General features: G+C 60.3%; 46 protein-coding genes (1 of these 46 running past the window's edge). 17 read left to right on the top strand and 29 right to left on the bottom strand.

The window, feature by feature from the left end; translation table 11 throughout:
* Nucleotides 1–273 precede the first annotated feature (273 nt).
* Complete coding sequence (locus QMZ29_RS03140; protein WP_025304008.1) at nucleotides 274–1,584, top strand: MFS family transporter; 1,311 nt, start codon at nucleotides 274–276, stop codon at nucleotides 1,582–1,584.
* Between the two features lie 36 nt (nucleotides 1,585–1,620).
* On the opposite strand, the gene pssA is transcribed toward QMZ29_RS03140, so the two are convergent.
* The 4 genes from pssA to trxC form a co-directional block, all read right to left on the bottom strand.
* Nucleotides 1,621–2,976: a CDP-diacylglycerol--serine O-phosphatidyltransferase gene (gene pssA, locus QMZ29_RS03135; protein ID WP_197836192.1), complete on the bottom strand. Its 1,356-nt coding sequence runs from the start codon at nucleotides 2,974–2,976 to the stop codon at nucleotides 1,621–1,623.
* Nucleotides 2,977–3,128: 152 nt separating this feature from the next.
* Nucleotides 3,129–5,777 (bottom strand): bifunctional acetate--CoA ligase family protein/GNAT family N-acetyltransferase, encoded by a 2,649-nt coding sequence (locus QMZ29_RS03130; RefSeq protein ID WP_261426724.1) that lies wholly within the window; start codon nucleotides 5,775–5,777, stop codon nucleotides 3,129–3,131.
* Between the two features lie 48 nt (nucleotides 5,778–5,825).
* The gene (locus tag QMZ29_RS03125) at nucleotides 5,826–6,515 is read right to left on the bottom strand and encodes a tRNA-uridine aminocarboxypropyltransferase (protein WP_038629863.1); all 690 of its coding nucleotides are present in this window, start codon (nucleotides 6,513–6,515) and stop codon (nucleotides 5,826–5,828) included.
* A 115-nt stretch (nucleotides 6,516–6,630) separates the two neighbouring features.
* Entirely contained in the window at nucleotides 6,631–7,050 is a 420-nt protein-coding gene (trxC, locus tag QMZ29_RS03120) for a thioredoxin TrxC (protein ID WP_004928868.1), read from the bottom strand.
* A 207-nt stretch (nucleotides 7,051–7,257) separates the two neighbouring features.
* Between trxC and QMZ29_RS03115 the strand changes: the two genes are divergently transcribed.
* Nucleotides 7,258–8,346 (top strand): tRNA/rRNA methyltransferase, encoded by a 1,089-nt coding sequence (locus QMZ29_RS03115; RefSeq protein WP_197836194.1) that lies wholly within the window; start codon nucleotides 7,258–7,260, stop codon nucleotides 8,344–8,346.
* 60 nt (nucleotides 8,347–8,406) lie between these two features.
* On the opposite strand, the gene emrB is transcribed toward QMZ29_RS03115, so the two are convergent.
* The 7 genes from emrB to QMZ29_RS03080 form a co-directional block, all read right to left on the bottom strand.
* Nucleotides 8,407–9,945, bottom strand: a complete 1,539-nt coding sequence (gene emrB, locus QMZ29_RS03110) for a multidrug efflux MFS transporter permease subunit EmrB (protein ID WP_043143795.1) — start codon at nucleotides 9,943–9,945, stop codon at nucleotides 8,407–8,409.
* A gap of 17 nt (nucleotides 9,946–9,962) precedes the next feature.
* On the bottom strand, nucleotides 9,963–11,135 hold the full coding sequence (gene emrA, locus QMZ29_RS03105; protein ID WP_043143796.1) for a multidrug efflux MFS transporter periplasmic adaptor subunit EmrA: 1,173 nt from the start codon (nucleotides 11,133–11,135) through the stop codon (nucleotides 9,963–9,965).
* 23 nt (nucleotides 11,136–11,158) lie between these two features.
* Nucleotides 11,159–12,610, bottom strand: coding sequence for an efflux transporter outer membrane subunit (locus QMZ29_RS03100; RefSeq protein WP_025304002.1), 1,452 nt, complete (start codon nucleotides 12,608–12,610; stop codon nucleotides 11,159–11,161).
* Nucleotides 12,611–12,637: 27 nt separating this feature from the next.
* Complete coding sequence (gene mprA / locus QMZ29_RS03095; protein ID WP_025160249.1) at nucleotides 12,638–13,156, bottom strand: transcriptional repressor MprA; 519 nt, start codon at nucleotides 13,154–13,156, stop codon at nucleotides 12,638–12,640.
* 161 nt (nucleotides 13,157–13,317) lie between these two features.
* The gene (ygaH, locus tag QMZ29_RS03090) at nucleotides 13,318–13,665 is read right to left on the bottom strand and encodes an L-valine transporter subunit YgaH (protein WP_025304001.1); all 348 of its coding nucleotides are present in this window, start codon (nucleotides 13,663–13,665) and stop codon (nucleotides 13,318–13,320) included.
* A complete protein-coding gene (locus QMZ29_RS03085) occupies nucleotides 13,655–14,401 on the bottom strand; it encodes an AzlC family ABC transporter permease (RefSeq protein ID WP_025304000.1) in 747 nt (248 codons plus the stop codon). The genes ygaH and QMZ29_RS03085 overlap by 11 nt, the downstream gene beginning before the upstream one ends.
* 121 nt (nucleotides 14,402–14,522) lie before the next feature.
* Entirely contained in the window at nucleotides 14,523–15,722 is a 1,200-nt protein-coding gene (locus tag QMZ29_RS03080) for an MFS transporter (protein ID WP_261426700.1), read from the bottom strand.
* A 105-nt stretch (nucleotides 15,723–15,827) separates the two neighbouring features.
* Between QMZ29_RS03080 and QMZ29_RS03075 the strand changes: the two genes are divergently transcribed.
* Nucleotides 15,828–16,706, top strand: coding sequence for a LysR family transcriptional regulator (locus tag QMZ29_RS03075; protein ID WP_016929849.1), 879 nt, complete (start codon nucleotides 15,828–15,830; stop codon nucleotides 16,704–16,706).
* A 30-nt stretch (nucleotides 16,707–16,736) separates the two neighbouring features.
* Here QMZ29_RS03075 and proX read toward each other — a convergent pair whose 3' ends face one another.
* The 3 genes from proX to proV form a co-directional block, all read right to left on the bottom strand.
* Entirely contained in the window at nucleotides 16,737–17,738 is a 1,002-nt protein-coding gene (gene proX / locus QMZ29_RS03070) for a glycine betaine/L-proline ABC transporter substrate-binding protein ProX (protein ID WP_025303998.1), read from the bottom strand.
* 69 nt (nucleotides 17,739–17,807) lie between these two features.
* Nucleotides 17,808–18,914, bottom strand: coding sequence for a glycine betaine/L-proline ABC transporter permease ProW (proW, locus tag QMZ29_RS03065; RefSeq protein ID WP_025303997.1), 1,107 nt, complete (start codon nucleotides 18,912–18,914; stop codon nucleotides 17,808–17,810).
* On the bottom strand, nucleotides 18,907–20,109 hold the full coding sequence (gene proV / locus QMZ29_RS03060) for a glycine betaine/L-proline ABC transporter ATP-binding protein ProV (protein WP_261426696.1): 1,203 nt from the start codon (nucleotides 20,107–20,109) through the stop codon (nucleotides 18,907–18,909). The genes proW and proV overlap by 8 nt, the downstream gene beginning before the upstream one ends.
* A 126-nt stretch (nucleotides 20,110–20,235) precedes the next feature.
* Between proV and QMZ29_RS03055 the strand changes: the two genes are divergently transcribed.
* Nucleotides 20,236–20,499 (top strand): hypothetical protein, encoded by a 264-nt coding sequence (locus QMZ29_RS03055; RefSeq protein ID WP_127146528.1) that lies wholly within the window; start codon nucleotides 20,236–20,238, stop codon nucleotides 20,497–20,499.
* Between the two features lie 16 nt (nucleotides 20,500–20,515).
* On the opposite strand, the gene QMZ29_RS03050 is transcribed toward QMZ29_RS03055, so the two are convergent.
* Both QMZ29_RS03050 and QMZ29_RS03045 read right to left on the bottom strand, forming a co-directional pair.
* Nucleotides 20,516–21,202 carry a response regulator gene (locus QMZ29_RS03050; RefSeq protein ID WP_025303996.1) on the bottom strand — a complete coding sequence of 229 codons (687 nt, stop codon included), beginning with the start codon at nucleotides 21,200–21,202 and terminating at the stop codon, nucleotides 20,516–20,518.
* 32 nt (nucleotides 21,203–21,234) lie between these two features.
* Nucleotides 21,235–22,827 carry an ATP-binding protein gene (locus tag QMZ29_RS03045; RefSeq protein WP_060434285.1) on the bottom strand — a complete coding sequence of 531 codons (1,593 nt, stop codon included), beginning with the start codon at nucleotides 22,825–22,827 and terminating at the stop codon, nucleotides 21,235–21,237.
* 326 nt (nucleotides 22,828–23,153) lie between these two features.
* On the opposite strand from QMZ29_RS03045, the gene QMZ29_RS03040 reads away from it, so the two are divergent.
* Nucleotides 23,154–24,509, top strand: a complete 1,356-nt coding sequence (locus QMZ29_RS03040; protein WP_049205223.1) for a 2-hydroxycarboxylate transporter family protein — start codon at nucleotides 23,154–23,156, stop codon at nucleotides 24,507–24,509.
* A gap of 98 nt (nucleotides 24,510–24,607) precedes the next feature.
* On the opposite strand, the gene QMZ29_RS03035 is transcribed toward QMZ29_RS03040, so the two are convergent.
* Nucleotides 24,608–25,579 (bottom strand): patatin-like phospholipase family protein, encoded by a 972-nt coding sequence (locus QMZ29_RS03035; protein ID WP_060448130.1) that lies wholly within the window; start codon nucleotides 25,577–25,579, stop codon nucleotides 24,608–24,610.
* A 206-nt stretch (nucleotides 25,580–25,785) separates the two neighbouring features.
* On the opposite strand from QMZ29_RS03035, the gene QMZ29_RS03030 reads away from it, so the two are divergent.
* Nucleotides 25,786–26,730 (top strand): MBL fold metallo-hydrolase, encoded by a 945-nt coding sequence (locus QMZ29_RS03030; RefSeq protein ID WP_261426691.1) that lies wholly within the window; start codon nucleotides 25,786–25,788, stop codon nucleotides 26,728–26,730.
* Nucleotides 26,731–26,742: 12 nt separating this feature from the next.
* Here the strand turns inward: QMZ29_RS03030 and QMZ29_RS03025 are convergent, their stop codons facing one another.
* Complete coding sequence (locus tag QMZ29_RS03025) at nucleotides 26,743–27,636, bottom strand: LysR family transcriptional regulator (RefSeq protein ID WP_195880653.1); 894 nt, start codon at nucleotides 27,634–27,636, stop codon at nucleotides 26,743–26,745.
* Nucleotides 27,637–27,738: 102 nt separating this feature from the next.
* Between QMZ29_RS03025 and QMZ29_RS03020 the strand changes: the two genes are divergently transcribed.
* The 4 genes from QMZ29_RS03020 (at nucleotide 27,739) to QMZ29_RS03005 (ending at nucleotide 29,390) form a co-directional block, all read left to right on the top strand.
* On the top strand, nucleotides 27,739–28,479 hold the full coding sequence (locus QMZ29_RS03020) for an SDR family oxidoreductase (RefSeq protein ID WP_197836200.1): 741 nt from the start codon (nucleotides 27,739–27,741) through the stop codon (nucleotides 28,477–28,479).
* A gap of 64 nt (nucleotides 28,480–28,543) precedes the next feature.
* A complete protein-coding gene (locus tag QMZ29_RS03015; RefSeq protein ID WP_049205216.1) occupies nucleotides 28,544–28,738 on the top strand; it encodes a DUF1289 domain-containing protein in 195 nt (64 codons plus the stop codon).
* A gap of 77 nt (nucleotides 28,739–28,815) precedes the next feature.
* On the top strand, nucleotides 28,816–29,103 hold the full coding sequence (locus tag QMZ29_RS03010) for a CopG family ribbon-helix-helix protein (RefSeq protein ID WP_025303989.1): 288 nt from the start codon (nucleotides 28,816–28,818) through the stop codon (nucleotides 29,101–29,103).
* Nucleotides 29,103–29,390 carry a type II toxin-antitoxin system RelE/ParE family toxin gene (locus tag QMZ29_RS03005; protein ID WP_025303988.1) on the top strand — a complete coding sequence of 96 codons (288 nt, stop codon included), beginning with the start codon at nucleotides 29,103–29,105 and terminating at the stop codon, nucleotides 29,388–29,390. Before QMZ29_RS03010 ends, QMZ29_RS03005 begins: the two co-directional genes overlap by 1 nt.
* A gap of 43 nt (nucleotides 29,391–29,433) precedes the next feature.
* Here QMZ29_RS03005 and nrdF read toward each other — a convergent pair whose 3' ends face one another.
* From nrdF to QMZ29_RS02980, 5 genes are all read right to left on the bottom strand, one after another.
* Nucleotides 29,434–30,405 (bottom strand): class 1b ribonucleoside-diphosphate reductase subunit beta, encoded by a 972-nt coding sequence (nrdF, locus tag QMZ29_RS03000; protein ID WP_033639549.1) that lies wholly within the window; start codon nucleotides 30,403–30,405, stop codon nucleotides 29,434–29,436.
* Between the two features lie 8 nt (nucleotides 30,406–30,413).
* Nucleotides 30,414–32,558: a class 1b ribonucleoside-diphosphate reductase subunit alpha gene (gene nrdE, locus QMZ29_RS02995; RefSeq protein ID WP_071845116.1), complete on the bottom strand. Its 2,145-nt coding sequence runs from the start codon at nucleotides 32,556–32,558 to the stop codon at nucleotides 30,414–30,416.
* A complete protein-coding gene (gene nrdI / locus QMZ29_RS02990) occupies nucleotides 32,540–32,944 on the bottom strand; it encodes a class Ib ribonucleoside-diphosphate reductase assembly flavoprotein NrdI (RefSeq protein WP_004928930.1) in 405 nt (134 codons plus the stop codon). Before nrdI ends, nrdE begins: the two co-directional genes overlap by 19 nt.
* A gap of 9 nt (nucleotides 32,945–32,953) precedes the next feature.
* The gene (gene nrdH / locus QMZ29_RS02985) at nucleotides 32,954–33,184 is read right to left on the bottom strand and encodes a glutaredoxin-like protein NrdH (RefSeq protein ID WP_004928934.1); all 231 of its coding nucleotides are present in this window, start codon (nucleotides 33,182–33,184) and stop codon (nucleotides 32,954–32,956) included.
* 272 nt (nucleotides 33,185–33,456) lie between these two features.
* Entirely contained in the window at nucleotides 33,457–33,888 is a 432-nt protein-coding gene (locus QMZ29_RS02980) for a carboxymuconolactone decarboxylase family protein (protein WP_025303985.1), read from the bottom strand.
* A gap of 95 nt (nucleotides 33,889–33,983) precedes the next feature.
* Here QMZ29_RS02980 and pdxR point away from each other — a divergent pair, with 95 nt between their 5' ends.
* A complete protein-coding gene (gene pdxR, locus QMZ29_RS02975) occupies nucleotides 33,984–35,417 on the top strand; it encodes a MocR-like pyridoxine biosynthesis transcription factor PdxR (RefSeq protein ID WP_147824210.1) in 1,434 nt (477 codons plus the stop codon).
* 61 nt (nucleotides 35,418–35,478) lie between these two features.
* Here the strand turns inward: pdxR and QMZ29_RS02970 are convergent, their stop codons facing one another.
* The gene (locus QMZ29_RS02970; RefSeq protein WP_004928950.1) at nucleotides 35,479–35,787 is read right to left on the bottom strand and encodes an ElaB/YgaM/YqjD family protein; all 309 of its coding nucleotides are present in this window, start codon (nucleotides 35,785–35,787) and stop codon (nucleotides 35,479–35,481) included.
* A 229-nt stretch (nucleotides 35,788–36,016) separates the two neighbouring features.
* On the opposite strand from QMZ29_RS02970, the gene asr reads away from it, so the two are divergent.
* Nucleotides 36,017–36,367 (top strand): acid resistance repetitive basic protein Asr, encoded by a 351-nt coding sequence (gene asr, locus QMZ29_RS02965; protein ID WP_004928953.1) that lies wholly within the window; start codon nucleotides 36,017–36,019, stop codon nucleotides 36,365–36,367.
* A 195-nt stretch (nucleotides 36,368–36,562) separates the two neighbouring features.
* Here the strand turns inward: asr and QMZ29_RS02960 are convergent, their stop codons facing one another.
* Both QMZ29_RS02960 and QMZ29_RS02955 read right to left on the bottom strand, forming a co-directional pair.
* The gene (locus tag QMZ29_RS02960) at nucleotides 36,563–36,943 is read right to left on the bottom strand and encodes a DUF4440 domain-containing protein (RefSeq protein WP_043138374.1); all 381 of its coding nucleotides are present in this window, start codon (nucleotides 36,941–36,943) and stop codon (nucleotides 36,563–36,565) included.
* Nucleotides 36,940–38,322 carry an MFS transporter gene (locus QMZ29_RS02955; RefSeq protein WP_197826802.1) on the bottom strand — a complete coding sequence of 461 codons (1,383 nt, stop codon included), beginning with the start codon at nucleotides 38,320–38,322 and terminating at the stop codon, nucleotides 36,940–36,942. Before QMZ29_RS02955 ends, QMZ29_RS02960 begins: the two co-directional genes overlap by 4 nt.
* 105 nt (nucleotides 38,323–38,427) lie before the next feature.
* Between QMZ29_RS02955 and QMZ29_RS02950 the strand changes: the two genes are divergently transcribed.
* From QMZ29_RS02950 to QMZ29_RS02940, 3 genes are all read left to right on the top strand, one after another.
* Nucleotides 38,428–39,333, top strand: coding sequence for a LysR family transcriptional regulator (locus QMZ29_RS02950; protein WP_261426675.1), 906 nt, complete (start codon nucleotides 38,428–38,430; stop codon nucleotides 39,331–39,333).
* Between the two features lie 90 nt (nucleotides 39,334–39,423).
* Nucleotides 39,424–40,596: an MFS transporter gene (locus QMZ29_RS02945; RefSeq protein ID WP_089196196.1), complete on the top strand. Its 1,173-nt coding sequence runs from the start codon at nucleotides 39,424–39,426 to the stop codon at nucleotides 40,594–40,596.
* Nucleotides 40,597–40,698: 102 nt separating this feature from the next.
* Nucleotides 40,699–41,037, top strand: a complete 339-nt coding sequence (locus QMZ29_RS02940) for a DUF2002 family protein (RefSeq protein ID WP_025303979.1) — start codon at nucleotides 40,699–40,701, stop codon at nucleotides 41,035–41,037.
* Nucleotides 41,038–41,063: 26 nt separating this feature from the next.
* Here the strand turns inward: QMZ29_RS02940 and QMZ29_RS02935 are convergent, their stop codons facing one another.
* Nucleotides 41,064–41,510, bottom strand: coding sequence for a DUF1198 family protein (locus tag QMZ29_RS02935; protein WP_025303978.1), 447 nt, complete (start codon nucleotides 41,508–41,510; stop codon nucleotides 41,064–41,066).
* A 67-nt stretch (nucleotides 41,511–41,577) separates the two neighbouring features.
* The gene (locus tag QMZ29_RS02930; protein ID WP_004928976.1) at nucleotides 41,578–41,913 is read right to left on the bottom strand and encodes an MbeD/MobD family mobilization/exclusion family protein; all 336 of its coding nucleotides are present in this window, start codon (nucleotides 41,911–41,913) and stop codon (nucleotides 41,578–41,580) included.
* 184 nt (nucleotides 41,914–42,097) lie between these two features.
* Here QMZ29_RS02930 and smrA point away from each other — a divergent pair, with 184 nt between their 5' ends.
* The gene (gene smrA / locus QMZ29_RS02925; protein WP_025303977.1) at nucleotides 42,098–42,670 is read left to right on the top strand and encodes a DNA endonuclease SmrA; all 573 of its coding nucleotides are present in this window, start codon (nucleotides 42,098–42,100) and stop codon (nucleotides 42,668–42,670) included.
* A 50-nt stretch (nucleotides 42,671–42,720) separates the two neighbouring features.
* Here the strand turns inward: smrA and QMZ29_RS02920 are convergent, their stop codons facing one another.
* Nucleotides 42,721–43,134, bottom strand: a complete 414-nt coding sequence (locus tag QMZ29_RS02920) for a DoxX family protein (protein ID WP_016929826.1) — start codon at nucleotides 43,132–43,134, stop codon at nucleotides 42,721–42,723.
* 193 nt (nucleotides 43,135–43,327) lie between these two features.
* Between QMZ29_RS02920 and QMZ29_RS02915 the strand changes: the two genes are divergently transcribed.
* A protein-coding gene (locus QMZ29_RS02915; protein WP_261426672.1) for a (4Fe-4S)-binding protein crosses the window boundary here: on the top strand, nucleotides 43,328–43,476 show its 5' portion. 82 nt of this gene lie beyond the right edge of the window; the window shows 149 of its 231 coding nt (coding positions 1–149); its start codon is at nucleotides 43,328–43,330; its stop codon lies off the right edge, out of view.

Below are 43,476 nucleotides of genomic sequence, written 5' to 3'. Positions count from 1 at the left end.
GTAGGACACTGCCAGGCATCAAATAAAGCCGAAAGCCCTGAACTGACGTTCAGGGCTTTTTGCTATGCGTAAAATGGAAAATCCCCGTTGTAATCCGCTTCAGCTTTCATCGTACTGTTTAATATTCATCACAAAACCAACGCATTGTTTCTCTGAATATCAGATATTCTTCGTCCGCTATTAAGTTTGGCTGTTAACTTATAAATAACAATAAAGTAACACCTGGCGGCAGGACGCCGAATTTCATCATTGCTATGGCTCGGAGAAAACATCATGACAGAAACAACCTCGGCTCTTGGGGATGAGCACGGCACCGAACAGGGAGCGCTGGATAACAAGAAACGCATTTTCGCTATCGTCGGGGCTTCGTCAGGCAATCTGGTGGAGTGGTTTGATTTTTACGTCTACTCCTTCTGCTCAATCTACTTTGCTGCCTCATTTTTTCCGGCGGGCAACAGTACGACACAGCTGCTGCAAACCGCCGGGGTATTCGCCGCCGGCTTCTTCATGCGACCTATCGGAGGTTGGTTATTCGGCTACATCGCTGACAAGCATGGCCGGAAAAACTCGATGCTGATTTCGGTCTGCATGATGTGCGCCGGATCGCTGGTGATCGCCTGCCTGCCGACTTATGAATCAATCGGCAGCTGGGCGCCGGCGCTGCTGCTGATTGCCCGCCTGTTCCAGGGGTTGTCGGTAGGGGGGGAGTATGGCACCAGCGCCACCTACATGAGCGAGGTGGCAATCAAGGGGCGGCGTGGCTTCTACGCCTCGTTCCAGTACGTGACGCTGATCGGCGGGCAACTGTTGGCGCTGCTGGTTTTGGTGATCCTGCAGCAAATATTGTCTGGCGAAGAGCTGAAAGCCTGGGGATGGCGTATTCCGTTTGCCTTGGGGGCGGTGTTGGCGGTGGTGGCGCTGTACCTGCGCCGCTCGCTGAATGAAACCTCCGATGCGAAGACGCGTAACCACAAAGATGCCGGTTCGCTGACGGGGCTGTGGAAGAACCGCAAGGCGTTCCTGATGGTGCTGGGCTTTACCGCCGCCGGTTCGCTGACCTTCTACACCTTCACCACCTACATGCAAAAATACCTGGTGAACACCGCTGGTATGGACGCCAAGCTGGCCAGCGCCATCATGACCGTGGCGCTGTTCGTCTTTATGCTGCTGCAGCCGGCGGTAGGCGCGTTTTCGGACAAAATCGGCCGTCGCAGCTCGATGCTGATCTTCTCAGCCTTCGCCACGGTGTTGACGGTGCCGATCCTGTTTGCCTTGAAAGAGGTGACCAACCCCTTTATGGCGTTCGGTCTGATCGTGTTGGCGCTGTTCGTTGTCAGCTTTTACACCGCGATCAGCGGGTTGCTTAAAGCCGAGATGTTCCCGCCGGAGGTACGCGCGTTAGGGGTAGGCTTGTCTTATGCGGTGGCGAATGCCCTGTTCGGTGGTTCGGCGGAATATGTCGCGTTGTCGCTTAAATCGTTTGGCGTGGAGAACGCTTTCTTCTGGTACGTTTCCGGCATGTGCCTGCTGGCGTTGCTGGTCTCGCTCCGGTTGCATCGCAAAGGCAAGGAGATACAGCTGTAATAAAAACCCCGGCCTTGGCCGGGGTCAGAGTCCATCTTACAGGATACGGCTAATCAGCCGATCGATGCGGATACGCCGCAGACGGCGAATCAGCTTACGCACCTTGATCGGGTACTGCTGAATGCTTTGCAGCTCCTGATAATGGCCGACCACGGTGGTGTGAGTGCGGATGCATTCCAGCTCTTTTTGCCGCTGCTCGCGCATTTCCTGCTTGGGATCGTGGATCAGAATGGCGTTTTCCAGATCCAGCCGCCAGGCGCGCGGGTTGAGGTTATTGCCGGTAATCAGCTGCCACTCTTCGTCTACCCACATGCCTTTCAGGTGATAGCTGTTATCGCCATGCTTCCACAGACGCACGATCAGCTGCCCGGTGTCGATATAACGCTGCAAGCGGCTCAGAAAGCGGCGCAGGTTGATCTCGTACAGGTAGGGCAGCGCGCCGATGATTTTGAACGGCTGGTCCTCCGGAATATAGAAGTCGTTGGCGGTCTTGTCGCCGACGATGATCTCCACCTGTTTGCCCTGGCGCAGCAGATAAATGATGTTGCGCACCAGCAGCGCTGGCAGGTTGAAATAGGGAGTACACAGCGTCAGTTTCTGGTCGGCGCACGACATCAGGTGATGAATGGTTTTATTCAGCACGCTTTGCTTGCCAAGCCCAACCAGCGGCGTCACCGCCAGCTCATCGTTGCCGGCCTTGCCGCGGAAGTGGTAACCCGCGCGGCGCAGGGCGAAACGGAACAGACGGGTCTCGTTTTTGATCTCCGGGCTTTTCGGCCGATCGCTGCGATCGAGGCGTTGTACGGCGCCGGCGGTGAGCAGATGCTGCTTGATGTAATCGATCAGGGTATCGGCCAACACCTCATTGGTGATCAGCTGGTAGCGATCGTAACGGTATTTCTCATGCTGATGCAGATAAACGTCGTTGATGCTGGCGCCGCTGTAGATCACGGTATCGTCGACCACAAAGCCCTTCAGGTGCAGAACGCCCAACGCTTCGCGGGTATTGACCGGCACGCCGTAGATCGGCACCGACTGTTCCGGATGTTGGCTGGCCATGGCGCAGTACCAGTCGGCGTTGGTATTGGCGGCGGCGGCGCCGATTCGCCCGCGCTGTGCGCGGTGCCAGTCGACCAGTACGCAGATTTCCAGCTCGGGCCGACGCTGCTTGGCTTGATACAGCGCGTTGAGGATCTCGCGCCCGGCGTCGTCATGCTCCAGATACAGGGCCACCAGATAGATGCGTTGGGTGGCGTTGGCGATGGCGCTCAGCAGCGTGGTGCGAAAATCGGACGGCGCGTACAACGTACGAACATCAGCAACCGTCTGGGGGAGTTTGGGCAGTTGTGCAAGGTGTTGTTGATGTTTGCTACGTTTAAATTTTGACAACATCACAGTGCGTTTCTTCTCTCATGATTGATGGCCGGAACGCCACAGGCATAAAAACAATAAACCGAATAATCGGGCGATAATACCATTAGTTGCCCCGATTGTGCGTATGTTTTGGCGTTAAGTGGTGGATTCGTAGCGCATTGCGACGCAGGTCACTGCGCGTCGGCGGCCTGCAGCGGCAGCGTCAGATTGACGATGCCGTCCTCAAGCTGCACCTCGATGCCAAAGCCCAGTCGCTGCGCCAGCGCGATCATGCCGCGGTTATTCGGCATGGTGATGCCGCTCAGGCGGGTCAGGCCATGCGCGCGCGCGTAGGCGATCATTTTCTCCAGCAGCTGACGGCCTAGGCCCACGCCTTTGAGATCGGAACGCACCAGTACGGCGAACTCGGCGTCGGTGTTGTCCGGATCGGACAGCGCGCGGGTCACACCGATGATCTCGTCTGCGCGCACCGCCACAAAGGCCATTTCTCGATCGTAGTCGATCTGCGTCATGTTGGCCAAATCGTCATGGGTAAACTCGTTGATCTCGCTGAAGTAGCGATAATAGAGATCTTCCTTGGTCACCCGGTCGATGAAATGTTTCAGTGCCGGCTCGTCTTCCGGCAGGATCGGGCGGAACAGGCATTGGCTGCCGTCTTTCAGCGCGATGGTCTCTTCCAGCTCATGCGGATAAGGCCGAATCGCCAGCCGCGCCTGCGGATCGCCGCTGAACGGTGCGAGCTGCATCGAAACGTCCAGCAGGGTGAACTCGCTGCCGGAAGCCAGCACCGGGTGAATATCCAGCCGGGCGATCTCAGGGCAGTCAAGGATCAGGTTGGAAACCTGCACCAGCAAGCGGCTCAGCCCGGAGATATCTAAAGGCCGCAGTGCGCTGCGCCCGCGGATCTTGCCGCCTTTCACCGCCTGCAGCACCAGATAACGCGCCAGCGCCATATTCAACGGCGGCAGCGCGACCGCGACCTGATTTTCCTGGCGCCACTCTACGCCGCCTTCTCCCAGCATGATCAACGGGCCGAAAATGGCATCCTGCTCCACGGCGATGCGCAGCTCCTGGGCGCCGGCGCGGTTGGCCATGCTCTGCACCAACAGGCCGTGGATGCGCGCCTGAGGATAGGTACGCTTCACGCGGTCGAGGATCGCCTCCGCCGCGCGTTGCACTTCGGTCGCGGTGCGCAGGTAGAGCATCACGCCCTGAACTTCCGATTTGTGCGGGATATCCGGCGAGCGCAGCTTCAGCGCCACCGGGTAGCCGATCTGCTCGGCGATGTGCACCGCTTCGGCGCTGTCTTCGGCGATCCAGGTCGGCAGGGTGCTCAGATCGTAGGCCTGCAGAATGGATTGCACCTCGTGGGTATCCAACTGGGTAGCGCCTTCGGCCAGCGCCTGATGAATCAGGCGGTGGGCATCGGCGGTATTGGCGGTCAGGCCGACCGGCAGCGCCGGCGTCTCCTTCAGCTGCTTCTGGTTGCGGCGGTATTCCACCATATGCATAAAGGCGGTGACCGCGCCTTCCGGCGTGCGGTAGGTGGGAATGGCGGCCTCGGTAAACAGCCGGCGCGCCTCTTGAGAAGAGTATTCGCCGCACCAGTTGGTCAGCAAGGTGATGCGCTTGCCGCGCGCATGGCGATGCAGCGCGTCAATCAGCCGCTGCGCCGTGGCGGTGCCCGGCGCCGCCGCACTCGGCGCATGGATCAGAAGCAGCGCGTCATAGTCGTGGCTGTCGAGCAGCGCTTCGAGAGCCGCCAGGTAGCGCTGCGGCGTGGCGTCGTCGCGCAGATCGAGCGGGTTGCCGGCGCGAATGAAATCCGGCAGCGCATCGCTCAGCGTCGCCAGGCTTTCCTCGCTCAGCGTCGCCAGCTTGCCGTTGCGGCCGAGCAGTTCGTCCAGCGCCATCGCCGCCGGCGCCGCCCCGTTGCTGACGATCATCAACCGTTCCCCCCGCAGCGGATGCATATGGCTGAGGGTTTCCACCGCGGAGAACAGCTCATGGGTATCCTGCACGCGCAGCAGGCCGGCGCGCTGGATGGCGGCGTCATAAGCGGCGTCCAGCCCCAGCTGGCTGTTGAGCAGCAATTGCGCCTGTTGGCTGCGGCCGCTTTTGATCACCAGAATGGGCTTGTTGCGCGAGGCGCTGCGCGAGGCGGAGAGAAAGCGTCGTGCGTCGCTGATGTTTTCCAGATACAGCAGGATGGCGCTGGTCTTGCTGTCGCGCGCCAAAAAGTCGAGCAGGTCGTCGACGTCGATGTCCAGGTTGTCGCCCAGCGCGATGAAGTAGGAGAAGCCGACTTCGCGCTGCTGCGCCCAGTCGAGAATGGTGTTGGCCACGGCGGCGGACTGCGAGATAAACGCCAGCTTGCCCTTTTGGATCGGCACCGGCGAGAAGCTGGCGTTGATGCCCTGCCACGGCGCCAGCAGCCCCAGGCTGTTGGGGCCTAACAGCCGCATGGCGTGGCGCTGCGCGCAGGCCTTCAGCTCGGCGAACTGTTCCGGTGGCGAAGAGAGCACGATGGCGGTTTTGCAGCCGCGTTGGCCCAGCGCGTCGATCAGCGCCAGATTACGCTTGGCGTGGGTGCAGATGATCGCCAGATCCGGCGTCAGCGGCAGGCTGGCGACGTCGGGATAGGCCATGACGCCGCATACCGCCTTGTAGCGTGGCGTAACCGGCAAGATGGGCCCGCCGAAACCGCCGGCCAGCAGGTTGCTCATCATCAGGTTGCCGGCGCGGCCCGGCTGCTGCGAAGCGCCCAGCACGGCGATCGATTTGGGACGTAGTAGCGCTTCTAACCCTCGCTGGCTCATGCACGGCTCCTTTTGGCAACGTTACGCCTGATTTTAGGCGTTTTATGGCTACATTGCTGTGACCGGTGCCTCCGGCCGGGTCGGTTTTCCCGCCAGATACTGTTGACGGAAATAGCGGAAATGCTGATTCAATCCGTCGGCGGCCGGCAGATCGCCCGCCTGTTGCAACAGGGCGGCGGCCACTTCCGCCGTGCAGTGCTGCTCGGCGCGGCTGGCTTCGCGCAGCTGATAGTCGGATGCGGCATCGACGTTGAGTGAAAACACCGGGAATTGATTGAGATACGGGCTTTTACGGAACATTTTGCGCGCTTCTGCCCAGGTGCCGTCCAGCATGATGAACAGCGGCGGTTTACCGCCGACGGGCAGCTCATTGAACACCGGCCGTTCGGCGTCGGCGTAGGACGCGGGGAACACCACATAAGGCTGCCGCGTCGGATCGTTGATGGCTGCCAGCAGGGCGGGATCGACCTCGGTACGCGACCAGAGGAACGCCTGGGTGTCCGGCAGGATATCGGCGATCAGGCGCCCGGTGTTGCTGGGCTTGAGCGGCTCGGCGCCGAACATGATCAGGCAGAAGCGGCTGCCGGCCTGCTGCGGGCGAATGGTGTCACACAGGCAGTTTTTATGCGGCAGCAGGCAACCCTGACAACGCGCCACCCGGCAACCGCGCGCCAAAAAAGGGCGGGTGGCGCGGTCTAAACGGAATTGGCGCAGGCGAAGTACGGCGTTGTCGGTCATAACGATCCTGGGGGAAAAACCGCTATTGTAACGCAGAAAAAAGCCCGCCGGGAGGGGCGGGCTCGATCGGGGCGCGTTCGCGCGCGATGGCGGGATACGGCCTATACTTGCGGAATCACACTAACTCGTTGAGCCAGTTGTCAAACGGCGCTTTTGGCATCGCGCCGTTGAGCATGTCGACCATCTTGCCCTGACGGAACACCATGATGGTCGGGATGCTGCGGATGCGGAAACGGGCGCTCAGCTCCGGTTCGGCTTCGGTGTTCACTTTCACGAAGCGCACTTTGCCGGCGCGCTCTTCGGCCACGTCTTCAAAGATCGGCGCAAAGCTGCGGCACGGGCCGCACCACGGCGCCCAGAAATCGACCACGACCGGCAGATCGTCCTGCAGCAACTGGTCCAGCGTGGCGGCGGTGGCGTTGATCACTTCACCGTCGAAGAGCTCGTGGCCGCAGCGGCCGCATTTCGCGTTGTCCGCCAGACGTTCTTCCGGCACACGGTTGGTGGCATTGCAAGCTGCACAAACTGTATTCATGTTGACCTCGGGTACTGAGAAAACCGGGTCCCCGCAACGCGGTTGCGGAGATGTTTCTTTAATGCTGACAATTATCGGCAAAACCCGGCGCGTGAACAATGAGGTTTGTTCAATGGATGTGATAGTTGGGAGCTTTTAGCGCAAGTTGGTGGCTTCGTGCACCAACATCAGGTAATCTTCGCGCCCTGCGCGTTGGTGGAGAAGACAATGAACGATTCATTTAGTGGCAAGAACGGTAAAGTCAAAGTGATGTACGTCCGCAATGACGACGACAATGGCGATAACCGCAACAAGAATAAACGTCCGGCTGGCAAAGGCCGTCCGGCTGACGGTGCGCGCTCGGGCCGCACTGGTCAAGACAAGGCGCGTGGCGGCAACGATCGCCGCGGCGCCGACTCCCGCCGCAGTGAAAGCGATCGTCCTCGCCGTCCGGCGCGCACTGAAGATCGCGGTGGCAACGAGTCACCGTGGAGAACCGTCTCGCGGGCACCGAATGAAGAGCCGGCGTTCGATCACGGTGGCATCAGCGGCAAAAGCTTCATCGATCCGGAACAGCTGCGCCGCCAGCGCGCGGAAGAAACCCGCGTTTACGGTGAAAACGCCTGTCAGGCGCTGTTCGCCAGCCGCCCGGAAGCGATCGTGCGCGCCTGGTTCGTGCAGTCGGTCACGCCGCGCTTCCGTGAAGCGCTGCGCTGGATGGCGGCTAACCGCAAAGCCTACCACGTGGTGGATGAGGAAGAGCTGGCCAAGGCTTCCGGCACTGAGCACCACGGCGGCGTCTGCTTCCTGATCAAAAAGCGTCAGGGCCTGGATGCGCAGACCTACCTGAAAACCGCACCGGCGACCGACTGCGTGCTGGCGCTGGAAGAAGTGGGCAACCCGCACAACCTGGGCGCCATCGTCCGTTCGTGCGCCCACTTCGGCGTCAACGGCGTGCTGCTGCAGGATCCGGCGCTGCTGGAGTCCGGCGCGGCTGTGCGTACCGCAGAAGGCGGCGCGGAGCACATCAAGGCGATCAACGCCGATGATTTCCTGTCGGTGCTGGATACCTTCCGCAAGGCGGGTTACACCATCGTCACCACCTCCAGCCACAAAGGCACCGCGCTGGCGCAGGCCAAGCTGCCGGCCAAGATGGTGCTGGTGCTGGGCCAGGAGCGTGACGGCCTCAGCGACGGCGCCTGGCAACAGGGCGACATGAACGTGTCTATCGGCGGCACCGGCAAAGTGGAAAGCCTGAACGTTTCCGTGGCGACCGGCATTCTGCTGGCGGACTGGTGGCGTCAGAATCAGGCGTAATCTGTTCTACGTCGGATAAAAAAACGGGCGCCCCAGGGCGCCCGTTTCGTTTATTGAAGCTTAGTGAGCGCCGCCGCCCCCACCGCCGCCAGAGCTGAACGGCGGTTTCGCCACCCATACCAGCACCAGCAGTACCAGGAACACCCCGGCCGACAGCCAGAAGATCTCGTTGGCGGAGATGATCAGGCCCTGCGCGGTGATCTCGTTGGCGATATACGCCGACGCCTGCTGCTTGCTCATGCCGAGCTGCTCCAGTTGCCGGTACATCTCCTGCGACTGCGGGTTGTACGGGTTGACGAACTCCGTCAGCTGCGAATGGTGCTGCGATTCGCGCTGCGTCCACAGGGTGGTGGTGATCGAGGTACCGATCGAGCCCGCCAGGGTTCGCGTGAAGTTCGACAGGCTCGATGCCGCCGCCATACGCTCCGGCGGCAGGCCGGACAGCGTGATGGTGGTCAACGGCATGAAGAAGCAGGCGATGGCGAAGCCCTGGACGAACTGCGGCCAGGCGGAAGCGCCGAAGTCCATGCCCGGTTCAAACGTATAGGCGCGCCAGTAGAAGCACACGGCATACATGATGAAGCTGAAGGTCACCAGCCTGCGCATGTCGAGCCGGTTGCCGAACTTGCCGATGATCGGCGACAGCAGCACCGGGATCAGCCCGACCGGCGCCGACGCCAGCCCGGCCCAGGTGGCGGTATAGCCGTACACCTCTTGCAGCAGCTGCGGCAACAGCACGATGGCGCCGAAGTACAGCATGTACGCCAGACTGATGCACAGGCAGCCGATGGTGAAGTTGCGCGACTTGAACAGCGACAGATCCACCACCGGATGGTCATCCGTCAGCTCCCAGACCACCAGAAACAACAGCGCTACGACCGCCACGACGGTCAGGGTGATGATCTCGGTCGAGTTGAACCAGTCCAGCTCCTTGCCCTGATCGAGCATCACCTGCAGCGAACCGATGCCGACGATCAGCAGCACCAGTCCAACCGTGTCGATCGGTTTGATCTCGGTTTTGGTTTCTCGCCCCTTCAGCGTCGCCATCGCCGCCATGATAACGAAGGCGCCGATCGGGATGTTGATGAAGAAGATCCAACCCCAATGGTAGTTGTCGCTGATGTAACCGCCGAGGATCGGCCCGAAGATCGGCGCGACGATCACGGTCATCGACCAGAGCGCCAGGGCCATCGCTCGCTTGGCGGGCGGGTAGTTGTTCAGCAACAGGCTCTGCGACAGCGGGATCAGCGGCCCGGCCACCACGCCCTGGATCACGCGGAAGAAGATCAGCATGCCGAGGCTGTTGGAGATGCCGCACAGCCAGGAAGCGAGGACGAACAGCGCGGTGGACCAGAGGAACAGCCGCACTTCGCCGATGCGCTTCGCCAGCCAGCCGGTGATCGGGATCGAGATGGCGTTCGCCACGCCGAACGAGGTGATCACCCAGGTCCCCTGCGAGTTGGAAGACCCGAGGTTACCGGCAATGGTGGGGATCGCCACGTTGGCGATGGTGGAGTCCAGCACCTGCATGAAGGTCGCCATGGCGAGCGCGACCGTCATCCAGGCGAGCTGGGCGCCTTCAAGCGGTTTCTGTGGCAAGATGGCCTCCCGCGCGCTTAGCCGGCGTTCGCATGGATCACGTCAGCGATCAGCTGGTTAACCGGCGCCAGATTCAACGCCAGCGCGTCGCTCTGGTACAGCGGTTTGTCGCGCACCACGTCAGACAGCACGCGGCCGTCCAGATTGGCGGTGTCGACGGTCACCAGCGTCGAAAGCCCGATGCGCAGCGGATGATCGGCCACCTGCTTGGCGTCGAGCTCAATACGCACCGGCAGACGTTGCACCACCTTGATCCAGTTGCCGGTGGCGTTCTGGGCCGGCAGCAGCGAGAAGGCGCTGCCGGTGCCCATGTCGATACCGACCACTTTGCCTTGATACACCACGTCATCGCCGTAGACATCGCTGACTACCGTTGCCGGCTGGCCGATGCGCATGTTGGCGATCTGGGTTTCCTTGAAGTTGGCGTCAACCCAGATGTGATCGGCCGGCACCACCGCCATCAGCGGCGAACCGGCGGCGATCTGCGCGCCGACCTGCACGCTGCGGCGCGAGACATAACCGGTAATGGGGCTGATCACTTTGGTACGCTGCAGCGCCAGCCAGGCGTCACGCATCTGCGCGGCGGCCTGTTGGATTGCCGGCTGCTGTTCCAGCGGGGTATTCAGTACCATCGCCTGGTTGGCGTTGTATTGCTGCACCGCCACTTCCAGCGCGGCCTTGGCGCTGTCGACCGCATCGCGAGCGTGTTGCAGCTCTTCGCGGCCGATGGCGTCAACGCTGCCCAGCACCACGCGGCGTTTCAGATCGTTCTCGGCCTTGCTCAGATCGGTCTTGCGCAGGGCGATGTTGGCCTGATACTGCTTGCTGTTGATGATCAGCTGGTGGGTCTGACGCACGCTGTTGGCCAGGCCGGTTTTGGCGCGTTCAAACGCCTGCTCGGCATCGGTCGGATCGAGCGTCAGCAGTACGTCGCCCTGCTTGACGTAGTCGGTGTTGTCGAAATTGACGCTGTTCACGCTACCGGACACCTGGGCCATGATCTGCACCTGGTTGCCGGAGACGTAGGCGTCGTCGGTTTCCTGATGATGACGCAGCACCAGGAACCAATACACTAAGTAAGCCACCCCTATAACAATGAAAATAACCGTCAGCAACAGCAGCCAAAATTTACGCTGCTTCTTTTTGCCGCTCGGCTGCTGCGGGTTTTGGATTTCCGCGCTCGCGCTCATGGTGTTCTCCAAGCCTTATATTATTATGCTTTCGAATCCGCTGCGGCCGGGGCCTGATAGCCACCGCCCAGCGCACGGATCAGTCCTATCTTCGCCTGCAGTAAGTTGCTGCTGGCATTTAACTCCGCCTGTTGCTGCTGCAATAGCTGCGTCTGGCTGGTCAACAGATCGTCGCGCCCGATAATCCCTGCCTGGTAACGGGCGTTAGCGACCTGATACACCTGTTGCATCGACTGGGCCGCGGACGCCGCCTGCAGCTGCTGTTGCGCAGAACTCTGCTGGATGGTGATGGCGTCGGCGGTTTCCTGTACCGCATTCAGGATGGTTTGGTTATAGGATTCCACCGCTTCGTCATACAGCGCGGATTCCTCGCCCAGCTTGCTGCGCAGCGCCCCGGCGTGGAAGATCGGCAGCGAAATCGCCGGCATCACGTTCCAGGCCTGGCTGGCCGCTTCAAACAGATTCGGGCTGGTGCCACTGGTGTTGGTGGTCATCAGGCCGGCGAAGGCTGAAATGGTCAGGCTGGGGTAAAACTCCTTACGTGCGGCGCTGACGCGCTGGCTGTAAGACTCCACCAGCTGGCGTTGCGCGGCGATGTCCGGGCGTTTGCCCAGCAGATCCGCCGTCAGCTCGCCCTGCGGTGCCATCAGGTTGTCTGCGGGCAACGGCACCTGACGCAGGTGCTGCATGGCGTTCGGCCCTTGGCCCGCCAGCGCGGCGAGCTGGTGTCTGAGCTGTTCGATTTGCGACTGCAACTGCAGAATCTGCTGTTTAGCGACGTCGGACTGCGCCTGGGTTTGTTGCGGCACGTCGACGCCGGTCAGCCCGGCCTGATAGCGCTGTTGGCGCAGCGCGGTCAGGCGTTCATTGTTGTTCACTTCCTGCTGCAGCAGCTTCTCGAGCGCCAGATTGCTTTGCAGCTGGTAGTAGGCGGACGCCACCGAACTGGTCAGCGTCAGCGCCGCCTGTTCCTGCTCGGCGCGCGCAGCGTTCACTTGCGCTTTGGCGGCGTTCACCTGGTTGCGGTATTTACCCCACCAGTCGAATTCGTACGCCAGGTTCAACCCCAGGGAGTTGGAGCTTGAATAGATCGGCTTATGCGGATACCCCAACCCCATATTGACGTTTTGCGGCACGCGTTGACGCTGGGTGCTGGCGTTCAGATCCAGGTTCGGCCCGTTGGCGGCGTTGGCTTCGCCCACCACGCTCTGCGCTTCGCGCACGCGGGCGGCGGCTTGACGCAGGGTCGGCGAGTTTTGCAGCGTCTGCGTCATCAGGGCATCCAACTGCGGATCCTTGAGGGCGCGCCACCACTGCGGGCTGACGGCCAGCGAACTGACTTTCGGCTGAGCCAACTGCAGGCTCTGCGGATCCATCAGCGTGGATTGCGGGGCAATATTATCGGTAGAAGCACACCCGGCCAGCAGCAATACGGCGAACAGCGGGGTGAATCTCCAGTTAAATGGGGATCGCATAATAGGTACCTGAACAGAAATTGTGAATTAGGATAACTGTTCTGTGATTTCCATTTGATCCAGACGTGCCAGCAATTTGCGCGTCAGCTGTTCCAGCTGTTTTTGCTCATCGTCGGTCAGCGTGGACCACAGGAAATGCAGACATTGGTGCTGCGGCGGCAGCAGTTGACTGAGAAATTCTTCCCCCTGCGGCGTCAGATGCAGATGCAGGCAGCGGCGATCGTTATCGCTTTCACGGCGCTCGATCCAACCGCGTTTCTCCAGCTCGTCGGCGATGCGGGTCGCATTGGTGCGCGAGGAGCCTAAGGCAGAGCTTAGCTCAGAAGGTTGGATGCTGTGGCTCTCCTGCGCATCCAGGGTAATCAGCGCCATAAACAGTGTTTCGTTAATCCCCTGCGCCTTCAGCATCTTGTTGCGATTTTCCAGCAACTTGCCTTGCATGTGCATGCACAGGCGGGTCAGCAGGATTTCCTGATACGGGAAATCTTTCTGCCGGGTGGCGCGGAAATTCAGCATTTGTTCTATGGGGGCAAACGAGCTTTCCATAATTTAGGGCCTCATTAATTTCGTTCGAGATAGTAACGACGGTGACTAATAATGTAAATGTTCAGCCGTGCGGATAATTTAGCAATTCGTGTCATTTGTCAGAGTTTGTAAAGATGTGGCGCATGAAAACGCCAAAGCGAAGCCAAACGTTCGGCGCGGCGTCAGCCTGGACCGAAAAGCATTAACAGCTTTAATGTGACGCCAAAGGCCGTCGCGCCGAGCAGCGTCGACAGAATGATGCTTTTACTGCGGTAGAAGCACAGCGCCAGCGCGGCGAACCCCGCCAACGTCGGCAGCAGCTTGTCGGGTTCGCGCATCACCACCGGCGTGCTGGAGACCACCAGCAGGGCGCAGATCGAGGCGATGCCAATGCTGTCGAGTAGCAGGGCGGCTTTACCGCGTTTGAGGCCGGGCTGGGCGCGCGCCGGCGCCAGCCGCAGCGGCAGATAACGGAACAGGTAATTGGCGCAGCCCACCACCAGGCCGATCACCAGTACATCAGTGTTCATGGCTGGCCTCCGCAGGGGCAGGTTGGAACAGAGCGGCGACGCAACCGGCGCCGATGCCGGCCAAAATGGCGACCGGGATGGAGAACAGCACCACGCCGAGCAGCGCACCGGCCAATGAGGCAGCGATGGTCAGGCTCTGCGGGCGCCGGAAAGCAGCCAGCAGGAAACTGAGAAACAGCGCCGGCAGCATGAAGGCCAGCGAGGCCTCGATCACCGGGAACTGCTCCAGCGGGCCGTTGCCGAACAGCGCGCCGAGCGCGGTGCCGGCTACCCAGGAAAGCCAGGAACAGAGCGCGATGCCCAGCATCCAGTTTTCGCTCCAGCTGCGGTTATTGCGCATCAGCTTGGCGGTGGCGGCGGCGAAGACCTCATCGGTCAGACCAAAAGCCCACATTGCCGTTTTACCGGGCGACATGCGCGAGACGATACGGTGACGCAGCGCCGGGCCGTACAGCAGGTGGCGCACGTCCATCGCCATCACCGTCAACGCGGAGACCCACAGCGACATGCCGGCGCTCAGCAGGGCGGTGATCACGAACTGGCTGGCGCCGGCGTAGATGATGCAGGAGAAGAAAAGGCTTTCCAGCGGGGAAAAGCCCAGTTTGACGGCGCTGAGGCCGAAGGCGAACGCCACCGGGACATACCCGATGACGATCGGCAAACTGTCGACGACGCCGTTGGCGAAGGTGGCGCTGACGGCGGGCGGATTGAGGCTGTCTGCAGCTTGGCTTTGCATGGTTGTGGATCGCAGGGTAGATAGGACTTCAATAGTTTATGCCCAGAACATTACCAGAGAGTAAGTAATGTTTATACCCTGCACCGCTAATAAATTTCTTTAGTGACTATTTGCACGATAATCAGATTGTCGCTGGCCCTTGCGGATCGTGGTGCTTGCCGAGCCACCAGGTCAGCAGGTTGAGCAGGCATAACACCCCGCCGGCGGCGGCCACGCCGTACCAGCCGGCATGCTGATAGGCCGAGGCGGAGAGCAGAGAACCGAGCGCGCCGCCGATAAAGTAGCTGGTCATGTAGCCGGCTGTCAGGCGGTTGCGCGCGTCCGGCATGATGCGGTACATCACGCTCTGGTTGGTGACGTGCACCGCCTGCACCGCCAGATCGAGGATCAGAATGCCGGCGATCAGCGCCCATAGCGACTGTTTGGCTAACGCGATAGGGATCCAGGACAGCAGTAACAACACCAGGCCGACGGTGGTGGTCAACCCGGCTTTACCTTTGTCCGCCAGATGCCCGGCGCGCGAAGCGGCCAGCGCCCCGGCGGCGCCCACCAGGCCGAACAGCCCGATCACCCCCTCGGAATAGTTGAACGGCGGCGCGGCGAGCAGAAAGGCCATTGAGGTCCAGAGCACGCTGAAGTTGGCGAACGAAAGGGCGCCGAGGATGGCGCGGGTGCGCAGCAGCGGCGTGCGGCAGAACAGGTTGAAGATCGAGGCCAGCAGCTGTGGGTAGTTCAGCCCGGAGTGTTGCTTATAGCGCGGCAGCGCGCGCCACAGGATCAGCGCCATCAGGATCATCAGCACGCTGGCGACCCAGTAGATGGTGCGCCAGCCGCCGAACGACGCCAGCGCGCCCGCGACGGTTCGCGCCAGCAGGATGCCGAGCAGCAGGCCGCTCATGATGATGCCGACGGTCTTGCCGCGCTTTTCCGGGTGGGCCAGCGTGGCGGCCAGCGGCACCAGGATCTGCGCCACTACCGAGAACAGCCCGGTGAGCGCGGTGCCGAGGATCATCATCGGCAGCGTGGCGGAGGTGGCGGTGATCAGCATGCCCCCGGCGGCCAGCAGCGTCATGAACACGATCAGGCCGCGGCGTTCGAACATATCGCCGAGCGGCACCAGCAGCAGCAGGCCGGTGGCGTAACCGAGCTGCGCGGCGGTGACGATAAAGCCGGCCTGGTTGACCGACAGGTTGAAACTGGTGGCGATGGTTTCCAGCAGCGGTTGCGCGTAATAGTTGCTGGCGACCGCCAGGCCGGTGGCGATGGCAATCAGCACGGTCAGCGCCGGGCTGAGGCCCGGATGGGCGTTTGGTGGATTCATGATTTTTTCATCACGGGAAGAAGATAGCGCGCAGTATCCGGCAACGCGTCTGTGGAAACCAATGTATAATTTTCATTTGATTTATCTCATTTCAAGATAGATGCCATGAACCTGAAACAGATCCGCTATGCGCTGGCGGTGGCGGAAGAACAGAGTTTCACCCGGGCGGCACAGCGCTGCCATACGGTGCAGTCGGCGCTCAGCCACCAGATCGCAAAACTGGAAGAAGAGCTGGGCTGTACGCTGTTTGAACGCACCTCGCGCCGGGTGCGGTTGACCCCCGCCGGCCAGGCTTTCATTCCGTCGGCGCAGCGCCTATTGGCGGCGCAGCAGGCGCTGGTGGAAGAGGTGACCGCCGCCGGCGATGCGGTGTCCGGCACCCTGACCATCGGCACAATTTCAACCATAAACGCGATTGATCTGACCGAAAAACTCGACAAGTTTCATCGCCACTATCCGGCGGTGAACATCCGCCTGTACGTTGGCATGAGCGAAGCCCTGCTGGAGGATGTGCGTCAGCAGAAGTGCGATATGGCGTTCGTCGGCATCTGGCCCGGCGATGTCGATTTACTGCCGATGTCGCACCGGCAGTTGACCGATGAGCCATTGGTGGCGCTGGTGGCGCCGCAGCACCCGCTGGCTAATCGCGAGCGGGTGAACCTGCAGGCGCTCGCGGAAGTGCCGCTGGTGGATTTCTACAGCGGCACCGGCGCGCGACGCCAAACCGATCGCGCCTTCCAGGCGGCGGGTATCCGCCGGCACGTCAGTTTTGAAATCGATCATATCGAATGGCTGGAGAATCTGGTGCGGCGCGGATTGGCGGCGGGTATCGTACCTGTCTCGACCGCGCAACGCTTAAGCGCGCTGGTGTCGATTCCGATTGAAGACGGGCCGCGGCGCCAGGTGTATTGCATCTGGCCGCAGCCCTTGTCGAATGCCGCCGCACGTTTTTTACAGTTCAGCGGCATCGATATGGCGGGGTAGGGGCGCGGCAAAGGCGGCGCCCCTGAACGGTTACGACTTCGCCGCTTCGGCGGCGGTTTTCACCCAGCCGTCGAAGGTCGCCTGGTGCGCCTTGATCCAGCCGTTAACGTGGTTCTGGATATCGGCCTCCGAAGCCTGGCCTTCATGCATGCGCAGGTTTTGCGCGTTGATGTCGGCGATCGGCAGCTTCATGATGGCGAACAGCTTGGCGGCCGCCGGATTGGCTTCGGCCCACTGCTTGTTGGCGGCGATGCGCATGGTGTTGACCGGGAAGCCGTAGTTGGCGCCGTTAGGCAGCTTGGTGTCGACGTTCTTCTGCTCGCCCGGCAGCGAGGAGAACGGCACCTGCAGCCAGACCACGTCGCGGCCCGGCACCATCACATCACTGACCCAGTACGGTGTCCAGGTGTAATACAGCACCGGTTTGCCCTCTTTGTAGCGGGTGATGGTGTCGGCGATCATCGCCGCGTAGTTGCCCTGGTTGTGCTCGACGGTATTGCTCAGGCCATAGGCCTTGATGTGGTGGTTGATCACCGCTTCGCAGCCCCAGCCCGGGGTGCAGCCGGTCAGATCGGCCTTGCCGTCGCCGTTGGTGTCGAACAGCTTGGCGATCTTGGGATCCTTGAGCTGTTCGACGTTGGTGATGTGATACTGCTCGGCGGTTTTCTTGTCGATCAGGTAGCCCTGCGCGGCGCCGTTGACGTAGACGCCTTCGCGGTAGAACTTGGCGTCGCCGCCGGCGGCCTTGTACTGATCGGCGTGCAGCGGGTCCCAGTTGACCGCGATAAAGGTCGCATCGCCGGAGGCAATGGAGGTGTAGGCGACGTTGTAATCCACTTCACGCGGTTCCTTCACGTCGTAACCCAATTTCTCCAGCGCCTTGCTGACCAGCAGCGTCTGGAACGTCTCTTCGGAAATGGTGCTTTGCACCGGCTGTACCGCGATCCCCTTGCCGGGTAAGTCTGCCGCGATGGCGCTCTGTGAGCCAATCAGCGTCGTCAGGGCGAGAGCCCAGATGCCCGTGGTGCGCATAGTGTTTCCCCTCTTTCGATGTGGTGGTGTCATAGCCCGCCGGGGCCGCAGCCGCCGGCGGGAAAAGCGTCAGGCCTGTTTGATGAACGGGCGAGTCAGCAGCCCGATGGGGCCGCGGCGATACCAGCGGCCGATGCCCTTGCTGCGGCGATCGCGCCCCAGCGATTGGGTGAGGCGATCGAGAATGATCGCCAGGATCACGATGCCGACCCCGCCGACGGCGGCCAGGCCCATGTCCAACCGGCCGATGCCGCGCAGCACCATCTGCCCCAGACCGCCGACCGCGATCATCGAGGCAATGACGACCATCGACAGCGCCAACATCAGCGTCTGGTTCACGCCGGCCATGATGGTCGGCATCGCCAACGGCAGCTGCACCTTGAACAGCAGCTGCCGCGGGCTGGCGCCGAAGGATTCGGCGGCCTCGATCAGATCTTCCGGCACCTGCTTGATGCCCAAAATGGTCAGGCGCACGATCGGCGGCAGCGCGAAGATAATGGTGACCACCACGCCCGGCACGTTGCCGATGCCGAACAGCATGACGATCGGCACCAGGTAGACGAAGGCCGGGGTGGTTTGCATCGCGTCGAGCAGCGGCCTTATCACCTTGGCGGCGTGCTTGCTGCGCGCCAGCCAGATGCCGAGCGGCAGGCCGATAAGAATGCAGAAGAACAGCGCGGTCAGCACCAGCGCCAGCGTAACCATCGCCTGCGACCAGGCGCCGATGGCGCCGATGGCGACCAGGGAGAGCAGCGTGGCGGCGCCCATGCCGAGGCCCGAGACCTGCCAGGCGAGCAGCGAGAACACCAGAATGGCGATCGGCGCCGGCATGCCCAGCAGCAATTGCTGGAAGCCACTCAAGATCATATCCACCGGCACGCGAATGCCCTGGAACAGTGGGCGGAAGTGCAGCACCAGCCAGTCGATGCCTTGCGTGACCCAGGAGTCGAACGGCACCCAGGCCTTATGGAACGGGTCGAGTAGGCTGAAGTGTTCAGGCTGCGCCGGGGCGCTGCTGAGCCAATCTGCGCCTTGTCCGGCGGCGTCATGAGCGGCCGGCGGCGGCGCGCTGGACCAGGCGTCGCCGGCGTTGGCGCCGGCATCGTGAGCGGGTGCGGCGCCGGCATCTGCCGGTGCGGTAGCCCAGGGATCTTGGGTTTGCGTGGTATCACTCATTGGTTGAGCCCTCCTTGTCCAACGCCTGCAGCAGCATGGCCTTGGAGATGATGCCGAGATAGTTATGTTCTTCGCTCACCACCGGCACCGCGCAGGGCGCCTGGGCGACCAGGGAAATCAGATCGCTGAGCGGCGTATCGGCCGGCACGGCGGCAGGGGCCTCGAGCAGGGCATCGTCCAGCGTTTGATTGGCGGACAGCGCCTTTTTCAGCGACTCTATCGACACCACGCCAATAAATTTCTTCCCGCGTTCAACAACATAACCATAATCACGGTCCTCATCGCGCAGCAGCTGCAGCGCCGATCGGGGGCCAAAGCCGGGGGTTTTGCGGATCAGCGTCACCGGGCGCCGTTGGGCGATATCCTTGGCGCTGAACACGTGACTGATGTCCACGCCGCGGAAGAAGGTGCGCACATAGTCGTTGGCCGGGTTGTTCAGGATCTCGTCCGGTGTGCCGACCTGGATCACCTCACCGCCCTGCATGATGGCGATGCGATCGCCGATGCGCATCGCCTCGTCCAGATCGTGGGAAATAAACACGATGGTGCGCTGATGCTGGGCCTGTAATTTCACCAGCTCATCCTGCATTTCGGTGCGAATTAACGGATCGAGCGCAGAGAAGGCCTCGTCCATCAATAATATATCCGGATCGTTGGCCATCGCGCGGGCTAATCCTACGCGCTGACGCATGCCGCCGGATAATTCATCCGGATAAGACAGCGCGTAATTCTCCAATCCGACCTGACGCAGGGCATCCAGCGCTTTTTCCTGGCGCTCCTGCAGCGGTATGCCGGCTAATTCCATACCAAAGGCGGTATTATTCAGGACATTCATGTGCGGCATCAGCGCGAATGATTGAAATACCATGCTGATCTTATTTCGCCGCACGGTGCGCAGCGCGGTGTCGGATATTTTGGCGATGTCCTCACCGTCGATCAGCACCTGGCCGCGGGTGGGTTCTATCAGACGATTGAGAAGGCGTACCAGGGTGGACTTGCCGGAACCGGAGAGCCCCATGATGACAAATATCTCGCCTTCTTCAATGGCCAGAGTGGCGTCTTTTACGCCGAGCGATAAGCCGGTTTTTTCAAACAGCCGATCTTTTGTCAGACCTTTATCCAGCAGTTTGAATGCGCGTTCCGGGTGTTCGCCAAATATCTTATACAGGTTCTTTACTTCGAGTTTAATTGCCATGCAATTTGCTGTTTCCTCTGGTTTAATTAACGCGTTATGGGCTGTCCTTAGCAAAATAAAAGAGCTTTTTACCCTAACACAGTGAATATCTGAGACAACCCTCAATGTCATTTAAATGGGATATTAGTGGTTTACATCAAGGTTTTAATTAGCTATGGTAATTTGGCCCGTGACTCAAAATTGACGGCCGTTATTCGCCATAATGGTTTGGTTTTTGAGGAAATAACGCGGTGTGGGGCGATGAGCTATTTCGGTTTTACGCCTGCCGTTCGGATAATAAAAAACCCGACCAGAGGCCGGGTAAAAGTCATCAGTATTTCATCAGTTTTAACGACAGGTGCCGATATCGAGGGGGATATCGTCGAGCGCTATGTTATCGCCGTAATATGACAGCCAGATGGCAGCCTCAGGCCTTGCGGTACAGCCGCCGCGGATGGCCGATATTGCCGTACAACATCTCTACCCGCACGAACTGGGTGGCGACGCAATATTCCAGATAACGCCGGGCGGTGGTCTTGCTGATGCCGACCTGCTCAACCACGTCTTCCACCGCATGCGCTACCGTCGGCTGGGCGATAAACAGCGCCTGCACCAGCTCAAGGGTATTGGTTTCGATGCCTTTGGCGCTCGGCTCGCTGGAGAACTGCTTCGACTGCAGGTTGTACAGCGCATCGACGTTATCCTGATCGATGATCTTGAAGGTACGCTGGGTCTGTACGAACTGCATGAAACGTTCGAGCGAATTGCGTAGCCGCTTGTAGGACACCGGCTTGATGATGTAGTCGAAGGCGCCGTTGCGGATCGCTTGGCTGCAGGTATGCATGTCGCTGGCGGCGGTGATGAAGATCACCGAACAGGCGGGGTTCTTCACCGCCGGCTCTTCCATCAGCTCGATGCCCTGACCGTCCGGCAGAAAGTTATCCAGCAGGATCAGGCGCGGCTGATGCGCGTTGGCTTTGGCTCGCGCTTCGGCCAGCGTGGCGGCGTAAGCCACCACCCGCAGGTTGAAATTTTTCTCGATGAACTCCGCGTGCAGCGTCGCCAGTTGCGGCTCGTCTTCCACGATCAGAACGTCCAGTGCTTGGTGTGACATAATCGGGTGCTCAAAAAATCGGGTTATGGGTTTTATTTAGGGATAAATATAGAGAATATCGCGCCGTGCGGCTCGTTGTCCGACACTTCTATGCTGCCATGCGCCTGCGCCACGTGGCTGGCGACCAGATGCAGGCCGATGCCGTGGTCGCTTTTATCCGCTTTGGTGGTGACGCCCTGTTCAAACAGCGTATCACGAATCTCCTCAGCGATGCCGGTACCGCGATCCGCCACCTCGATCACCAGCTCGTCGCTGCCATCGCTGATATAGAGTTCGATCGCATCGTGCGGCGCCGGGCGGTGCAGCGTCGCCTCCACCGCATTATCCAGCAGGTTGCCGACGATCGACATCAGTTCGGTCTCATTCAGCGCCGCCGGGATCTGCCGCAGCTGGCAGGCCGGATCGAAGCGCAGCTCGATGCCTTTTTCTCTGGCGCTGGAATATTTGCCCAGCAGCAGGCCGCACAGCGCCGCCGAACTGAAGCGCTGCGAGATGAAATCGAGGATCTCCTGCGCGCCCTCCGACTGGGCTTCCACATAGCGAATAGCCTCGTCGTAGCGCTGCATATGCAACAGCCCGGCCAGCGTGGCGGTCCAGTTCAGCTGCTCGTGGCGCATGATGCGCAGGTTGTCGGCATAGCGTTTCACCTGGCTGAGCTGGCTGCTCAGGGTATTGATGTCGTTCTTGTCGCGGAAGCTGATCACCCAGCCTTGCAGCTCCTGCTCCTGCATGATGCGCACCCGGCTGGCGATCACCCGCACGTGGTTGAAGCGGCACACTTCGTCGTGCGTATCCTGGCCCAGTTGCGCGGCGGCGAAGAAGTCCGGCTGCGCCTGGATCACGTCGCCGATTGGTCGGCCCAGCAAGCTGGCGGCGGGCTGGTGTAGATCCAATAGCTCGCGCGCCGCATGGTTGATGGTGATGATCCGCAATTGCGGATCGATGGCGATCACGCCCTCATAAATGGCTTCCAGCAGCGCTTTTTGCTGGCGCACCAGCAGCGCGATCTCTTTCGGTTCCAGCCAGAACATCTGGCGCTTGAGATTTTTCGACAGCAGCCAGGAAAAAACGAACAGGGCAATCAGCAGCAGCACGATAGAGCCGATAATTTGCGTCAACGTCCTGGCATTTAAATTATCGATATGCGATTTCAAATAACCGACGGAAACGATGCCGATCACCTGATTATTTTCATCCAGGATCGGCGCCTTGCTACGTAATGATACGCCGATGCCGCCCTTGCGAATGGAAATAATGCTTTTCCCTTCCAGTACCTCTTTATTATCGCCGCCGATCATCGGTGTGCCCAGGCGGCCTTCGTATTCGGAATGATAAAGATGGCGGGCATGATTATCGCCGATGACGATATAGCTGGCGTCGCTGCTGGCGCGGATTCTTTTCATCAGTGCGGCGATCCTGGCGGCGTCGTTGTTTTCCACCGCGTCCACCAGCGAAGGGATAAGGGCGATTTCCCGCGCCTGCACCTGGGCGCGGGCGCCGAGATCGCGGTGCAGTTGCGCATCCAACTGGTAATAGGTATAGGCGCCGATACAGGTCAGCAGCAGGCAGGAGAAGGCCACCAGGCACAGAAACAGTTTGATTTGAAATGAGAGTTTGAGGCGCATGGTGGAGCTTCACCGTAAAGAGATCCTGAAGCCTTACCCTATCACGATAAGCGGGGTCTGTAATATTGCGCTCGATCAACTTGTGATCCCTCACACGGGATTAGAGTGAACCGGACGAGAATTGTTCGTCTGCGATAAAGTTGATAAGCTTTAAAATAAAAACGGTATTAACACCATTAAAACCACGTTGGTTTTTACATAATCTTAATTAACCCCATAGAAACCATAACCACCATTAAAAACCCTTTTTAACTTTGAACATAATCACAGCAGATAATCCGTGCGCTTCTCTATGATGGCTGAACAAACTAATAAGAGGCCAGATTATGAGCACAACAGATGATTCTTACCTCGTAGCCAAAGACAAGACCGCTGATATTCCTCTGCGTGAGAAATGGTGGCGGATACTGGACAATTATAAAGTAGGGATTATTCCGTTACCGTTCTTTATTCTGGCCGGCGTATTGATTCTGCTCGACTGCCTGGAAGGCAAGTTGCCGAGCGATATCGTAGTGATGGTGGCCACCCTGGCGTTCTTCGGCTTCGCCTGCGGCGAATTCGGCAAGCGCCTGCCGCTGATCGGCAAAATGGGCGCGGCGGCAATCTGCGCCACCTTCATTCCTTCCGCGCTGGTGCACTATGGCCTGCTGCCGGACGTGGTGGTGGAATCGACCACCAAGTTCTACAAATCGACCAACATTCTGTACCTCTACATCTGCTGCATCATCGTCGGCAGCATCATGAGCATGAACCGCCAGGTGCTGATCCAGGGCTTCCTGCGCATCTTCATCCCCATGCTGTGCGGCGAGATCGTCGGCATGCTGGTGGGGATGGGCGTTGGCATGGCGCTGGGCCTGGAACCGTTCCAGATCTTCTTCTTCCTGATCCTGCCGATCATGGCCGGCGGCGTAGGTGAAGGGGCGATCCCGCTGTCGATGGGCTACGCGGCGATCCTACACATGGAACAGGGCGTGGCGCTGGGGCGCATTCTGCCTATCGTGATGCTCGGCAGCCTGACCGCTATCGTCATCGCCGGCCTGCTTAACCAACTGGGCAAGCGTTATCCGCACCTGACCGGCGAAGGCAGCCTGATGCCGAGCAAGCAGGGCGACAGCGACATGAGCGCGGTGGAAAAAATCAGCGGCAAGGTGGACGTCAGCACCATCGCCTGCGGCGCGCTGTTGGCCATTCTGCTGTATATGGTGGGCATGCTGCTGCACCGTCTGATCGGCCTGCCGGCGCCGGTGGGCATGCTGTTCGCCGCCGTGGCGGTGAAGCTGGCGCACGGGGTATCGCCACGCATTCAGGAAGGCTCGCAGGTGGTGTACAAATTCTTCCGCACCGCCGTGACTTATCCGATCCTGTTCGCGGTCGGGGTGGCTATCACGCCGTGGCAGGAGCTGGTGGACGCGTTCACCGTACAGAATCTGATCGTGATCGTCACCACCGTCAGCGCGCTGGTGGCGACCGGTTTCTTCGTCGGCAAGAAAATCGGCATGCACCCTATCGACGTGGCGATTGTCTCCTGCTGCCAGAGCGGGCAGGGCGGCACCGGCGACGTCGCGATCCTCACCGCCGGCAACCGCATGTCGTTGATGCCGTTCGCCCAGATCGCAACCCGTATCGGCGGCGCTATCAACGTTTCGCTGTCTCTGCTGGTGTTGGCCAAGTTCTTCGTATAACTCCTATAAATCCTTAGCGTTACTTTGCCTTTCCCCGCCCCCGCGGGGATTTTTTTTGCCCGCGCGCCGGCCTGACGTGCGGGCGGGGATAATACCGGTTACGCTGCCTGTTTCATGGCGGCGTCGTACCAGGCGAAGTAGCGCTCTACGCCGCGGCGGCCGGATTCGATCAGCGCGCGTTTCTTCTCCTCGCTGATGCCGAACTCCAGCGTGCCGACGTCGAGCGTATCGACATACACGGTGCGCTTCCAGTCGTCGCTGTCCAGATGCACCTTGGTTTGGATGTCCAGCATCACGTTGGCCACCGCCAGGGTGAAATCAAACAGGTTGTTGACCGGCGTGCGCGGGCCGGCCTGACCGGCGGCCTGGGCGATTTCGCCGGCGGAGTCGAGGCGAAGGCCCAGGGTGCGGGTGTTGATGCGTTGGCTGGAGGCGTCGATGTAAGGCGGCGTGGCGGAGAAGTCATAGTCGAACAGCCGCACCGGGTAGTTGTCGATCATGCCGCCATCGATGCACAGGTCGCCCAGGGTATTGTTCTTCGCCACGAAGGCGAACGGGAACGACATCGAAATGCGCAGGCCGTCCGCCACTTTCATGCGCGGCGTGGTACGGTGAGAATAAACCTCTCGCTGGCCGCTGTTGAGGTTGGCGCCGATAAAGTAAATCGACTTGAACCCTTTCGCCGCCTTCATCGCTTCGAACTGCTCGAAGGTGATATCCGGGTTGCCGGTATATTGCTTGATAATATCGCGTGACCATTGATAGAAATAATCGCCGGGCGCGATGCCGTATTGATTAAACAGGCGGTAGGCATCCTGGAGCGTACCGAAAAAGCCGCCGTTATAATCGAGGAATTTTTTAAAATCCATCGCCGACAGAATTTTGGTGACGTCCGCCGAGCTGCAGCCCAGGCCGACCAGCAGCGCGGCGATGGCGCCCGCCGAGGCGCCGGAGGTTTGCTTGATCTGCGGCATGATGCCTTTGGCTTCCAGCAATTCCAGCGCGCCGCCATAGGCGATGCCTTTTACGCCGCCGCCTTCAAAGACCAGGTTTTCGAATTGGTAGTTCATGATATTTCCTCACTCGTGGTTTAGGGAGTAAGAAAAATAACGAAGTGGCGAGCGAGAAAATATTGATTGGGGTTGTGTGAGTCGGCAAACAAAATTATTCACAATAAATATATTGTTCATATATTTATCAAAGGCATTTATTAAACAGGCGCATCGGGATTTTTGCGTCAATACTTAGCGCTGTTCAATTCTCGCAAGGAGTCATCATGTTCTGGAAACGTTGTCTGCTGGGCGCGGCGCTGGCCGTTATGTCATTACAGGCCGGGGCCGCCGCGCCGCAGGCTAAAACCCCGACGCCGGGATTTTATCGCATCATGCTGGGCAGTTTTGAAGTGACCGCGTTGTCCGACGGCATCATTCGTTTGCCGGCGGACAAGCTGTTGCTAAACACCACGCCGCAGCAGATCGCCGCCGGGTTGGCCGAGCGGCATCAAAGCCTGCCGGTGGTCACCTCGGTCAATGCCTATCTGATCAATACCGGCGATAAGCTGGTGATGATCGACAGCGGCGCCGGCCAACTGCTGGGCGACGGCCTGGGCAAGCTGGTGGATAACCTGCGCGCGGCGGGTTACCAGCCGGAGCAGGTGGATGAGATCTACCTGACCCACATGCACCCGGACCATCTCGGCGGCCTGACGCACGACGGCAAGTCGGTATTCCCCAATGCGGTGGTGCGCGCCGCCAGCCAGGACGCGGACTTCTGGCTAAGCGCGGACAAACTGAAACAGTCTAGCGCGGGCAGTAAAAGCAACTTCGAACGGGCTCAGGCGGCGATCAAGCCGTATCAGGCGGCCGGTCACTTTAAGCCGTTCAGCGGCGACGGTGAGCTTTCCCCGGGCATTGCCGCCTTTGCCGCCCACGGCCATACGCCGGGGCACAGCGTGTATCAGGTGACCAGCCAGGGCCAGAAGCTGTTGCTGTTGGGGGATCTTATCCACGTGGCAGCGGTGCAGTTGCCGCATCCGAAGGTGGCTATCAGCTTTGATAATGACGCCAAGGCGGCGGTCGCTCAGCGGCTGCGGATATTTGGCGACAGCGCGCGGCAGAGCGAGCTGGTGGGGGGCGCACACCTGTCGTTCCCGGGGTTGGGGTATCTGAACCGTCAGGGCGACGGTTACACCTGGGTGCCATTGAACTACGGCGCGCTGTAACGCACGCTCTTGTTATCGGTTCCGCTCGGCGAACACCCGGCTGAACCAGTCGAGAAACACGCGCACCCGCGGCGACAGCTGGCGGTTGCGCGGATAAAGCAGCGAGACCGGCATCGGAGGAGAAGGCCAATCCGGCAGCAGCGGCAACAGGCTGCCGTCGGCGAGATCGCCGCGCAGGTGATAGCGCGGCACCTGAATGATGCCCAACCCGGCGCGGGCGGCGGCGACCAGGCTCTCCGCCGCGCTGACCGATACCGTCGCCGGCAGCGTGATGGGCTGCGCTTGCCCCGTCACCGTGAACGCCAGCGGCATTAACGCGCCGGTCGCCGAAGAGCGAAAGCCCACCATGCGGTGATGGCGCAGATCGTCCAGGCTTTGCGGCGTGCCGAAGCGCTGCAGGTAGGCCGGGGCGGCACAGGTCACCTCTTCCAGCTCGCCCAGGCGGCGCGCCACCATGTCGCTGTCCCGCAGTGTGCCGACGCGCACCACGCAGTCGATGCCTTCCCGCAGCGCGTCTACCAGCCGATCGCCTTCGCTCATATAGAGCTCGATATCCGGGTATTGCGCCAAAAAATCCGGCAAATCGGGCAACAGAAAATGGCGCGCCAGCGTGCCGTGTACATCGATGCGCAGCAACCCGCGCGGTTTGGCGCCGGCGAATGCCATCTCCGCCTCTTCGATGTCCGCCAGAATGCTCAGGCAACGCTGATAGTAGGCTTCGCCGTCCAGCGTCGGGCTGACGTGGCGGGTAGTGCGTTGCAGCAGCCTGACCTGCAGCCGGGCTTCGAGCTGTTTGATGGCGTCGGTCACGGTGGAGCGCGGCAAGTTCAGATCCTGCGCCGCCTGGGTGAAGCTGCGTTGTTCTACCACGCGGGTGAACAGACGCATGGCGTCGATTCTGTCCATAATTGTTCGCTTATTTCGGATAGTAATGGCGAATAATAGGGGATTATTCGCTGTACTGAAAGGTGCATGATGACAGTACATTAACCCGATGAGGAGATATCCATGAATCACGCGGCTCAACGCGTCGCCATCGTCACCGGCGCATCGCGCGGCATCGGCGCCGCCATCGCCGAGCGTCTGGCCATCGACGGCTTTACCGTCATCATCAACTATTCAGGCAACCCGGCGCCGGCCGATGAGCTGGTGCGCAAGATAGAACAGCGCGGCGGCCGCGCGCTCGGCGCCAAAGCCGACGTCAGCGATGCGGCTGCGGTCACCCAGCTGTTCGACAGCGCCGAACAAGCGTTTGGCGGCGTCGACGTGCTGGTCAATAACGCCGGGGTGATCGCGTTGGCGCCGGTGGCGGACATGCGTGATGAAGACGTGGATCGCCTGCTCGACATCAACCTGAAAGGCAGCTTCAATGCGATGCGCGAGGCGGCGAAGCGCCTGCGCGACAACGGCCGCATCATCAACTTCTCTTCCAGCGTGGTGGGGTTGCTGCAGCCGGGTTACGGTATGTATGCCGCCAGTAAGGCGGCGATCGAAGCGCTGACCAGCGTGCTGGCGAAAGAGCTGCGCGGCCGCAATATCACGGTGAACGCCGTCGCGCCGGGGCCGACCGCCACCGGCTTGTTCCTCGACGGTAAAACCCCGGAGCTTATCGAGCGGCTGGCGAAGATGGCGCCGCTGGAGCGTCTGGGCACGCCGGAAGATATTGCCGCGGCGGTGGCGTTCCTTGCCGGGGCTGACGGCGGCTGGATCAACGGACAAACCCTGCGCGCCAACGGCGGCATCATCTGATTGACGACGCGCCGCCGCAGGATCGGGTATCCTGTGGCGGAACTCATCACATCAAGGGCAGCGTATGGCGGGCGACAATCAGCAATTCCAGCACGGCGTGAGATCGCCCTGCGTCAGCCTGTGCCGCATCGACGACGAAACCCAGCAGTGCCGGGGATGCCGGCGCACGCGGGCGGAAATCGCCGCCTGGCCGACCGCCAGCGACGCGGAGAAACGCGCTATTTGGCGGCAGCTTGAGCTGCGTCAATCGGTGAAATAATCCTCTGCATTATTGCGCTGTCAGACTTCATGTAGCACAATTGAGCTACATGTGATTGACCGACGTTAGGAGCGATTATGTCGACGACGACCATCCGTATTCCAGATGAGCTTAAAGCCCGAGTCGCTGCCGTCGCCGAGCAGGTTGGCGTAACGTCCCACAGCTTTATTTTGCAGGCAATAGCGGAGAAAACGCAGCAGGAAGAGTTGCGCCGCGACTTTGAGAATGAAGCGGAAAAACGCTATGCCAAGATAATTGCGACGGGAGAGACGGTCTCTTGGAAAGAGATGCGCGGTTATTTGGAAAATTACGCAGCCGGTAACACTGACGCTGTTAAACCTCCGGTAAAAAAATTGGGGCGCTGATGGCAAACGTCGAGTTGGCGCCAGAGGTCAGGGATGATATCGAACGTATTCTCGCTCATTTGGCTCAGTATGGTGCCGCGGATCCAGGGCGGCGCATTCAGGAAATCATCCAGGCGATTGCGGTATTGGAACATAATCCATTGATCGGACGAGCCCTTGGCTCAGGGCTGCGTGAATTGATTATTGGGCAGCAAGTTCGCGGTTATTTGGCGCTCTACAAATATATCCCTGATATCGATACGGCGTTTGTTCTGGCGATCCGTAGTCAGAAAGAACAAGGGTATTGAATGCACGATACCGGCCTGAAAGACCGGTATCGCTGTCATGTTCTCAGAAGTCCCAGTCCTCATCCTCGGTGTTGACCGCCTTGCCGATGACGTAGGACGACCCTGACCCGGAGAAGAAGTCGTGGTTTTCGTCGGCGTTTGGCGACAGCGCCGACAGGATCGCCGGGTTGACCTCCGCCATCGCCGGTGGGAACAGCGCTTCATACCCCAGGTTCATCAGCGCCTTGTTGGCGTTGTAGTGCAGGAAGGTCTTCACGTCTTCCGTCCAGCCGACGCCGTCGTACAGCTCCTCGGTGTAGCGCACCTCGTTGTCGTACAGGTCCTGCATCAGATCGAAGGCGAAATTTTTCACCTGTTGGCGCCGTGCGGCGTCAACTTTCTCCAGCCCTTTCTGGAACTTATAGCCGATATAGTAGCCGTGCACCGCCTCGTCGCGAATGATCAGGCGGATCAGATCGGCGGTGTTGGTCAGCTTGGCGCGGCTGGACCAGTACATCGGCAGGTAAAAGCCCGAATAGAACAGGAACGACTCGAGGAACACGCTGGCGACTTTTTTCAGCAGCGGATCGTCGCTGCGGTAGTGCGCCAGAATGATGCCGGCTTTCTTCTGCAGCGCGCGGTTTTCCTCGCTCCAGCGATAGGCGTCATCCACGTCCGGCGTTTGACACAGGGTAGAGAAGATTGAGCTGTAAGAGCGGGCGTGCACCGCCTCCATAAAGCTGATGTTGGAGTACACCGCCTCTTCGTGCGGCGTCAGCGCATCGGCGATCAGGGCCGGCGCGCCGACGGTGTTCTGGATGGTGTCCAGCAGCGTCAGCCCGGTAAACACCCGAATGGTTAGCTGCTGCTCCTTCGGCGTCAGCGTGGCCCAGGACGGGATATCGTTGGACAGCGGCACCTTCTCCGGCAGCCAGAAGTTGGAGGTCAGGCGGTTCCATACCTCCAGATCCTTGTCGTCTTCGATAATGTTCCAGTTGATGGCGCGCACCAGCGGCGCCGATGTTACGGTCGTCATAAATTGCCTCACAGCGCGCAGGACACGCAGCCCTGCACCTCGGTGCCTTCCAGCGCCATCTGGCGCAGGCGGATGTAGTAAATGGTCTTGATGCCTTTGCGCCAGGCGTAGATCTGCGCGCGGTTGATGTCGCGGGTGGTGGCGGTATCGCGGAAGAACAACGTCAGCGACAGCCCCTGATCGACGTGTTGCGTTGCGGCGGCATAGGTATCGATGATTTTTTCCGGGCCAATCTCGTAGGCATCCTGGTAATACGCCAGGTTGTCGTTGGTCATGTACGGCGCCGGGTAGTAAACGCGGCCGATCTTGCCTTCCTTGCGGATCTCGATACGCGAGACGATCGGATGGATGCTGGAGGTGGCGTTGTTGATGTACGAGATGGAACCGGTCGGCGGCACCGCCTGTAGGTTCTGATTGTACAGCCCGTGCATCATCACCGACTGGCGCAGCGCGCGCCACTCGTCGCGGCCCGGAATGGCGATGCCGGCGGCGGCGAACAGCTCGCGCACCCGCTCAGTCTGCGGCAGCCAGTCGCGCTCGGTGTACTTGTCGAAGTACTCGCCGCTGGCATAGCGCGAGTGCTCAAAGCCGTCGAACGCGCCGCCACGTTCTATCGCCAGCCGGTTCGAGGCGCGGATGGCGTGATAGGCCACGGTATAGAAATAGAGATTGGTGAAGTCGATGCCTTCTTCCGAGCCGTAGAAAATGCGCTCGCGCGCCAGGTAACCGTGCAGATTCATCTGGCCCAGACCGATGGCGCGGGCGCTGCGGTTGCCTTCGGCGATCGACGGCACCGAGCGGATATCGCTCATGTCGGCCACCGCTGTCAGCGCGCGGATCGCGGTCTCGATCGCCTTGCCGAAGTCCGGCGCGTCCATGGTTTTGGCGATGTTCAGCGAGCCGAGGTTGCAGGAGATGTCCTTGCCGATGCGATCGTAGCTCAGATCTTCGTGATACGTACTGGCGCGGTTGACCTGCAGGATCTCCGAACACAGGTTGCTCATGTTGATGCGCCCGGCGATCGGGTTCTCCCGGTTGACCGTGTCCTCGAACATCACGTAGGGGTAACCGGATTCGAACTGGATCTCCGCCAGCACCTGGAAGAACTCGCGTGCGTTGATGCGCGACTTGCGGATACGCTTGTCGTCCACCATCTCGCGGTATTTTTCACTGACGCTGATTTCAGACAGCGGCGTGCCATACACCCGTTCGACGTCGTAGGGCGAGAACAGGTACATCTCTTCGTTGTTCTTCGCCAGCTCGAAGGTAATATCCGGGATCACTACCCCCAGCGACAGCGTCTTGATGCGGATCTTCTCGTCGGCGTTTTCCCGCTTGGTGTCGAGAAAACGCAGGATGTCCGGGTGGTGGGCGTTGAGATACACCGCGCCGGCCCCCTGGCGCGCGCCGAGCTGGTTGGCGTAGGAGAAGGCGTCTTCGAGCATTTTCATGATCGGAATGACGCCGGAGGACTGATTCTCGATGCGCTTGATCGGCGCGCCCACCTCGCGAATATTGCTCAGCATGAAGGCCACGCCGCCGCCGCGTTTCGACAGCTGCAGCGCGGAGTTCACCGCCCGGCCGATCGATTCCATATTGTCTTCGATGCGCAGCAGGAAGCAGGAGACCAGCTCACCGCGCTGGCGTTTGCCGCAGTTGAGGAAGGTCGGCGTGGCCGGCTGGAAGCGGCCCGAAATCATCTCCTCCACCAGATCCTGCGCCAGGGCGGTGTCGCCCGCCGCCAGCGTCAGCGCCACCATGCACACCCGGTCTTCGTAGCGTTCCAGATAGCGCTTGCCGTCGAAGGTTTTGAGCGTATAGCTGGTGTAGTACTTGAAGGCGCCGAGGAAGGTCTCGAAGCGGAATTTCTTGGCGTAGGCCTGCTGGAACAGCTGCTTGATAAACGGGAATTCATACTGCGCCAGCACCTGCGGCTCGTAGTAGCCTTCCTCCACCAGATAGCGCAGCTTTTCCTCCAGGTTATGGAAGAACACGGTGTTTTGGTTGACGTGCTGCAGGAAGTAGTGCCGCGCCGCCAGCCGATCTTTATCGAACTGGATCCGGCCTTCCGCATCGTAAAGATTGAGCATCGCGTTGAGCGAATGGTAATCCAGCGCGCCCGTCTCGGGCCTGGTCAATTCTGTCGTTGCCAAAATGCGGTTACTCCCTGTCTAACGTTTTCAACGTCTTGCGTCGTGCCGAGCAGCTCGAAGCGGTACAAAAAAGGCACCTGGCATTTTTTGGCGATGATGTCGCCGGCGATGCCGTACGCTGCGCCGAAGTTGGTGTTCCCGGCGGCGATGACGCCGCGCAGGTATGAACGGTTTTGCGGAACGTTGAGAAAGCGGATCACCTGGATCGGCACCGCGCCGACGGCGCTGCCGCCGCCATAGCTGGGTACGATCAAGATATAGGGTTGTTCCATCAGCAATTTGCTGCGGGCGCCGGCGATCGGAATGCGGATCGCCGGCAGGCCCAGTTTCTCAACGAACCGATGGGTGTTCTCCGAACTGCTGGAGAAATAGACCAGCGGATTCATCGTCGAGCCTCAGCAGGTGAGCGCCAGCGCGCCGATTTTGTCCGGCCGGAAACCGGACCAGTGGTCGTCACCGGCGATAATGACCGGAACTTGCTGATAACCTAAGGATTTAACGTGGTTCAGCGCCTGCTGATCCTGGGTGAGGTCGATCACCTGATAATCAATCCCCTGTTTATCAAATGCGCGATAAGTGGCGTTGCACTGGACACAGTCCGGTTTACTGTAAATAATAATGCTCATGATTCGCATTTACCTTTAGGCTGAAGGAAAGGCGGGCAAGTCAGATAACGGAGCATCGTTCCTGGCGTTTCTGACGGCGTTATCAACCGAACGACATTCCCTGCGGTTGACTCATAAAATACTATATGTAGATATTTGTTTTATCAACCACGCTATATATGGTGTTTTGTGGGATTGAGTGCGCAGGCCGCGCTGGGGCTGGAAAAGGCGAGGGAAAAATTTTTTGCGGGTGAGAAATTCCCCCTCTCAGCGAAGAGGGGGAGTCGAGCGCATTACTGACGCATGCTGACGGCCAGACGATTAAAGGCGTTCATGATGCTGATGGCGAAAGTCAGATCGGCGATCTCGGTATCGCTGAAGTGCGCTTTCAGCGCCTCGAAAGCGCTGTCCGGCGCGCCGGTGGCGGCGATCAGCGTCACTGACTCGGCCCATTCCAGCGCGACGCGCTCGCGCTCGCTGAATTCATGGCTGACGCGCCAGCCCGCCAGCGTATCCAGCTTGGCATGGCTGAAGCCGCTTTCACGTAGCGCTTTGCCGTGCATGTCCAGGCAGTAGGCGCAGCCGTTGATCTGCGAAACGCGCATAAACATCAACTCGATGGTCGCCTTGTCCAGGGCGCCTTTCTCCAGCGCCATCAGCGCGCCCACCATATTTTTGTACGGGGCGGGCGCCAGCTCGGCATAGTTCAAACGTTGCTTAATCATGGTCAACCTCAATCGGTAGTAACGAAATCATGGCGCTACTTTAGCGGCCTTATGGTCTATGCTATAGGGCCATAAAATGATTATTTAACTGGGCCATGATGCCAACTTTCCTGACCTCGCTGCGGCTGGACAGCCGGCTCGCCGAGCCGCTGTACCGGCAGATTTACCAGCGGATTAAAGACGCCATTACCCAGGGCAGCCTGGCGGCAGGCAGCCGGTTGCCCTCAGTGCGCGGGTTGGCGAGCGATCTGGGCGTGGCGCGCGCTACGGTGGAAAGCGCCTACGCGCAACTTATTGCCGAAGGTTTCTTGCAGAGCCGCGGGCAGGCGGGCACCTATGTCTCGCCGCAGCTGCCACACATGCCGCCGGGCGCGGTCCCCGCTGCGCCACCGCTGGCGGCAATGGCGCCCGATCCGCTGCAGCCGCAAGGCATGCTGCAGCCTTTCCAACTGGGGGTACCGGCGCTGGACGCGTTTCCACGGGCGCTGTGGCAGCGCATTGTCGCCCGCCAGCTGCGCGGTTCCACGGTGGCTTCTCTGGCGCTGCCGCCGGCCGGCGGCCTGCCTGAACTGCGTGAGGCGATCGCCCATTATCTGCATTTGTCGCGCGGCATCAGCTGTCGGCCGGAGCAAATTTTCCTCTGTGCCGGTTATCCGGCGTTGTTGGACTGGGTGACGGAGACGCTGTTACATGCCGGCGACGCGGTATGGATCGAAGATCCCGGCTATCCGGTCACGCGTCCGCTGCTGCTGGCCGCCGGCGTCAGGCCGGTCGCTGTGCCGGTGGATGAACAGGGCATGGACGTGGCCGCGGGTATGCTGACGGCGCCTGAGGCGCGGCTGGCGGTGGTGACGCCGACCCATCAAAGCCCGCTCGGCGTCTCGCTCAGCCTGGCGCGGCGCATGGCGCTGCTCGACTGGGCGCAGCAGCGCGGGGCCTGGATCCTCGAGGATGACTACGACAGCGAGTTTCGCTATCACGGGCGGCCGCTGCCGCCGCTGAAAAGCCTCGATGTTCAGGGTCGGGTGCTGTACGCCGGCACCTTCAGCAAAACGCTGTTCCCGGCGCTGCGCATGGCTTATCTGGTGGTGCCCGTCGGTCTGACGGAAACATTCGCGCGCAGCAGCCGGCTGCGTGGCTGCGGTTGCCCGCCGCTGCTGCAGGCCGGCGTGGCGGATTTTATCCGGCAAGGGCATTTCTATCGCCACCTGAAACGCATGCGGCCGTTGTACCGCCAGCGGCGCGAGTGGCTGACGCAGGCGTTGGAGCGGCAGCTGGGGGCGTGGCTGACGACGGTGCCGCAACAGGGCGGCATTCAGCTGTTGGCCCGGCTGCGCGACGGCTTGGCGGATGCGCCGTTGGCGGCGCAAGCCTGGCAGCAGGGGCTGGCGGTGCAGGCGTTGTCTGACTGGCGAATCGACCATCCGGTAGGGCAAGGGTTACTGCTGGGGTTCGCCAATTTCAGCCGGCGAGAGGAGGCGGAGCGGGCGGTACAGGGGCTGGCACAGCTGTTTAAACACGCAAATTAAACGGCCCGCGATTTCCGCGGGCCAGACGCACATCTGTTTTATCTTTATGACTGCAGGGGTGTTAACGCCGGGCCAGCAGCACGCCGAGCACGATGCCGACGGCGGCACCGATCCCTACGCCCTGCCAAGGTTTGTCACGCACATAGCTGTCGGCTTGATCGACGGCGTCGCGCGCATGCTGTGTCAGACTGGTGGAGCCATTGAATCGCGCCCGAGCGTCGCGCAGCACGCCTTTCGCCTTGCTGTGCAGCTCTTTCAGTTCCTCTTTGGTCTTATCACCGGACTCGCGCAACACTTCATCCAGCGTATCGGCCAACAGAGTGACGTCCTGATCGATATCGCGTTCTGTTCTTTCCGCTTTCTTAAACATTCAGCTCTCCATTTCGACACATGTCTTTTAAGTGTAGACCATGCCGAGAATTGTGTGGCCGATCACGGAAAAAAACCGCCGTCACGCAGGTGTTTGCCGGCGCGTGGGCTTTGTACATTTGGTTACTCGGCGAAACCAATCACTCACGGAAGCGGCGGTTTGATTCCACTAGTATCTGTTTCAACGGCTCCACCGGGGCTTACCGAAACAACACTCTGAGGATTTAAAGATGAAAAAAGTATTAGCGCTGATCGTTGCTGCCACTATGGGTCTGTCTTCTGTTGCTTTCGCTGCTGATACCGCAGCTACTGCTCCGGCTACCACCACCGCGCCAGCTGCGACCACCACTACCGCTGCGCCAGCGGCTGCTGCTGAAAAAGCGCCAGCTAAAGCAACGCATCACAAGAAAGCCAAGCACCACAAAAAAGCGCCAGCCCAGAAAGCTCAGGCCGCTAAAAAGCACCACAAAAAAGCGCCAGCTCAGAAAGCCCAGGCTGCTAAAAAACACCACAAAAAAGCGCCAGTGCAGAAAGCTCAGGCCGCTAAAAAACACCACAAAAAAGCCGGTAAAAAAGCTTAATTAATTGATGGTTGCGGAACCGGAAGGTTCCGCACTCTCCAGCCCGTATTCCAGACACCCGGTTCTTCCGGGTGTCTTCTTTTGAGGCGACGAACGATGATCCATCGCTATCTGTTTGAAGTCATTTTCAGCGCGGTAACCCTGTGTGGGGTGATCGTCGGTTGGGAATTGTTTTTGGCCGGCAGCTTCCTGTGATCATTGCGCTGCGGCAGTTTCGTGCAAATGCCGCCAGCCGAGCGCGTCGGGCAGGCGTTCAAACACCACCGTGGAGTAGCGCAGCGTGGCGCTTTGTCCCGGCAGACTCTGTTTTTCCCGGTAGCTGACTACCGCGCCCGTCGGCCATTCGGCCACCAGCTTCATCTCTTCTATCTCGATTTCCAATCCCGGTTTGGCGGCGCGATGCGCGCGGAAAAAAGCGCACAGCGCGGTGAAATCCAGCGGCGCGCCGTTCAGCGCGATCATGCTGAATTCCGGCGTAAAGCGCGCCAGCAGCGCCTGCTCTTCTCCGGCGCCTTTGCCCAGCCAGCGTTCAATGGCGATGTGGGCGTCGATCACTTCGGTAAAATACGGGTTCATAAAGCATCCTGTTGAGCGTTGAGTTGGCGCACGATGGCGCGGTTGGCGAGGCGCAGGCACAGCAACAGCGGGATAAATACGCTGGCGCCCGCCAGAATGAAGCAGGTTCGGTAGGCCGCCGCGGGCGGCAACACGGTCAGCAGCAGATTCAGCAGCAGGCTGAGCAGCGCCACGCCGAGGCAAAAACTGAGCTGGCGGTTGATGTTCCACAGCGCGCTGGCGTCCGCCAATTGGCCGTCGGGGATCTGCAGGAACGCGCTGCTCTGTGCGGTGCTGCTGCACAGGCTGCCGCCAAACCCCATCAGGGCGAAGGCGGCAATCTGCAACGCGTGCTGCCCGGCCAGGTCGATCTGCGCCAGCGTCAGCATGCCGGCGCCTTGCAACAGACAGCCGGCGATCAGCAGCGGCCGCGGGCCGAGGCGGTTAAAGCTTTTGCCGGTCAGCGTGATGGCCAGGAACGACGCCAGCGCCCAGGGCAGCATCAGGCCGCCGACCTGTGCGGCGGGCATCCCCAGCTGGTTTTGCAAATACAGCATCGCCACCAGGCTGACGCCGATGAACAGGCCGGGAATGCACAAATAAACCGCCATGGCGTTGCGCAGCAGCGGATCGGCGACCAGCCGCAGGTTCAGCAGCGGCTGCGGGGTACGCAGGCTATGGCGCAGATAATAGGCCAGCACCAGCAGGCCGGTGGCCAGCAGCGCCGCGCCGGAAGCTTGATGGCCGGCTTCGCTCAGCCGGGTCAGGCCGAGCAGCAGCAGCGTCAGCGCCGCGCAGGCGCTCAGTAATCCTGTCGCGTCGAGCGGTTTGCGCGCCGCCGTCGGCGTTTCCGCACGCAGCCACAGCGCCGCCAGCGCCAGTGCCAGGGCCGCCAGCGGCAGGTTGGCGAAAAACACCCAGCGCCAGTCCAACCGATCGACGAGCCAGCCGCCCAGCGCCGGTGACAGCGCCGGGGCCAGCAGCCCCACCAGCATGATGGCCGCAGACAGCCCGGCGCGTTCATGGCTGCGGTACAGCTGGTAGGTCAGCGTTTGACCGATGGGGATCAGCAAGCCGCCGCCCATGCCTTGCAGGGTGCGCCAGCCGATCAGCGCACCGATGCTGTCGGCGTTGCCCGCGCCGAGGGTAGCCAGCATGAACAGCGCCAGCGACAGCAGGAACACCCGCCGCCCGCCGATGCGCTGCGCCAGCCAGGCGCTGAGCGGGATCACCAGCGTCAGGCCGAGAATATAGCCGTTGCTGACCCACGCCAGTTGGCTGACCGACGCCCGCATCGCCTGGCCGATGGCGGGGTAGGCGACGTTGGCGATAAACATATTGATCAGATCGACGAAAAAGCCGAGCAGATAGACGATTGCCACTTTGCTGCGATAAGACATGGTGCCTCCGGTTGAAGGCGAGCAGTGTATCGGGGGAAAAAGTGCGGATAAATCGGCGGCGGGCGATTACACTGTCAAAATTATTTTGACAATAAGGGCGGTGAAATGCTGAATTTGCAGCGTCTGGCGACCTTCGCGGCGGTGGTGGAAGCGGGTAGCTTTACCGCTGCTGCGGCGGCGCTGGGGCAAACCAAGGCGGTGGTGAGCTTTAACGTCAAGCAGCTGGAGAACGAGCTGGGGGTGTCACTGCTGGCGCGCAGCACCCGACGGCTGTCGCTGACCGATGCCGGCGAACGCTTCTACCAGCGCAGCCTGCAGCTGCTGCAGGAGGCGGAAAACGTGCTGGACGACGTGCGTCGCGATCATCACGGGCTGAGCGGCGTGCTGCGTATCACCAGTACGCCGGAGTACGGCGCGCAGGTGGTGGTGCCGGCGCTGGCGGCATTTTCGCGACAGCATCCACGGCTGCGCATCCAGCATGTCTCTTCTTCTTATCATGCCGATCTGATCTCTGAGCGCTTCGACGTGGCGATCCGTCTGGGCCAACTGGTGGATTCCAGCCACCGCGCGGCGCTGATCGACAGCTTTGCCATTTTTCCGGTGGCGTCGCCGGGTTATCTGGCCGACCGGCCGATTCATTCGCTGACGGATCTGGCGCAGGCGCAGTGGATCGCCCACAGCCGGCTCAGTTCGCCGCTCAGCTGGCAGGTGGTCACGCCGCAGCGCGAAGCGGTGCTGTTCAAGGTTGCGGACGCCGCCACGCTTACCGGCGACAGCGCTGCGGCATTGTTGGCGTTCGCCCTGCATGGCGCCGGGGTGGCGCTGCTGCCGGCGTGGCTGGCGCAGCCCGACATCGATGCCGGCAGGCTGCAGCGGTTACTGCCGGATCACCGTTTCCCTGAGCAGAGCATCTATGCGCTCTACCCGAATACCCGTCACGTGCCGGAGAAGGTGCGGGCGTTTATCGATTTTCTGCGCGCGCGGGTGGCGGCAAAATCGTTAGCGAAATAATAATTCGTTATAACTCTCTCATTTATCATCAAATCTCATCGGGGTATGCTGGAGGGCTTCGTCTACCCCGTCCGATGCGAGCCACCTTCGATGACCGCAGAAAATAACCTCCAGCTGAACCGACGTATTTTGTCCGTGGTGATGTTCACCTTCGTCTGCTACCTGACCATCGGCCTGCCGCTGGCGGTGTTGCCGGGATTTGTGCATGACCACCTGGGCTACAACTCGGTGTTGGCGGGCCTTATCATCAGCGCGCAATACTTCGCCACGCTGTTCAGCCGCCCGCACGCCGGGCGTTATGCCGATCAGCTGGGGCCGAAGAAGGTGGTGCTGTTCGGCCTGGCCTGCTGCGGTGCCAGCGGCCTGTTTTACGCGCTGGCGTTCGGCGTTGACGGTTACCCGTGGCTCAGCCTGCTGTTGCTGTGCGTGGGGCGGGTGTTTCTCGGCGTCGGCGAAAGCTTCGCCAGCACCGGTTCCACGCTATGGGGCATCGGCCGGGTCGGGGCGATGCACACCGCGCGGGTGATTTCCTGGAACGGCGTTGCCACCTACGGGGCGATGGCGGCCGGGGCGCCGCTTGGCGTGTACCTGAATCAGCAGTGGGGATTGGCCGGGGTGGCGGCGCTGATCGTGCTGGCGGTTGCGGTGGCGCTGCTGTTGGCGAGCGGCAAGCCGGACGTCTCGATCGCCGCCGGGCAGCGCATCGCCTTTAGCGCGGTGTTCGGCCGCATCTGGGCCTATGGTCTCGGTCTGGCGATGGGCACCGTCGGTTTCGGCGTGATCGCCACGTTCATCACACTTTACTATGCCGACAAAGGCTGGAGCGGCGCGGCGTTTTCGCTGACGCTGTTCAGCTGCGCCTTCGTCGGCATTCGCCTGATCTTCAGCAACGTCATTAACCGCCACGGCGGGTTGAAGGTGACGCTGGCGTCGTTTCTGGTCGAGATCGTCGGGCTGCTGTTGATCTGGCAGGCTGGTGAGCCCTGGATGGTGCAAACCGGCGCGTTGCTGGCCGGCGCCGGTTTCTCGCTGGTGTTCCCGGCGCTGGGCGTCGAGGCGGTGAAACAGGTGCCGCCGCAGAACCAGGGCACGGCGCTCGGCACCTATTCGGCGTTCCTCGACCTGGCGCTGGGCATCACCGGCCCGCTGGCCGGGCTATTGATCGGGCAGACGGGCGTGCCGTCGATCTATCTGGCGGCGGCGCTGCTGGTGGCGCTCGGGGTGTTGCTCACCCTGCGCCTGCTGCAACGCAGCCGGGCCTGATTCAGGAATAGTCCGAAACCCGGATTCCTTCCCAGAAAATCATTGTTTCGGTGAATGATTACGGTAAGGTCGCTCAGCGGTCCAGAATGAGAGGAGGAATCGATGTATTTACGGCCGGATGAAGTGGCTAAAGTGTTGGAGAATACCGGCTTTGAGCGTGATTATGTCACCGATCAGGCCTATGGTTACCGCAAGGGCGCACACTACGTGTATGTGAATCGCGAAGCGCGGATGGGCAGAACCGCGTTGGTGATCCACCCGGCGCTGAAAGAGAGAAGCGTGCATTTCGCCACGCCGACCTCCCCGGTGCGCTTCAGCGAGCAGTATCTGGAGTTTCCCCTGGATTTAAGCAGCGACACCCCGAACCAGCGCTACGGCATCGCACACGGCTTCAGCTCGCGCGAAGCGCTTTCGCGCTACCTTTACAGCATGTTCCTGTAATCGGTCCCCCGACCCGGGGGACGCTATCAGCCGTGGGCCAACGCTTCGCGGTTGAAACGCTCGTTGTAGGCGCGGCGGAATTGCGCCAGTTCAAACGCATCAATATCCAGCTCGGCGAAGTAAAACAGCGCCGCTTCGGTGTGCTCGGCGTGTAGCTCCGGTGACAGCCCGGCGCGCAGCAGCACGTCACGCCACAGGGCAATCTGCTCGTCGTCCGCCTGTTTGATAAACGTCAGGTAGATGAACAGCAGATAAGCCGCCTGGTGCATCTCTTCGGTGTAGCCGTTGTTCAGCATGCGGATAAAGGTCTGGCTTTGGCGGCCGCCCATTTCCTGGATCATCGATTCGATCAGCATCGGCTTGACCCTCAGCAGATGGGCCAGCGAATCGATGGCTTTGCGGGTGTCGGACGTCAAGATGCGGTAACCGATAATGAATACGACGATCAGGGCGGCGAGGATGATCCAGGTCATTTAGGCTTTATTACACTCTCAATACGCCAGAAGAGGGGCGGGAGGCGCTGTGCGACAGCGCCCGCTATCAATGCTGTTCGCCGCTGAAATTACCGACCGCGCTCTGTTGGCGCAGGTGGTGATTGAAGGTGGCCGCGTCTTTGGCCAGCGCGTCCAGATGGGCGCCGAGCATTTTGATCTGCTTGACTAGCGCATGCTGTTCCGGCACCGAACTGGCGGTGCTCAGTTTGCGCGCCAGTTGTTCATTCTGTGCCCGCAGCGCTGCTTCGCGCTGTTTGGCTTCTTCCAGCAGTTGCTGCAGCGCCTGGTAGCTCTGCTGCCATTCGCGGTGTTGCCGTTCGAAGCTGCTCTGCAACTCATTCATCGCATTTTGAAACTGGATTTCCAGCTCGCGCATTGTCATGGGCTCGATCCTTTGCGGCACTCAATGATGGCTTAGCAGTATAGCGAAAACTGTTCGCAAGCTCACCCGTTGACGACAAATGAGACAAATGCCGCTGACAATTCCCGGCTTGCAACCGCGCCAAGGCGTCTTACAATCGACCCCATTCCCAGCCGTAAAGGCTGCCGTTCAAGAGAGGTGGAACATGAGCGAGCAGGAAAAAGACTTTTTTGAACAGGCGATGGCGGACGTGGTGCCGCTGGAGAGCGGACGGCAGACGCTGTACCTCAAGCCGCAGGCGGCGGTGGACAAAAGCGCGCGGCGCGAAGCGCAGCGGCTGCGGCAGGAAAACTTCCTCAGCACCGATTTTCTCGAGGTGATCCCCTGTGAACAGCCGCTGGAGTTCAAAGGGGAAGGCATTCAGCAGGGCGTGCTGGACAAACTGCGCAACGGGCGTTACCCGCCGCAGGCGTCGCTGAACCTGCTGCGTCAGCCGGTTGAAGCCAGCCGGCAGGCGCTGTTCCGTTTCATTATGCAGGCGGAGGCGCAAAATCTGCGTTCGCTGCTGATCGTGCACGGCCGCGGGCGGCAGAACGAAAGCCATCCGAATATCGTGCGCAGTTACGTCGCCAAATGGCTGGCGCAGTTTGAGCAGGTGCAGGCGTTTTGCCGCGCCTTACCGCGCGACGGCGGCGAGGGCGCTTGTTATGTCACGTTGCGTAAATCGGCGCAGGCCAAGGCAGAAAACTTTGAGCGCCACGCCAAGCGCAGTCGTTGAAAGGATAGCCGAAATAAAATGGCCGGCGAATATCGCCGGCCATCGATGAATTATTTATTAAATATTTTATAGTCCAGCGAATAACGGCCGGCGCCGGTTACCGCCAGCAACAGCAAACCACCAATGATGCTGATGTTTTTAAAGAAGTTAATTTCGTTGCCCATCATTTCCATGCCGGTCATTTTCCAGAACGGATGGCCGATAAACGCGGTGCCCAAGACATACAGGGCGAAAATGACCGCGATAGGCCGAGTAAACAGGCCGAGAATAAGCGCGATGCCGAAAATAAACTCCACCACCACGGCAACGATCGCCGCCAAATAAGGCATCGGCGTGCCATAGCCTTCCATCGCCGTGACGGTTGCACCGAAGTTGACCAGTTTCATCCAGCCGAAAATGATAAACAGAACCATCAGTAGAATACGGGACAGCAGAATTACGCCGTCTTTTGAGCTATCACCCATTTCGAACTCCTTAGCCACTGTCGGAATTATGTTGTCTTGCTGATTAAAGATTAGAACAATTTACGTTTTTTTCTAGCGGCGACGGGCGGTTGCGCCACTTTTTTCGTTGGGTGAGACGCGTGGTGAAGCCGACGGCATTGCCTATACTTGAGCCTGGAGCAAAAACAATTAAAACAGGCAATGTGAGGCCAAGATGGATGAGGAATTGACCGCCGACGGTTACCGCCGTTATTCCGGCGACAAGATTGACGTTTATTTTAACAGCGCGATATGCCGCCATTCCGCCAACTGCGTGCGTGGCAACGCGGCTATTTTTACCCTGAACCGCCGGCCGTGGATTAT

It is taken from the genome of Serratia sp. PF-27, from assembly GCF_030053255.1.
GTDB classification, from domain to species: Bacteria; Pseudomonadota; Gammaproteobacteria; order Enterobacterales; family Enterobacteriaceae; genus Serratia; species Serratia bockelmannii.
Note: the sequence above shows the minus strand (reverse complement) of the source record. Positions and strands in the feature narration are given on the sequence as shown.

Excerpts from the sequence above, each read along its gene's own strand:
- QMZ29_RS03140 (WP_025304008.1), top strand. The coding sequence starts at position 274 with ATGACAGAAACAACCTCGGCTCTTGGGGATGAGCACGGCACCGAACAG.
- pssA (WP_197836192.1), bottom strand. The coding sequence starts at position 2,976 with ATGTTGTCAAAATTTAAACGTAGCAAACATCAACAACACCTTGCACAA.
- QMZ29_RS03130 (WP_261426724.1), bottom strand. The coding sequence starts at position 5,777 with ATGAGCCAGCGAGGGTTAGAAGCGCTACTACGTCCCAAATCGATCGCC.
- QMZ29_RS03125 (WP_038629863.1), bottom strand. The coding sequence starts at position 6,515 with ATGACCGACAACGCCGTACTTCGCCTGCGCCAATTCCGTTTAGACCGC.
- trxC (WP_004928868.1), bottom strand. The coding sequence starts at position 7,050 with ATGAATACAGTTTGTGCAGCTTGCAATGCCACCAACCGTGTGCCGGAA.
- QMZ29_RS03115 (WP_197836194.1), top strand. The coding sequence starts at position 7,258 with ATGAACGATTCATTTAGTGGCAAGAACGGTAAAGTCAAAGTGATGTAC.
- emrA (WP_043143796.1), bottom strand. The coding sequence starts at position 11,135 with ATGAGCGCGAGCGCGGAAATCCAAAACCCGCAGCAGCCGAGCGGCAAA.
- QMZ29_RS03100 (WP_025304002.1), bottom strand. The coding sequence starts at position 12,610 with ATGCGATCCCCATTTAACTGGAGATTCACCCCGCTGTTCGCCGTATTG.
- mprA (WP_025160249.1), bottom strand. The coding sequence starts at position 13,156 with ATGGAAAGCTCGTTTGCCCCCATAGAACAAATGCTGAATTTCCGCGCC.
- ygaH (WP_025304001.1), bottom strand. The coding sequence starts at position 13,665 with ATGAACACTGATGTACTGGTGATCGGCCTGGTGGTGGGCTGCGCCAAT.
- QMZ29_RS03085 (WP_025304000.1), bottom strand. The coding sequence starts at position 14,401 with ATGCAAAGCCAAGCTGCAGACAGCCTCAATCCGCCCGCCGTCAGCGCC.
- QMZ29_RS03080 (WP_261426700.1), bottom strand. The coding sequence starts at position 15,722 with ATGAATCCACCAAACGCCCATCCGGGCCTCAGCCCGGCGCTGACCGTG.
- QMZ29_RS03075 (WP_016929849.1), top strand. The coding sequence starts at position 15,828 with ATGAACCTGAAACAGATCCGCTATGCGCTGGCGGTGGCGGAAGAACAG.
- proX (WP_025303998.1), bottom strand. The coding sequence starts at position 17,738 with ATGCGCACCACGGGCATCTGGGCTCTCGCCCTGACGACGCTGATTGGC.
- proW (WP_025303997.1), bottom strand. The coding sequence starts at position 18,914 with ATGAGTGATACCACGCAAACCCAAGATCCCTGGGCTACCGCACCGGCA.
- proV (WP_261426696.1), bottom strand. The coding sequence starts at position 20,109 with ATGGCAATTAAACTCGAAGTAAAGAACCTGTATAAGATATTTGGCGAA.
- QMZ29_RS03050 (WP_025303996.1), bottom strand. The coding sequence starts at position 21,202 with ATGTCACACCAAGCACTGGACGTTCTGATCGTGGAAGACGAGCCGCAA.
- QMZ29_RS03045 (WP_060434285.1), bottom strand. The coding sequence starts at position 22,827 with ATGCGCCTCAAACTCTCATTTCAAATCAAACTGTTTCTGTGCCTGGTG.
- QMZ29_RS03040 (WP_049205223.1), top strand. The coding sequence starts at position 23,154 with ATGAGCACAACAGATGATTCTTACCTCGTAGCCAAAGACAAGACCGCT.
- QMZ29_RS03035 (WP_060448130.1), bottom strand. The coding sequence starts at position 25,579 with ATGAACTACCAATTCGAAAACCTGGTCTTTGAAGGCGGCGGCGTAAAA.
- QMZ29_RS03030 (WP_261426691.1), top strand. The coding sequence starts at position 25,786 with ATGTTCTGGAAACGTTGTCTGCTGGGCGCGGCGCTGGCCGTTATGTCA.
- QMZ29_RS03025 (WP_195880653.1), bottom strand. The coding sequence starts at position 27,636 with ATGGACAGAATCGACGCCATGCGTCTGTTCACCCGCGTGGTAGAACAA.
- QMZ29_RS03020 (WP_197836200.1), top strand. The coding sequence starts at position 27,739 with ATGAATCACGCGGCTCAACGCGTCGCCATCGTCACCGGCGCATCGCGC.
- QMZ29_RS03015 (WP_049205216.1), top strand. The coding sequence starts at position 28,544 with ATGGCGGGCGACAATCAGCAATTCCAGCACGGCGTGAGATCGCCCTGC.
- QMZ29_RS03010 (WP_025303989.1), top strand. The coding sequence starts at position 28,816 with ATGTCGACGACGACCATCCGTATTCCAGATGAGCTTAAAGCCCGAGTC.
- QMZ29_RS03005 (WP_025303988.1), top strand. The coding sequence starts at position 29,103 with ATGGCAAACGTCGAGTTGGCGCCAGAGGTCAGGGATGATATCGAACGT.
- nrdF (WP_033639549.1), bottom strand. The coding sequence starts at position 30,405 with ATGACGACCGTAACATCGGCGCCGCTGGTGCGCGCCATCAACTGGAAC.
- nrdI (WP_004928930.1), bottom strand. The coding sequence starts at position 32,944 with ATGAATCCGCTGGTCTATTTCTCCAGCAGTTCGGAGAACACCCATCGG.
- nrdH (WP_004928934.1), bottom strand. The coding sequence starts at position 33,184 with ATGAGCATTATTATTTACAGTAAACCGGACTGTGTCCAGTGCAACGCC.
- QMZ29_RS02980 (WP_025303985.1), bottom strand. The coding sequence starts at position 33,888 with ATGATTAAGCAACGTTTGAACTATGCCGAGCTGGCGCCCGCCCCGTAC.
- pdxR (WP_147824210.1), top strand. The coding sequence starts at position 33,984 with ATGATGCCAACTTTCCTGACCTCGCTGCGGCTGGACAGCCGGCTCGCC.
- QMZ29_RS02970 (WP_004928950.1), bottom strand. The coding sequence starts at position 35,787 with ATGTTTAAGAAAGCGGAAAGAACAGAACGCGATATCGATCAGGACGTC.
- asr (WP_004928953.1), top strand. The coding sequence starts at position 36,017 with ATGAAAAAAGTATTAGCGCTGATCGTTGCTGCCACTATGGGTCTGTCT.
- QMZ29_RS02960 (WP_043138374.1), bottom strand. The coding sequence starts at position 36,943 with ATGAACCCGTATTTTACCGAAGTGATCGACGCCCACATCGCCATTGAA.
- QMZ29_RS02955 (WP_197826802.1), bottom strand. The coding sequence starts at position 38,322 with ATGTCTTATCGCAGCAAAGTGGCAATCGTCTATCTGCTCGGCTTTTTC.
- QMZ29_RS02950 (WP_261426675.1), top strand. The coding sequence starts at position 38,428 with ATGCTGAATTTGCAGCGTCTGGCGACCTTCGCGGCGGTGGTGGAAGCG.
- QMZ29_RS02945 (WP_089196196.1), top strand. The coding sequence starts at position 39,424 with ATGACCGCAGAAAATAACCTCCAGCTGAACCGACGTATTTTGTCCGTG.
- QMZ29_RS02940 (WP_025303979.1), top strand. The coding sequence starts at position 40,699 with ATGTATTTACGGCCGGATGAAGTGGCTAAAGTGTTGGAGAATACCGGC.
- QMZ29_RS02935 (WP_025303978.1), bottom strand. The coding sequence starts at position 41,510 with ATGACCTGGATCATCCTCGCCGCCCTGATCGTCGTATTCATTATCGGT.
- QMZ29_RS02930 (WP_004928976.1), bottom strand. The coding sequence starts at position 41,913 with ATGACAATGCGCGAGCTGGAAATCCAGTTTCAAAATGCGATGAATGAG.
- smrA (WP_025303977.1), top strand. The coding sequence starts at position 42,098 with ATGAGCGAGCAGGAAAAAGACTTTTTTGAACAGGCGATGGCGGACGTG.
- QMZ29_RS02920 (WP_016929826.1), bottom strand. The coding sequence starts at position 43,134 with ATGGGTGATAGCTCAAAAGACGGCGTAATTCTGCTGTCCCGTATTCTA.